Source organism: Acinetobacter sp. RF15B (assembly GCF_007558235.1).
GTDB lineage: Bacteria > Pseudomonadota > Gammaproteobacteria > Pseudomonadales > Moraxellaceae > Acinetobacter > Acinetobacter lwoffii_C.
In genome coordinates this window covers 1-57,671 of record NZ_VLSR01000011.1, presented here as the reverse complement: position 1 = coordinate 57,671, position 57,671 = coordinate 1, and the positions used below count along the sequence as shown (strand labels likewise).

At 44.6% G+C, this 57,671-nt stretch carries 52 protein-coding genes, 1 rRNA gene and 2 pseudogenes (1 of these 55 running past the window's edge); 15 read left to right on the top strand and 40 right to left on the bottom strand.

All coding sequences use genetic code 11. From position 1 onward, the window contains the following. The 5 genes from E2K74_RS09900 to rluB all read left to right on the top strand — a co-directional run. A protein-coding gene (locus E2K74_RS09900; RefSeq protein ID WP_151207336.1) for an L-threonylcarbamoyladenylate synthase crosses the window boundary here: on the top strand, nucleotides 1-256 show its final stretch. The gene continues 362 nt to the left of window position 1, outside the view; 256 of the gene's 618 nt are visible here — the last part of the coding sequence; its start codon lies off the left edge, out of view; the stop codon is at nucleotides 254-256. Nucleotides 257-294: 38 nt separating this feature from the next. Continuing rightward, nucleotides 295-564 carry a hypothetical protein gene (locus E2K74_RS09895; RefSeq protein ID WP_151204911.1) on the top strand — a complete coding sequence of 90 codons (270 nt, stop codon included), beginning with the start codon at nucleotides 295-297 and terminating at the stop codon, nucleotides 562-564. A gap of 525 nt (nucleotides 565-1,089) precedes the next feature. Beyond that, the gene (locus tag E2K74_RS09890) at nucleotides 1,090-1,884 is read left to right on the top strand and encodes a segregation and condensation protein A (RefSeq protein WP_151207334.1); all 795 of its coding nucleotides are present in this window, start codon (nucleotides 1,090-1,092) and stop codon (nucleotides 1,882-1,884) included. Next, nucleotides 1,881-2,471, top strand: coding sequence for an SMC-Scp complex subunit ScpB (gene scpB, locus E2K74_RS09885; RefSeq protein ID WP_151204909.1), 591 nt, complete (start codon nucleotides 1,881-1,883; stop codon nucleotides 2,469-2,471). The genes E2K74_RS09890 and scpB overlap by 4 nt, the downstream gene beginning before the upstream one ends. 41 nt (nucleotides 2,472-2,512) lie before the next feature. Continuing rightward, entirely contained in the window at nucleotides 2,513-3,547 is a 1,035-nt protein-coding gene (gene rluB / locus E2K74_RS09880; protein ID WP_151204908.1) for a 23S rRNA pseudouridine(2605) synthase RluB, read from the top strand. A gap of 622 nt (nucleotides 3,548-4,169) precedes the next feature. On the opposite strand, the gene E2K74_RS09875 is transcribed toward rluB, so the two are convergent. From E2K74_RS09875 to ftn, 6 genes are all read right to left on the bottom strand, one after another. Beyond that, on the bottom strand, nucleotides 4,170-5,903 hold the full coding sequence (locus E2K74_RS09875; protein ID WP_151207332.1) for an ABC transporter ATP-binding protein: 1,734 nt from the start codon (nucleotides 5,901-5,903) through the stop codon (nucleotides 4,170-4,172). 8 nt (nucleotides 5,904-5,911) lie between these two features. Next, complete coding sequence (locus tag E2K74_RS09870; RefSeq protein ID WP_151204906.1) at nucleotides 5,912-7,057, bottom strand: ABC transporter permease; 1,146 nt, start codon at nucleotides 7,055-7,057, stop codon at nucleotides 5,912-5,914. 8 nt (nucleotides 7,058-7,065) lie between these two features. Beyond that, nucleotides 7,066-8,004 (bottom strand): ABC transporter permease, encoded by a 939-nt coding sequence (locus E2K74_RS09865; RefSeq protein ID WP_151204905.1) that lies wholly within the window; start codon nucleotides 8,002-8,004, stop codon nucleotides 7,066-7,068. 17 nt (nucleotides 8,005-8,021) lie between these two features. Continuing rightward, on the bottom strand, nucleotides 8,022-10,022 hold the full coding sequence (locus E2K74_RS09860) for a M3 family metallopeptidase (RefSeq protein WP_151207362.1): 2,001 nt from the start codon (nucleotides 10,020-10,022) through the stop codon (nucleotides 8,022-8,024). 19 nt (nucleotides 10,023-10,041) lie between these two features. Then, nucleotides 10,042-11,853, bottom strand: a complete 1,812-nt coding sequence (locus E2K74_RS09855; protein ID WP_151207330.1) for an ABC transporter substrate-binding protein — start codon at nucleotides 11,851-11,853, stop codon at nucleotides 10,042-10,044. A gap of 308 nt (nucleotides 11,854-12,161) precedes the next feature. Continuing rightward, nucleotides 12,162-12,626 (bottom strand): heteropolymeric bacterioferritin subunit Ftn, encoded by a 465-nt coding sequence (ftn, locus tag E2K74_RS09850; protein ID WP_151204903.1) that lies wholly within the window; start codon nucleotides 12,624-12,626, stop codon nucleotides 12,162-12,164. Nucleotides 12,627-12,968: 342 nt separating this feature from the next. Between ftn and E2K74_RS09845 the strand changes: the two genes are divergently transcribed. After that, the gene (locus tag E2K74_RS09845; protein WP_151204902.1) at nucleotides 12,969-14,036 is read left to right on the top strand and encodes an SDR family oxidoreductase; all 1,068 of its coding nucleotides are present in this window, start codon (nucleotides 12,969-12,971) and stop codon (nucleotides 14,034-14,036) included. An 88-nt stretch (nucleotides 14,037-14,124) separates the two neighbouring features. Here the strand turns inward: E2K74_RS09845 and ligA are convergent, their stop codons facing one another. The 5 genes from ligA to E2K74_RS09820 form a co-directional block, all read right to left on the bottom strand. After that, nucleotides 14,125-16,164, bottom strand: a complete 2,040-nt coding sequence (gene ligA, locus E2K74_RS09840) for an NAD-dependent DNA ligase LigA (RefSeq protein ID WP_151207328.1) — start codon at nucleotides 16,162-16,164, stop codon at nucleotides 14,125-14,127. A gap of 94 nt (nucleotides 16,165-16,258) precedes the next feature. Continuing rightward, the gene (locus tag E2K74_RS09835; protein ID WP_151207326.1) at nucleotides 16,259-17,290 is read right to left on the bottom strand and encodes a cell division protein ZipA C-terminal FtsZ-binding domain-containing protein; all 1,032 of its coding nucleotides are present in this window, start codon (nucleotides 17,288-17,290) and stop codon (nucleotides 16,259-16,261) included. Nucleotide 17,291: 1 nt separating this feature from the next. Next, entirely contained in the window at nucleotides 17,292-20,744 is a 3,453-nt protein-coding gene (gene smc / locus E2K74_RS09830) for a chromosome segregation protein SMC (RefSeq protein WP_151207360.1), read from the bottom strand. A gap of 11 nt (nucleotides 20,745-20,755) precedes the next feature. Next, a complete protein-coding gene (locus E2K74_RS09825; RefSeq protein ID WP_151205026.1) occupies nucleotides 20,756-21,451 on the bottom strand; it encodes a GntR family transcriptional regulator in 696 nt (231 codons plus the stop codon). 190 nt (nucleotides 21,452-21,641) lie between these two features. Next, nucleotides 21,642-22,445, bottom strand: a complete 804-nt coding sequence (locus E2K74_RS09820) for a sulfite exporter TauE/SafE family protein (protein ID WP_151207324.1) — start codon at nucleotides 22,443-22,445, stop codon at nucleotides 21,642-21,644. Between the two features lie 27 nt (nucleotides 22,446-22,472). Between E2K74_RS09820 and E2K74_RS09815 the strand changes: the two genes are divergently transcribed. Together E2K74_RS09815 and E2K74_RS09810 are read left to right on the top strand one after the other, a co-directional pair. Further along, entirely contained in the window at nucleotides 22,473-23,228 is a 756-nt protein-coding gene (locus E2K74_RS09815) for a biotin--[acetyl-CoA-carboxylase] ligase (protein ID WP_151207322.1), read from the top strand. 14 nt (nucleotides 23,229-23,242) lie between these two features. Further along, nucleotides 23,243-23,983 (top strand): type III pantothenate kinase, encoded by a 741-nt coding sequence (locus E2K74_RS09810; RefSeq protein WP_151205023.1) that lies wholly within the window; start codon nucleotides 23,243-23,245, stop codon nucleotides 23,981-23,983. On the opposite strand, the gene E2K74_RS09805 is transcribed toward E2K74_RS09810, so the two are convergent. The 3 genes from E2K74_RS09805 to ffh all read right to left on the bottom strand — a co-directional run bounded on the left by E2K74_RS09805 (nucleotide 23,937) and on the right by ffh (nucleotide 26,862). Continuing rightward, nucleotides 23,937-24,542, bottom strand: a complete 606-nt coding sequence (locus tag E2K74_RS09805) for an RBBP9/YdeN family alpha/beta hydrolase (RefSeq protein WP_151205022.1) — start codon at nucleotides 24,540-24,542, stop codon at nucleotides 23,937-23,939. The two genes, E2K74_RS09810 and E2K74_RS09805, sit on opposite strands and share 47 nt — an antisense overlap. 186 nt (nucleotides 24,543-24,728) lie before the next feature. Next, nucleotides 24,729-25,304 (bottom strand): RBBP9/YdeN family alpha/beta hydrolase, encoded by a 576-nt coding sequence (locus E2K74_RS09800; protein ID WP_151207320.1) that lies wholly within the window; start codon nucleotides 25,302-25,304, stop codon nucleotides 24,729-24,731. Between the two features lie 151 nt (nucleotides 25,305-25,455). Next, nucleotides 25,456-26,862: a signal recognition particle protein gene (gene ffh, locus E2K74_RS09795; RefSeq protein ID WP_151205020.1), complete on the bottom strand. Its 1,407-nt coding sequence runs from the start codon at nucleotides 26,860-26,862 to the stop codon at nucleotides 25,456-25,458. Nucleotides 26,863-27,000: 138 nt separating this feature from the next. Between ffh and E2K74_RS09790 the strand changes: the two genes are divergently transcribed. From E2K74_RS09790 to E2K74_RS09780, 3 genes are all read left to right on the top strand, one after another. After that, nucleotides 27,001-27,810, top strand: a complete 810-nt coding sequence (locus tag E2K74_RS09790) for an inner membrane protein YpjD (protein ID WP_151207318.1) — start codon at nucleotides 27,001-27,003, stop codon at nucleotides 27,808-27,810. Between the two features lie 92 nt (nucleotides 27,811-27,902). After that, nucleotides 27,903-28,379, top strand: a complete 477-nt coding sequence (locus E2K74_RS09785) for a hypothetical protein (RefSeq protein WP_151207316.1) — start codon at nucleotides 27,903-27,905, stop codon at nucleotides 28,377-28,379. Between the two features lie 259 nt (nucleotides 28,380-28,638). Beyond that, nucleotides 28,639-29,574 (top strand): tRNA dihydrouridine synthase, encoded by a 936-nt coding sequence (locus tag E2K74_RS09780; RefSeq protein ID WP_201798516.1) that lies wholly within the window; start codon nucleotides 28,639-28,641, stop codon nucleotides 29,572-29,574. 58 nt (nucleotides 29,575-29,632) lie between these two features. Here E2K74_RS09780 and E2K74_RS15055 read toward each other — a convergent pair. From E2K74_RS15055 to rpe, 4 genes and pseudogenes are all read right to left on the bottom strand, one after another. Then, a pseudogene (locus E2K74_RS15055) lies at nucleotides 29,633-29,803 on the bottom strand (NERD domain-containing protein); the annotation flags it as partial. A gap of 35 nt (nucleotides 29,804-29,838) precedes the next feature. After that, nucleotides 29,839-30,321: a methylated-DNA--[protein]-cysteine S-methyltransferase gene (locus E2K74_RS09770; RefSeq protein ID WP_151204366.1), complete on the bottom strand. Its 483-nt coding sequence runs from the start codon at nucleotides 30,319-30,321 to the stop codon at nucleotides 29,839-29,841. 69 nt (nucleotides 30,322-30,390) lie between these two features. Continuing rightward, nucleotides 30,391-30,708 (bottom strand): quaternary ammonium compound efflux SMR transporter SugE, encoded by a 318-nt coding sequence (sugE, locus tag E2K74_RS09765; RefSeq protein ID WP_151204363.1) that lies wholly within the window; start codon nucleotides 30,706-30,708, stop codon nucleotides 30,391-30,393. A 637-nt stretch (nucleotides 30,709-31,345) separates the two neighbouring features. Beyond that, the gene (gene rpe / locus E2K74_RS09760; protein ID WP_151207314.1) at nucleotides 31,346-32,032 is read right to left on the bottom strand and encodes a ribulose-phosphate 3-epimerase; all 687 of its coding nucleotides are present in this window, start codon (nucleotides 32,030-32,032) and stop codon (nucleotides 31,346-31,348) included. Between the two features lie 170 nt (nucleotides 32,033-32,202). Here rpe and E2K74_RS09755 point away from each other — a divergent pair, with 170 nt between their 5' ends. Together E2K74_RS09755 and E2K74_RS14585 are read left to right on the top strand one after the other, a co-directional pair. Next, entirely contained in the window at nucleotides 32,203-32,508 is a 306-nt protein-coding gene (locus tag E2K74_RS09755) for a DUF2218 domain-containing protein (protein ID WP_151204361.1), read from the top strand. Nucleotides 32,509-32,515: 7 nt separating this feature from the next. Next, a complete protein-coding gene (locus E2K74_RS14585; protein ID WP_161981128.1) occupies nucleotides 32,516-32,701 on the top strand; it encodes a hypothetical protein in 186 nt (61 codons plus the stop codon). 219 nt (nucleotides 32,702-32,920) lie between these two features. On the opposite strand, the gene fghA is transcribed toward E2K74_RS14585, so the two are convergent. The 7 genes from fghA to E2K74_RS09715 all read right to left on the bottom strand — a co-directional run bounded on the left by fghA (nucleotide 32,921) and on the right by E2K74_RS09715 (nucleotide 39,004). Continuing rightward, nucleotides 32,921-33,757, bottom strand: coding sequence for an S-formylglutathione hydrolase (gene fghA, locus E2K74_RS09745; RefSeq protein ID WP_151207312.1), 837 nt, complete (start codon nucleotides 33,755-33,757; stop codon nucleotides 32,921-32,923). A gap of 44 nt (nucleotides 33,758-33,801) precedes the next feature. Then, nucleotides 33,802-35,184 (bottom strand): C13 family peptidase, encoded by a 1,383-nt coding sequence (locus tag E2K74_RS09740; protein WP_151204358.1) that lies wholly within the window; start codon nucleotides 35,182-35,184, stop codon nucleotides 33,802-33,804. Nucleotides 35,185-35,308: 124 nt separating this feature from the next. After that, nucleotides 35,309-36,127 carry a class I SAM-dependent methyltransferase gene (locus tag E2K74_RS09735; protein WP_151204357.1) on the bottom strand — a complete coding sequence of 273 codons (819 nt, stop codon included), beginning with the start codon at nucleotides 36,125-36,127 and terminating at the stop codon, nucleotides 35,309-35,311. Then, on the bottom strand, nucleotides 36,121-36,945 hold the full coding sequence (locus E2K74_RS09730) for an undecaprenyl-diphosphate phosphatase (RefSeq protein WP_151204356.1): 825 nt from the start codon (nucleotides 36,943-36,945) through the stop codon (nucleotides 36,121-36,123). The genes E2K74_RS09735 and E2K74_RS09730 overlap by 7 nt, the downstream gene beginning before the upstream one ends. A 16-nt stretch (nucleotides 36,946-36,961) precedes the next feature. Next, the gene (gene tsaB / locus E2K74_RS09725; RefSeq protein WP_151207310.1) at nucleotides 36,962-37,627 is read right to left on the bottom strand and encodes a tRNA (adenosine(37)-N6)-threonylcarbamoyltransferase complex dimerization subunit type 1 TsaB; all 666 of its coding nucleotides are present in this window, start codon (nucleotides 37,625-37,627) and stop codon (nucleotides 36,962-36,964) included. Nucleotides 37,628-37,844: 217 nt separating this feature from the next. Continuing rightward, nucleotides 37,845-38,375: a gamma carbonic anhydrase family protein gene (locus tag E2K74_RS09720; RefSeq protein ID WP_151204354.1), complete on the bottom strand. Its 531-nt coding sequence runs from the start codon at nucleotides 38,373-38,375 to the stop codon at nucleotides 37,845-37,847. A gap of 14 nt (nucleotides 38,376-38,389) precedes the next feature. Next, nucleotides 38,390-39,004: an NUDIX hydrolase gene (locus E2K74_RS09715; RefSeq protein ID WP_151204353.1), complete on the bottom strand. Its 615-nt coding sequence runs from the start codon at nucleotides 39,002-39,004 to the stop codon at nucleotides 38,390-38,392. Nucleotides 39,005-39,126: 122 nt separating this feature from the next. Between E2K74_RS09715 and E2K74_RS09710 the strand changes: the two genes are divergently transcribed. Next, complete coding sequence (locus E2K74_RS09710; protein ID WP_161982794.1) at nucleotides 39,127-39,675, top strand: NUDIX hydrolase; 549 nt, start codon at nucleotides 39,127-39,129, stop codon at nucleotides 39,673-39,675. A 441-nt stretch (nucleotides 39,676-40,116) separates the two neighbouring features. On the opposite strand, the gene E2K74_RS09705 is transcribed toward E2K74_RS09710, so the two are convergent. The 6 genes from E2K74_RS09705 to E2K74_RS09680 form a co-directional block, all read right to left on the bottom strand. After that, entirely contained in the window at nucleotides 40,117-42,060 is a 1,944-nt protein-coding gene (locus E2K74_RS09705; protein WP_151207307.1) for a hypothetical protein, read from the bottom strand. A 20-nt stretch (nucleotides 42,061-42,080) separates the two neighbouring features. Next, the gene (gene filE / locus E2K74_RS09700) at nucleotides 42,081-43,220 is read right to left on the bottom strand and encodes a putative pilus assembly protein FilE (protein ID WP_151207306.1); all 1,140 of its coding nucleotides are present in this window, start codon (nucleotides 43,218-43,220) and stop codon (nucleotides 42,081-42,083) included. A gap of 7 nt (nucleotides 43,221-43,227) precedes the next feature. Continuing rightward, nucleotides 43,228-44,892 (bottom strand): OmpP1/FadL family transporter, encoded by a 1,665-nt coding sequence (locus tag E2K74_RS09695; protein WP_151207304.1) that lies wholly within the window; start codon nucleotides 44,890-44,892, stop codon nucleotides 43,228-43,230. Between the two features lie 12 nt (nucleotides 44,893-44,904). Further along, nucleotides 44,905-46,122: a hypothetical protein gene (locus E2K74_RS09690; protein WP_171478817.1), complete on the bottom strand. Its 1,218-nt coding sequence runs from the start codon at nucleotides 46,120-46,122 to the stop codon at nucleotides 44,905-44,907. Between the two features lie 35 nt (nucleotides 46,123-46,157). Then, nucleotides 46,158-46,991: a C39 family peptidase gene (locus E2K74_RS09685; RefSeq protein WP_151204347.1), complete on the bottom strand. Its 834-nt coding sequence runs from the start codon at nucleotides 46,989-46,991 to the stop codon at nucleotides 46,158-46,160. Between the two features lie 184 nt (nucleotides 46,992-47,175). Then, nucleotides 47,176-48,201: a DUF6160 family protein gene (locus E2K74_RS09680; RefSeq protein ID WP_151204346.1), complete on the bottom strand. Its 1,026-nt coding sequence runs from the start codon at nucleotides 48,199-48,201 to the stop codon at nucleotides 47,176-47,178. A gap of 261 nt (nucleotides 48,202-48,462) precedes the next feature. On the opposite strand from E2K74_RS09680, the gene E2K74_RS09675 reads away from it, so the two are divergent. Next, on the top strand, nucleotides 48,463-49,821 hold the full coding sequence (locus E2K74_RS09675; protein WP_151207303.1) for an anthranilate synthase component I family protein: 1,359 nt from the start codon (nucleotides 48,463-48,465) through the stop codon (nucleotides 49,819-49,821). 93 nt (nucleotides 49,822-49,914) lie between these two features. Here E2K74_RS09675 and hisC read toward each other — a convergent pair whose 3' ends face one another. From hisC to rrf, 9 genes and pseudogenes are all read right to left on the bottom strand, one after another. Beyond that, the gene (hisC, locus tag E2K74_RS09670) at nucleotides 49,915-51,006 is read right to left on the bottom strand and encodes a histidinol-phosphate transaminase (protein WP_151204344.1); all 1,092 of its coding nucleotides are present in this window, start codon (nucleotides 51,004-51,006) and stop codon (nucleotides 49,915-49,917) included. A gap of 170 nt (nucleotides 51,007-51,176) precedes the next feature. Further along, nucleotides 51,177-52,478, bottom strand: a complete 1,302-nt coding sequence (gene hisD, locus E2K74_RS09665) for a histidinol dehydrogenase (protein ID WP_161982791.1) — start codon at nucleotides 52,476-52,478, stop codon at nucleotides 51,177-51,179. Between the two features lie 120 nt (nucleotides 52,479-52,598). Continuing rightward, nucleotides 52,599-52,763 (bottom strand): annotated as a pseudogene (locus E2K74_RS14880) (DUF4272 domain-containing protein); the annotation flags it as partial. Between the two features lie 241 nt (nucleotides 52,764-53,004). Next, nucleotides 53,005-53,706, bottom strand: a complete 702-nt coding sequence (hisG, locus tag E2K74_RS09655) for an ATP phosphoribosyltransferase (protein ID WP_151207300.1) — start codon at nucleotides 53,704-53,706, stop codon at nucleotides 53,005-53,007. Next, the gene (gene murA, locus E2K74_RS09650) at nucleotides 53,703-54,962 is read right to left on the bottom strand and encodes a UDP-N-acetylglucosamine 1-carboxyvinyltransferase (protein ID WP_151207298.1); all 1,260 of its coding nucleotides are present in this window, start codon (nucleotides 54,960-54,962) and stop codon (nucleotides 53,703-53,705) included. The genes hisG and murA overlap by 4 nt, the downstream gene beginning before the upstream one ends. Nucleotides 54,963-54,969: 7 nt before the next feature. Then, on the bottom strand, nucleotides 54,970-55,221 hold the full coding sequence (gene ibaG, locus E2K74_RS09645; protein ID WP_151204340.1) for a BolA family iron metabolism protein IbaG: 252 nt from the start codon (nucleotides 55,219-55,221) through the stop codon (nucleotides 54,970-54,972). A 134-nt stretch (nucleotides 55,222-55,355) separates the two neighbouring features. Continuing rightward, a complete protein-coding gene (gene hpf / locus E2K74_RS09640) occupies nucleotides 55,356-55,688 on the bottom strand; it encodes a ribosome hibernation-promoting factor, HPF/YfiA family (protein ID WP_151204339.1) in 333 nt (110 codons plus the stop codon). 165 nt (nucleotides 55,689-55,853) lie between these two features. Next, nucleotides 55,854-57,299: an RNA polymerase factor sigma-54 gene (locus E2K74_RS09635; protein ID WP_151204338.1), complete on the bottom strand. Its 1,446-nt coding sequence runs from the start codon at nucleotides 57,297-57,299 to the stop codon at nucleotides 55,854-55,856. A 257-nt stretch (nucleotides 57,300-57,556) separates the two neighbouring features. Then, a 5S ribosomal RNA gene (rrf, locus tag E2K74_RS09630) occupies nucleotides 57,557-57,671 on the bottom strand.

Below are 57,671 nucleotides of genomic sequence, written 5' to 3'. Positions count from 1 at the left end.
TATTCCCAGCAATCAGGTCTGCCAGATGCTCCTTAAAGAGCTGGGGGAGCCTTTGCTGACCTCCACCCTTATTCTTCCCGGTCAAGATGATCCTCTGGATGATCCTTTTGATATTGAAACCCAGCTCGGCAAGCGTATTGATGTATTTGTAGATAGTGGTCTGGGAACCTTAAGTACCACCTCAATTGTAGATCTTTCGGGGGAAAATCCGGAAATTGTGCGTCGCGGCGTAGGTGATGTAAGTGCTTTTGAATAAATCCCGTAAATAGATTAAAAAATACAGGAGGCATATAAATGGATTTATTTTATATCCTCCTGAATTATAATGCCTTTCCGGCACATCAGCTGATTTATGCAGAGCAGCCTTGGACCTTGCAATCAAGAGCCATACTGGTCGAAGCTAGTTCTTCTCCGGTCTTACATCTTGACCAGATTGAATATAGGTTCTTTCTTGAGCTTTCTTGGGTTCACAGACTTTTCCAGCTCTATTCAAACCAGAATTTATGTCTGGCCAGCAGCTATCAACGTATGATTGAATTCGCCTTACGGCAACAGTCCGATTGACGAATTCAGCACCTTTATGTTCAATTCCAAGCTATAGATACTTTCAGCAAGTATTTTAAAGAGCTTCAAATACATAAATAACTTAAACCAAGAAAGTTCGATCTTGTGCCCTTCATTTGTGGACGCTTTAGCCTCTGTGATTCCAAGCTTTTTGAATGCTTGCATGACTCAGGAGAAAGTTGACCATGCGATGTAGTGTATCGTTTGAAATTTCATGAGTTCATATCGCTCAATCAGATAATGCTGATCTATACTCATTTTCATGCACTCCAACACATCTAAACTCACCATAGAATTCTGCGAGAAGCTTTCACTCTATTGAGCTTTTTATGAGGATAGAGCAGATTTCAAATACATGAATAGTGGATTTAATTTCGCGTTTTTAGCAAAATTATTTTCAAACAATTTATTTAGCAAGTTTTTTACCGTACAATAACGCCACTCTTTATGTGCTTTTTCTTTCGATACAATATCGAAGTCCTAGCCCTTTCATGCCTTTGAAAATTCGCGTGGCCTATAATTGTAATGAATCAAACGACCTCTAGTGTGGTGGAATCAGCTCTGCAAATCCGTGTATTGGATGAGTGGCAAGATCAGATTCCAGAGGACCTCTATATCCCGCCTGCCGCATTTGAAATTCTGTTAGAACATTTTGAAGGCCCACTCGACTTCTTAATTTACCTGATTCAGCGCAACGGTTTTGATTTATTACAGGTCGATATTGCACCGATTGCGTCACAGTATTTATCTTATATGAATGCCATGAAGTCCCTGAATATTGAGCTGACAGCTGATTATATGGTGATGGCCGCATTATTGGCGGATCTTAAATCGCGCTTACTGCTTCCCAAGCCTAAAACAACTTCAACTGTCGAGCAAGATCCAAGGCAGGAACTAATTGACCGTCTGGAAAATTATCTACGGATTAAACAGGCAGCAGAGCATCTTGGGCAGATGAGTGTTCTGGAACGTGACACTTTTGCTACCAATGTCAGCCTGGGTGAGTTTATCCAGCCCAATGAAGGCCACAATATTGACCTGCTCCGGGATGCGCTGCTGTGTGTTTTTAATCGTCCTGAACCAGTCATTCATCAGGTTCAGCAAGAACCGGTGTTACTCGAAGAGCGGATTGCTTATATTGAAAGTTGTATTGAATCGGGTGAAGTGCTGTTATTTGATGCACTATTAAAACCGAGTCAGGGCCGCATGGGCATGGTCGTGACTTTTATGGCCGTACTGGAACTGACTCGCCAACAAAAAATCCAGATTATTGCTACAGGCGTAGAAGCCCCGCTCGCAATTCAAGGAGCTCGCTCATGACCCTCGATCCAGCCAGTCCTTTATCTGCCGAAGATAACCGGCATGAAGTGTTAATGCAGCTTGAAGCGATTATATTCGCCAGTGATTCAGCCGTGTCATTGGCACGCCTCAAGGAAGCGTTTCATGACCGTTATAGCAAGCAGGAATTGCGCCAGTATTTACAACAGCTCTCGATGCTATTCCATGGCCGGTCTATTGAACTGATTGAAACGGCCCAAGGTTACCGTTTTCAAGTCCGTGCAAAATATCGTAAAATTATTGCACAGACCTGGCCTGAGCGACCAACACGTCTCTCGCCTGCCTTACTGGAAATACTTGCAGTCATTGCGTATCACCAGCCGGTCACACGAGCCGATATTGAACAGATTCGTGGAGTCACCAATAACAGCCAGATTTTGCGTACGCTGTTTGACTGGAACTGGATTAAGGAATCCGGGTTTCGTGAACTCCCGGGAAGACCTGCGTTGTTAGTCACAACGCCACAATTTTTGAACGCTTTTGGCTTAATCAGTTTAGGCCAATTGCCTCCCTTACAGAATGCCAAGGAAGCTTTTATGATGCTCGATACAAATGGATTGACATCATAAATAGGTGAACTGTTGATAATTATTTCTAAGGTTATGCTGTCATGAGTGAAAAATTGCAAAAGGTACTTGCACGTGTTGGTCTGGGTTCTCGCCGTTATATGGAAGAAGTCATTGCCGCTGGACGTGTAAGTGTAAATGGGCAAATTGCCCAAGTGGGAGAACGTATTGAACCAGGTGATGAGCTTCGCATTGATGGTCGTAAGGTTCATTTCCAGATTGAAGATGAAATTCGTCGTCGTGTACTGATTTATTATAAGCCTGAAGGCGAAATCTGTTCGCGCAATGATCCTGAAAGCCGTCCAACGGTATTTGATAATCTGCCTGCTCTGGCAAATGATCGCTGGGTAATGGTCGGCCGTCTGGATATTAACTCGACCGGGTTGCTACTGTTCACCAATGATGGCGAACTGGCGAATCGCTTGATGCACCCTTCAAATGAAATTGAACGTGAATATGCCGTTCGTGTCATGGGTGAAGTAACTCCACAATTGAAAAACAACATGCTAAAAGGTGTGGTACTGGATGATGGTCCGGCCAAGTTTGAGTCTTTCTCTGAGCTGGGTGGCGACGGTATTAACCGCTGGTATCAAGTAGTAGTAAAAGAAGGTCGTAACCGTGAGGTGCGCCGTATTTTTGAATCACAAGGCCTTAAAGTCAGCCGTCTGTTACGTACACGTTATGGCACGGTAATTCTGCCACGTGAGCTGCGTACAGGTCGCTGGATGGAACTGGATAAACAGGATATTGATAACCTGACCAAAGCAGTTGAGCTCAAGCCGCGCCAAGGTACGGGTCTATACGGTATGGCAAAACGCCGCAATGAACGTATGCAGGAAAAACCACTGGCAGCACGCCGTGGGGGGTATTTGCGTCAGCAACGTCGTGATACCGATGATCAGCCACAAAATACTCATGGCCGTGAAGATAGTGGTTTTGTACGTCGTGAAAACCAGAACGGTACCCAGTTCGCACGTCGTGACAATCGTCATGAACAGGGTTTTGGTCGTCGTGAAGAGCGTGATGAAAATGCACCGCGTCGTCCTTATGGCATCAACAAAGGCTTTAAAAAGTTTTAAGCTTTCATTAAGATAGAGTCACTTCGGTGGCTCTTTTTTTTGCAAGAACAATAATAATGAGCCAATATTATCATCCTGTGGCACCTCAGGCTTCCCGGCTTTATGGTTTCTACATACTAATGCTAGTGCATTTTATGCTGGTTCATTACAGCAGCTGGCAAAGAGCAAATCCAGAACGCCGCTCTATCCCTTTCAGCGATATTCATTTTCTTCGTGATTTCAGTACACAGCCTCTAAAAATACTGGATCCATGGACCTATATACTGATCGGATCCTCTCTGTTATTGGTACTAGTAGTCCATATTATAAAAACCTATCGGGTACTTGTTATTTCCGAGGGCAGTACCGCTTGGGCGCTCTTTGCTGATCCTTCTCATAAGATATGTAAATTCAGTAAGGTTCAACAGATGTAATCTAGTGTGATTCCTCCTGCAGACCAGCAGCAGACTTGGCTGCTCCGCTTCCATACAGCCGCACAGGATCATGATCTTAACCTTAGTCTGTTCAGTACAGCCGACCAGAATCTGATACATATGCAGCTATCCCACCTGTTTCCTGAGAACATCGTTCAGTCATAAAAAATGCCCAACAATGTGGGCATTTTTATTTGGAACTTAAAATATTATTGTGGAATCCCTTGCGGAATGGCGCTGAGTAAACGCTTGGTATATTCATGCTGCGGAGATTGATACAGTTCATCTGAATTGGCGATTTCTACCAATTCCCCCTGATTCAGTACCATGATCTGATCAGAAATATATTTCACTACCGACAAATCATGTGAAATAAAAATATAACTCAGGCCAAATTCATCCTGTAAATCCTGTAGCAAATTCAGTACTTGAGCCTGAACCGAGACATCTAGTGCCGAGACCGATTCATCACAGATTAAAATCTCGGGTTTTAAAGTCAGACAACGTGCAATCGCAATCCGCTGACGTTGTCCCCCTGAAAACTCATGCGGATAACGGTCAAAGGCCTGCACCGGCAGGCTGACCCGTTTCAGTAGCTCCAGTGCCAGCTGTTTACGTTCTGCATCATTCGCACCAATGTTATGAATCTGCATCGGCTCCATCAGAATCTGGCCTACGCTAAAGCGTGGATTGAGTGAGGCATAAGGATTCTGGAAAACGATCTGAATCTTGCGTTGGTATGGCTTAAATTCTTTTTCTGACATGGACAGAATATCCTGTCCCTGAAACAGGGCCTGACCGCCTGTAGCTTGGTGTAAACGCATCAGCAACAGTCCAATGGTGGTTTTTCCAGAACCTGATTCACCAACCAGACCCAAGGTTTTACCTTTGGCCAGCTGAAATGACACCCCCTTCACCGCCTGAAATTCTTCTTTTCGAAATAGGCCTTTGGGGCTATAAAATGATTTATTCAGATCGCGCACATTCAGAATAATTTCTTCATTGCCCTTTAAGCCTCGGCTACGTTCTGTCAGCTTTTCAGGATTTGGAGGCACATTTTCAAACCATTGCTCTCCTTTTTGCTGGATAAAGTCACTGATTACCGGCAGACGCTGTGGCCGATGAGAAAGCTGAGGCCGACAATGTAAAAGCGCTTTGGTATACACGTCTTTTGGATGCTCAAGTACGGATTTGACTGCTCCCTGTTCACGGATTTCTCCATCACGCATTACAATGACCTGATCTGCAATTTCAGCGACCAAGGCCAAGTCATGACTAATCAGCAAAATTGACATTTGCCTGCGCTGACGCAAGGATTCAAGCAAGTCTAGAATCTGCTTTTGAATGCTCACATCCAGCGCTGTGGTCGGCTCATCGGCAATCAGGAGTTTAGGCTCGCAGGCAATCGCCATAGCAATCATCACCCTTTGCTGCTGTCCGCCAGATAGTTGGCCCGGATAAGCATCAATCCGGGCTTCCGGTGAAGGAATACCCACTTCCTGCAACAGCTCCAAAGTTCTCTGACGGGCCTGTTTTTTATTCATGCCCAAATGCAGTCTTAATACTTCTGCAATCTGCATACCAACCGTAAAGACCGGGTTGAGCGAAGACATGGGTTCCTGAAAAATCATGGCGATATCTCTGCCACACATCTGGCGCATTTTACAGACAGGTAGTGTAAGCAGATCCTGTCCTTCAAACATAATTTTACTGTCGGGAGAAATCTGGCTATTTTCAGGGGCCAATAGTCCCATGGTGGCCAGCGCAGTCACAGATTTTCCACTTCCCGACTCTCCGACCAAGGCTACGGTGGTATTGGCGGGGATATCGAACGAAATACTTTTGACCGTTTCGATATACTGTTGATGTTCATCTTTAAAACTGACGCGCAGATTTTCTACACGGAGCAATACAGGGACTGGATGAAAGTTCTGATCAGACATGTTGGCTCCTATTTCAGTTTGGGATCTAATGCATCACGCAGTGCATCGCTAAACATCGAAAATGCCGTCACCAACACCGCCATGGCAATGGAAGCGGCTGCCAGTTGCCACCATTTTCCTAAAATCAGCTCACTTTGTGCTTCATTCAGCATGCTGCCCCACGACACCACACCTGTCGGTACACCAAAGCCCAAGAAGCTTAAAATCACTTCAGACTTGATAAAGGCCACCACCAGAATGGACATCTGTACCAGCGCAATATGGCTTACATTGGGAAAAATATGCACAAACATACGGCGCATATGGCTGACCCCTATAGCTTTGGCAGCCAGTACATATTCACGTGAAGTGTGCTTCATATACTCAGCCCGTACCAGACGAAATACCCCGGTCCAGCCCGTCAGTCCTAAAATCAGGATAATGGCTAGAATACCTTTTTGCTGCAATACCGCCGCAATGGCCAGTATCAGTAACAGATAAGGAATTGAGGTAAAAATATTATAAAACCAGTTCAGTGCATCATCGACCCAGCCACTGAAATACCCTGCGACTGCACCCAATAACGTGCCGATAGCCACCGACATTACTGCGGCAACCAGCCCCACCAGAATCGAAGTTTCTGCACCTTTAATGGTTTTTAGCAGTATATCCTGTCCCCATTTATCTGCACCAAAAATCAGGCTCTGTTTCAGCTCATTGCGCTGATCTATTAACTGGCCTCCCAGTTCCTGTTCGATGGCCAGCATATCTTCAGCCAAAGGATCGACCACCCCATAATCCTCTATGATCTGACCTGCTCCCTGCACAGTAGCAACTTGCAGATTTAATGCCGTGCCGTTATTTTGTAAAGGCTCGACTGGTTTTCCTGATGCCGCTCTGAGCTGGCTTTCTTCAGGAAATGAAACCTCGACTGCCGGGGTACTCTTCATAAAAGTGGGAGGTGCATAGCTCACCGCCACTTCCTGATCCCAGTCTTTGGCAAGCATGCCACTGAGAGATAAGATCAGCAGCAGAAAATAGAATCCAACAATCCACAACGACAACATGGCAATACGGTCACGCTTTAGACGGCGCCAGGCCAGTTGCCATAATCCGCTTGAGGCAGATGCAGCTGTCTGGTGAGCCTGCGTTCGTTTTAAAATGGCACTCAGCATACCTTCACCTACTTCAACTGTATACGCGGATCAATCCATTTATAGATGACATCCGCGATCAGGTTGAACAGCATGGTCGCGACTGCCACATATACGGTAATGGCTTTAATAACCGGAAAATCAGAGCGCTCTACCGCAATAATCACTTCACGTCCAATGCCAGGAATGCCAAAGAAGCGTTCAATCAAAAAAGCACCGATCAGCAGGGCCGGCAAGCTCGACATGACATCCGTAATAATGGGAATTGAAGCATTACGCAGTACATGTACGCCCAGAATCCGGCTTTCCCGCAAGCCCTTTGCCCGTGCGGTACGCACATAGTCCTGATTAACTTCATCCAGTACAAAGCTGCGGTATAAGCGCAGCATCGGTGCAATACTGACCACCAGCATAATCAGAATCGGCAACATGGCATATTGAAACAGGTTATTAGTCAGACTGTCGCTCCAGCCCTGAACCGGGAACCAGCTCAGCTGATAGGCCAGTACATACTGAAAAACGATGATATACACCAGAATGCTGATCGACATGCCAATGGTGCAGAGCATCATGATCATGCGGTCAGTCAGCGAGCCTCGTACAGCAGCCACAGCCAGCGCCAGAATAATGGCAATTAAAGTTTGTAAAATGGTTAAGGGAATTAAAATGGTCAGTGAAGGTCCCAAACGGGTAATGATAATCTGCGAGACGGGTTCTCCGGTACTCCAGCTCAGGCCATAATCAAAGCTGATGATTTGCTGGATAAATATCCAGAGCTGTACATAATAGGGCTGTTCAACTCCCAGCTGCTGCCGGATATTTTCAATCTGTTCCAGATTGGCCATTTTCCCTGCCAGAATATACGCCGGGTCTCCTCCCACCCAATTAAACAAAAAGAAAATCAGCAAGATTACACCCAGCATGGTGGGAATCATTTGCCAAATCCTGCGAATTATATATGCCAGCATTGTATCCCTGCCCTGACTTAATGTCCTGAAATTTCCTTGAAGAACGCCTGACTGTCTGGCTCACGTCCCAGAAAGTCTTTGACCATCTGCTCACCCGGCTTTTGCCCCCCCTGAGCCAGTACCGTAGTGCGATAACGTGCTCCCACTTTAGGATTCATCAAATGCTCCCCAAAAGCAGACAGCATGTCGAGTGCCAAAACTTGTGACCACATATAGCTGTAATAACCTGCCTGATAGCCCCCCATCAAATGCCCAAACTGGCCCGGAAACTGTTGTCCCGAGACATATCCCAGGGCAGTTTGACTTTCCATTTCCTGCCAGAGTTTTAAGGGATCAAGGCTTAAGGCATTTTGGCCATGCACAGCCATGTCATACTGCGCATATAGGGTCTGGCGTGCATAATGCGCTCCCCGGCCATAATTTTTGACGCTTTTTAAGCGCTCGGCCATGGCTGCATCAATGCGTGGACAGGCGGGTTCACAATAGTCGGCCACTTTAGACAGCGTTTCAAAACGGCGTGCCCATTCTTCATACATTTGTGAAGGAGCTTCAACAAAGTCACGTTCTACCGATGTGCCTGACTGCTCACTATAGCGGGTTTTAGATAGCAGGCCATGCAAGGCATGTCCCATTTCATGTACAAAGGTTTCCAGCTCATTGCTGTTCAGCCCTTTACGGTTAAAGTTGGTCACCAAAACGGAGATGGGACGGCGCTCATTTAAACGGCTGCCCCCATACACACCCCACACCGCGGCATGGCCATACTTACCTTTACGCGGGTATTTATCCAGATACAGGCCGCCCAGAAACTCTCCGGAAGCAGTGTCATGCACGGCGTAGTATTCCACTTCATCATGCCAGGCTTTGACTTTCACCGGCTTGAACTGGATGCCGTATAGTTCAGAAGACAGGGCAAATAACCATTTCTGTGCAGCTTCAGTTGGAAAATAATCGCGCAGTTTTTCCTGATCAATCTGGTATTTGGCCTGACGTAGCTTTTCATTCCAGTAAAGCTGGCTCCAACGCTCAATTTTTGCTGTTTCCACAGGAATTTTTAAGCTTTCTGCCTTGAAACGACGTAATTCTTCTATCTCCTGTTTTTCTAGCGGCGCCACCTTGGCATGAACTTCCTCCAGAAAAGCATTGACGGCTTCAGGGGTTTTAGCCATACGATATGCCAGGGCAAAATGGGCATAGCTGTCTTTTCCAAATAGTTGTGCCTGCTCATAACGCAGATCGATTGCCCTTTTCATCAGCTTCAGGTTTTGTTCAGTACCACGCCGGCTATACGCCGTCTGATAGCGTTTACGTGCTGCATCACTGTCTGCCAGCTCCATAAAAGGCTGATATTCCGGGTAATCAAAGCCTAATTCATAATTCCCACGGGTATTTGTCTTCAGGCCTGCCATATAGCTGTCTGGCAAACCTTTCATTTCCTCCGGATTAAATTCAACCTTGTCCTGATTATCCCGTACGTTTTTGGAGAAATCCTGAGAGAGCCTGGTGCTCTCATCCATAATTTCCTTTAAGCGTTTCTGCTTGTCTGCGCTCAGCTGTATGCCGTTTTTTTCAAACTGTTCCAGAATATCCTTCAGATATTTCTGATCAATTTCATCTATTGCGGTTAATTTCTTAAATTGGACATAAAGCTGTGGGCGCTGATACAGTACCGTCAGATATTGATCACTTTTAAGCTCACAATCATCTGCGGCCTGACGTAAGGCCGGATCTGGATCTATATTGCTATATAGTCCAATCGGTGAAATAAAATCGCTCGCTTCGGCCAGAATGTTGTCCCACTCTGCCAAATAGGCCGAACTTCGGGCATTGTTTTTTATTTTTTTGCTTTCAAACTTTTTAACCTGCTTGTGCATTTTTTTTAAGTTTGCATCACATAAGGCGGGAATCTCGCTTGCCTTAAATAAAGGCAAGAATGAGGGCTGAGCCGCGATTGCCCCGGAACTGCTCATCATGAGCAACACACTGAGAGTGCTTATTTTCATTTTCTTTGACTGCATCCATCGCTCCAGTGTTGGATTATTTTTTAGAATCGACATCGAGATACATCCATTCTGCTGACAAAATCGGATGATTCTTATAGCCGATCACCCGCGCTTGAGTGAGTACATTACGGTAGCTGCTGTACAGCATGAGAACCGGCATATTAACCTCCAGAATGCGTGACATCTTGCGATACAGGGCATCACGTTCAGGACCCGGATTCATGCTCTGGGTCTGCTCATAGAGCCGGTCAAATTCGGGATGCCTGAAACAGGAGTTATTGGTCATGTGGATATTTTTACCGTAAAACAGCTGCATAAAGTTATCGGCATCCGGATAGTCCGCAATCCAGGCCGAGCCTTTAAACATGGTCTTGCACTGCTTTTCCAGTTTGAGGGCTTCAGCAAATGGCATGGCTTTACTCACCATCTTGATCTGGATGCTGTCGAGTGCCTTTTTCCAGAATTCTGCCTGCTGTTGACCACGGCTGGTATTTCCCACAATCAGCTCAATTTCCAGCGGCTTGCCATTCGGCTGACGCCGCCAGCCATCCGTCCCGACCTGATATTGATAGCGGTCAAGCAGCAGATTGGCCGCCTTGACTGAGTAGGGAATACTGCTCTTGTACTGTGGAGAATAACCGACCATCCCGGGAGGAATCGGCATTTGTAGCTGAGTGGCATCACCTTTATACAGAATATTGATCATCTTCTCAGTTGAAAATGCCATTGCCATTGCCCGACGTAAGGCTATTTTTTCCTTTGCCAATCCGCCCACGACCGGATGCCGCATATTCCAGTACTGATAGCCAATTAAAGGATCGCTAATGCGAGAAAGTTGTATGCCTTGCTTTTTTAAATTCGGTTTGAGTACGCCATTTTCTAATGCCTGTACCACCAGATCACCCTCAATTTCACTGATATCCAGCTCATTTTTACTAAAAGCCAGCCAGCGGGACTGAGCTTCTTCAATCACCCGAATATCAATAGTGCCAATCTGCGGCATTTTCTTTCCTTGCATGGCCTTGATAATAGGCTGATCTGCATGATGACTGGCCTTAAAGTTCCAGACAAAGCCACGATAGTTCGGATTGGCAGTTAAGATGATCCGTGAAGCTGGTGTCCAGTGACTCAGCAGATAGGGCCCGGTACCCACCGGATGATCCATCACAAAGCCGGCCTTATTACGATATTTTTCAATGACCTCTCTGGCGACCGCCGCTGCCGGCTGATGGGCAAGCAGCATTGCAAAGTTCTGATCCGGTTTAATCAGCTTTAAAATCAGGGTATAGCGATCCGGCGTCTGAATGCCTTCAAAGGGCCGATCATAATCAAACTTGCCGGTTTTTTTAGCCTGTGCCAGTAAGGCTTCTGTTCCCTTGATCCGGCCCTCCAGCAACCAGCTGTTTGGAGAATGTAAGGTCGGGTCTATCAGCCGTTTCAGTGAATAGGCATAGTCAGCAGCCGTCAGTTCACGCTTCTTGCCTTTAAATACCGGATCATCTGCAAAATAAATTCCCTTCTTGATTTGAATAGTATAAGTCAGACCATCCGCGCTGACCTGTGGTAAAGCGACTGCCGTATTCGGTACCAGTTTGACTGGGGACGCCAGATAATCATAACTAAATAGATTTTCAAAAATGGCAGCATTGACCCGGCCAGAATAGACATCATGAGTCGCAGCCGGATCAAAGCCGGTTTCAGCCACCGGAAAAACGTCACGCAGGATTTTATTTGGATCGGCTGGATTGGCAGCCCCGACCGGTAATGCAGCAGTTGCAAACAGACAGCTTACGATCAGACAGCGAGTCAGCTGTAAAAATGGAGTTAAAAATTTTTCTTTTAGCATGCACTTGATCTAATTCTTTATTTTTTTAACAGGTTCAAGCTCTAGATAATGCCACAGTCTGCTTAGAATAAGAGCAGCTTTATAAACTTAAATTTAAGATTCATCCGGTTCTGGCGATCTGAGTCACCTTTTTCCCAAGCATTGTCATTACCCTCTTCAATTTTATTACTTTATATCAATGACTCATGTTATGGCTTGCTGTTTAACGATCTGCCCGCGTCTGGATTATCAAAAATGGTTGGGTTTTCAAAATAGCGCCTTTCAATATAGAAAATCCCGCCAAAATTGCGGGATTTTCTATCTATGTTTTACATCTGTGACTGGATATAATTTTGCAGACCAATCAACTCAATCAACCTCAGCTGTTTTTCCAGCCAGTACGTATGATCTTCTTCGGTATCAGACATTTGCTGGCGTAGCAGATCACGGGTGATATAATCCCCTTTTTCCTCGCACAGCTTGATTCCCTGAGCCAGCTTTTCACGCACATGATACTCAAGTTTTAAATCGGCTTTCAAGCAACTGACCACATCTTCACCGACCTCAATGTCATCACGCATCATGTTCGGCTTGCCTTCCAGAAACAGGACACGACGGATAATCGCATCCGCATGTTGGGCTTCTTCCTGCATTTCATGATCAATTCGTTCGAAGATCTTGCTCAAGCCCCAATCTTCATACATACGAGAGTGAATCAGATATTGGTCACGGGCAGCCAGCTCGCCGCCAATCAGCATATTCAAATAGTCTACGACTTCTGGATTACCACGCATTTTGAACTACTCCCTATTTTATAAAATCTATTATGAATAAAACCGTGCGGTTTTGCAAAAGTTAAATTTACGTAAATATATGATTTTTATAAAATTAAAATGAGAAGCACTTGCATTTACCCTCTCAATTCAGATAAATCCCGTTTAGAAAACAAGATGTTGCAACTGCTTGTATCTTTTCCAAAGTCAAAATTTTACTAGAAAAATCAAACGTTAAAAATTGTAAAAAATCATCGTGATAAAAAATACTCATCATGTTTGTATAAATATCATTATATTGGGGTATTTTATGCTTGATTTGTCTTATGATGCAGGGAAATTTAAAACAACAACGGTTTCATTATGACACAACCATCAACTACAGCGCCTGTGCTCGTGACCGGTGCCTCTGGCTATATCGCCAGTTGGGTAATTCAAAAACTTTTAACCCAAGGGTATACCGTTCACGCTACTGTTCGGGATTTAAACAAGACGCAAAGTTTTAAGCATCTGGAACAGATTGCCGACAGTGCTCCTGGCACACTTAAACTGTTTGCAGCCAATCTGCTAACCCCGGGTTCTTTTGATGCGGCGATGCAGGACTGTGAAATCGTGTTTCATATGGCTTCGCCTTTTGTTGTGACCAATTATACAGACCCCGTAAAAGATATCATTGAGCCCGCAGTTGTGGGCACAGAAAATGTATTAAATAGCGTCAATAAGACCGAATCGGTTCAACGCGTGGTGGTGACCTCCAGTATTGCCTCGACCTATGGCGATGCCATTGATATTTTACAAACCGAACAGCAGCGTTTTGATGAGTCGCACTGGAATATGACCAGCTCCCCGCATCATCAGCCTTATCCTTATTCCAAGGTGATGGCCGAACGCAAGGCTTGGGAAATGGCGGAGGCGCAGGACCGTTGGGATCTGATTTGTATTAATCCTGCTCTGGTATTTGGAAAATCCCTTACCCCCAACACCCAGTCTGGCAGCGTGGAAGTTCTGCAACAGTTTGCCAATGGTCTGACCCTGCTGGGTGTTCCGCCTATGTGGAATGGGGTTGTCGATGTACAAGACGTCGCTGAAGCACATCTCCTTGCAGCATTTAATCCCGAGGCCGAAGGCCGTTATATTATTTGTAGTGAGACTTTAAGCCTGCTGGAGATGGGGAAAATTTTGCGTAAAGCTTTTGGTGCCAAGTTTCCTTTCCCACGCAATCAGTTACCTAAAACTGCATTTAAGATGTTTGGCCCACTTGCCGGCTTTAGCCGGAAATTTGTCGAACTCAACATGGGCTATCCAATTTATTTTAATGCACAAAAAAGTCAGGATCAGCTCGGGATTCAATATCGTCCGGTACAAGAAAGTCTGGTTGAGCATTTTCAGCAGCTTCTTGATGACGGACTGGTCAAACGCTATATTCCTTAACCGGTAGAGTGATTTGAAAGTATTAAAAAAGACACCCGAAGGTGTCTTTTTTAATATTTAGAGGCGATTAAAAAGCCAAGAAAATAGCTTAAGCTTCCAGCAGGCCATAATTATGCATCAAATCAATAAACTGCTCTTCATTTATCACGGGTACACCCAGTTTTTCAGCCTTATCCAGTTTCGAGCCGGCCTTTTCTCCAGCCACCACACATTTGGTTTTAGCAGATACACTACCACTCACCCGAGCACCGAGGGCTTGCAATAATTGTGTTGCTTCATCACGTCCCATACTGCTGAGGGTTCCGGTCACCACCCAACTTTCACCATTGAGTGGCTGGCGAGGCGGAGCAACCGGTGCATCCCAGTGAATGCCTGCGGCAAGCAGACGATCCAGCACTTCCAGATTATGCGGTGCCTGAAAGAAATCAATAATCCATTCTGCGGTAATATCTCCCACATCCGGTGTTTTCTTTAAGGTTTCAAGATCAGCATGGCGTAAGGCGTCCAGAGTCTGGAAGGTATTGGCCAGCATCCGCGCCGTGGTTTCACCTACCCCCCGAATACCGAGTGCATAGATAAATGCTGCCAGTGTGGTTTTCTTGCTGTTTTCAATCGCATCCAGCAGGTTCTGAACCGATTTGGCTCCCATCTTTTCAATACCAAGCAAGGTTTCACGATGCTCATGCAGATGGTAAATATCCGAGATATCTTTCAAGAGATTCAGATGCAACAGCGATTCTACCCAGCGGTCGCCCAGACCTTCAATATCCATGGCCTTACGCGAAACAAAGTGACGAATCGCCTCGATCCGCTGTGCTGCACAGTATAGCCCCCCTGAACAACGTGCCAGTGCTTCACCTTCCGGCATAACTACTGGTGAATCACAGACCGGACAGGTATCTGGCAAACGAACTTCAAGTGCATCGGCAGGACGAAATTCCGGCCAGACTTTTTCAACCTTAGGAATCACATCTCCACTGCGATAGACACTCACGGTATCACCAATCCGTACATCCAGACGGTGAATCTCGCCTATATTATGCAAGGTCACATTGGAAACCGTGACGCCACCCACTGCAACTGGATTCAAGCGCGCCACTGGGGTCAAGGTACCAGTGCGGCCGACCTGCCAGTCAATATGCTCAACTGTGGTAATGGCCGCCACGGCTGGGAATTTATAGGCAGTGGCCCAGCGCGGTTCACGGCTCAAGAAGCCGAGTTGCTGCTGCTGTTTCAGGTCGTTGACTTTAATGACCAAGCCATCAATTTCCACGCTTAGGTCAGCCCGCTGCTGAATCATCCGTTCATAAACAGCCTGCACTTCCTCAATCGACTGGCAGATAAAGTGCTGCTCTCCGGTTGCAAACCCGAACTGGCTCAGCCATTCCAGACTGGCTGACATGTTGTCCTGACCATGATGCGGTACGCACTGGGCAATCCCATATGCATAAAATGCCAGAGGGCGTGAAGCGGCAATTTTCGGATCCAGCTGGCGTAAACTTCCTGCCGCAGCATTTCGTGGATTGGCAAAGGTTTTTTCCCCTTTGTCCAGATTGGCGGCATTCAAGCGTTCAAAACCGGACTTCGGCATCAGGACTTCACCGCGCACTTCAAGCAGCTCTGGAATGATTCCATTCACCGCTACCAGAAACTTCGGCAAGTTCCGGATGGTTTTGACATTCTGGGTAATATCTTCACCCGTTTCGCCATCACCCCGCGTGACACCGCGCACCAGTACCCCATGTTCATACCACAGAGAAATCGCTAGGCCATCGAACTTTAATTCGACATCATATTCAATTGTCTGCTTTGGCAAACGCTCTTCAATCCGGCGGGCAAAGGCAAAGAGATCATCCTGGTTAAAGACATTGCCCAGAGACAGCATAGGCACTGCATGAGTCACGGAAACAAATTTTGCCAGCGGCCGCCCTCCGACCTTGTCGGTTGGCGTATCCGGTTGTCTCAAATGTGGATATTGTTGTTCCAGCGCTTTAAGCTGATGAAAAAGCTGATCATATTCACTGTCTTCAATGGTTGGCTGATCCATTACATAATAGGCATGATTATGCCGGGCAAGCAGTTGAATCAGTTGACGCATTTGCGCAATGACAGTGGCATCTTGGGTCATAATTTCACCATAAAAAAGGGCGGTTAATCCGCCCTATACACATTCAGCTGTTGGCTATTATAAAAATCGGAACCTACAGATTCAATATTGCAAATCAAGCTTCTGCAGCAGTTTGTCCGGCACGGTAATCGATGGCCTGATGACGCCAGAATTCACGTAATTGCGGGGTGAATTCCTGATGATTCTGATCATAGACAATCCCGTCTACTTCGCGGGCAATCAGGCGTGAAACACTGTCCATGGTATCAAAGGCATTTTGTACATCGCTATGCGGCAGTGTCAGGAAGAAAGCCAAACCTTTCACTTCTTCAGTAGATAAGGTTTCCAGATCAAAGCCTTCCATGCCAGTATCGGTCATGCGCAGCACCGAAAAAAGCAGTTTGGAACCATCTTCACTATAACGGTGGAAACAGGCCAGCTCGCCATAACGCAAGCCGTATTTTAACAAGACTTTTAGGGTTTTATCACCCGACAGTACACGGTTTTGCGGATAGATATGCAATGAAATGATCATTTCAGCATTGGCCAGCGCACTTTCTTCATCCACAATTTTTTGCTCATGCAGATGTGCATCCAGAATGCTGCTTTCATCATTAAACTCAGAGATTTCAGCTTTTTCGATATTGCTGTTCAGGCTGAACTCAGGCGCTGAGTCATGCACCGTTTCGGTCATATCTGCTTTGCTTTCTTCAGTTTTTATCTGCTCTTGCGGCTGAGATTCTGCTTGAGGTTCTGAGCCTGCTTTAGTGGTTACCACGTCAGCCGGTGTATCTTCCAGCTGTTCTGGAACAGGTTTAGCCTCTGCTGTAACAGCTTGATACTTTTCTGCTTTTGCCACACTTGCTGCATCTGCAAGTCCCGGTTCGACTTGGTCGGGATTTGCAGACAGCGCTACAGGGGTTTCTTCATGCAGGCGTGGTTCTACCCGCTCTACCGCTTCTGCTTCTTTTTTGTTGAGCTGTGAACGCACATGACGTGGAATGACGGGCGTCTGGCTGTCCGGGTCAATATGGAGATCTGCATCAAGAGAAGGGACAGCTTCAGCAGGTTTTTTAAAGATCATTTTGATGCCGAGCAGCATGATTACAACTGCAATAATAATCCCGATAATTGTGGTGATTTCCATGTTATACCTCCGCAGCTAAGCCGTATTCTTTTGCCTGTTCCAAATTTACTGTCACTAGTTTTGATGTTCCCGGTTCAGGCATGGTTACACCTAACAGATCAGTCGCCATCATCATTGCAAGTTTGTTATGAGTAATATAAATAAATTGCACGTGTTCAGAAAGCTCTTTGACTAAATTACAAAAACGTCCCACGTTGGCATCATCCAGCGGTGCATCCACTTCATCCAGCACACAAAATGGCGCCGGATTTAAACGAAAAATCGCGAAGACCAAAGCCAATGCCGTGAGGGCCTTTTCACCACCAGACAGCAAAGCCAGCGAACTGTTGCGTTTGCCCGGGGGTCTTGCCATCAGTTTTACACCCGATTGCCATCCGTCTTCAAGACTCAAGCTGGCTTCACCGCCTTCAAACACTTTCGGGAACAGGTGTTGCAGCTCGGCATTGACCTGATTAAAAGTGTTCATAAACAGCTTACGGGTTTCCTGATCAATACTTTTCATGGCAGCTTGGAGCTGTTCCACTGTATTTTCCAGGTCCTGCATCTGGTGGCTGAGTTCCTCATAACGTCGGGAAACTTCTTCGTATTCTGCGGAAGCTGCCAGATTGACTGCGCCCAATTTGTCAAACTTAGCCTGGGCTTTTTCCAGCTTGGCCTGATGTGCCTGTACATCCAGCGTCAAACCGGAAATCATCTCACTATTCATCTCTTTTAGCTGTTCTGAATAATGCTGTAAATCTGATTTGGCTGCCTGCCAGGCCAGACGCTTCGCCTCCAGTTCGGTTCGGATTCTCTCATCCTGTTGCTGAAAGCGATGTCGCTGTTCTGTTAAATTTTGCTGTTTGTCCTGCAACTGCTTCAGTTCAAGCTGCCAGTCTGCCCAAGTGTTTTGCAGTTTTTCCGTGATCTGCGCCTGTTCCTTAAACTGGCTATGTAGCGCGGGTAATTCCAACTGTACCGGATCAACAAACTTTTTGGCCTGCTCAATCTGGAGCGCAATCTGCTGATATTGCTGTTTTAAAAAGACCTGATCTTTTTCCAGTAATTCGAGCTGTTGCTGACTCTGGACACTTTGCCGGCGCAACAATTCCGCTTCCTGCTGTACCTGCTGGCTCAATTGCTGTGCATCTTCCAGCTGAGTATTCAGTTCTTCCAGCTGAAATTGCAGGGTTTTATACTGCGGAAGTGCCTGCTCCAGTTTCAGGTTTAAAGCATGCAGATCAATTTCCAGATCATCTTTCTGCATCGCATCTTCTTCCAGCTGCTCTTCCAGCTGTTGCAATTGATTGTGTAACTGCTGCTTCTGTAGCGTAAAGGCCTGCGTCGCACTCTGGGCTTTGGCAATATTTAAATCAAGTTGTTGTAACTGTTTTTGCGCCTGCTTCTGCTGCTCACTACTCGCCTGAATCTGGTGATGTAGGGCTGCGATCTGTTGATTCAGCTCAGGGAGTTGCTGTTCCGCCTCTGTAAGCTGTGGTTCAAGCTCAGTAAGCTGCTGCTCAATCTCATCCAGACGAATACGATGGCTGAGCGCACCCTGTCCGGCCTGACTATGTGCATCATAATCCAGCGCAATGACCCAGTCTGGCCCCACATGGTAACCATCCAGACTCAGGATCGACTGACCCGGCTGTAACTGCGGTTGCAGGCTTAAAGCGGCATGAAAAGATTCGGCAACGGCGACCTGCTGCCAGAGTGAATAATGGGGCGCGGCAATCCAGTCCGCCAGACATGGCAAGCCGGCGATTTGTATCTGGAGCTGCGCAGTTTGCGTCTTGAACTGACGTGGATGATTCTCTAAAAAATGCTCATCTTGTGTCAGCACTTGAGCCGAGAGCCATTTGGCCAGAAACTTCTCGATCAAAGCGGCATGGACTTTGGCCGGAGGCTGAAGCTTTAAGACCTGCATGAGCTGTACCCTATCGGTCTTGACCGGTGGATGGGCTTTGGTCAGTAGCTGGCTCAGGTTTTTCCGTTCTGAATGCAGCACCTGAATTTTCGATTTCAGCTGCATCAGATGCTGTTGATGCGTGACCTGTTCTGCCTGAAGTTGCTCGAGTTGAGTTTTGAGTTCTTGCAGCCGGGCTTCATGGCCTGCAAGCTGCTGTTCAGCCTGGGCTCTATCTTGCTGATCATGTTCCAGCTCATCCTGCTGTACTTGCTGCTGAATCTGGCTAACTTGCTGAGCCAAGGTCTGTTTTTGCTGCTCGATACGGGCAATATTTTTTGCCAGCTGTTCGCTTTGCGCCAGCATCTGTGATTGACGCTGTTGCTGCTGCTCTACCTGGGTTTTAATTTGCGTAAATTGGGCCGCGACTGCTGCTTGCCGAGATTTAAGCTCTGCCAGCTGCTGCGTTTGATTCTGCTTCTGGCCTTCCTGTTGGTGTAGCTGTACTGTCTGTTCTTCAAGCTGTGCTTGCAGGGTTTCCAGTTGTAGTTCAGTCAACTGTAGCCGTTCTTTGGTCTGGGCTTTTTGCTCTTCCAGTTTGATTAGACTATTGGAATTCTGCTGCAACAGGGATTGCTTCTGCTGCAAAGTCATTTCCAGTTCACTGCGCTTTTTTTCCGCCTGCTGCCATTCGCTTTGTAGCGGTGTAGATTGTTGGATCAGGCGCTGGAACAGCTCGCTGGTGGTACCCAAGTCATACTCGACCGTCGTCAGCTCTGAACGGACCAGCTTGAAACTTTCACCCAGTTCATTCATCTGCACCGTGTATTCTTCTTGCAGGCGCTGGCTCTGCTCCGACTGGAACGAAAGCACTTCAACCCTGATCTGACGAATCTCTGCTTCCAGCTCTTTATATTGAATCGCGGTTTCAGACTGGCGTTTCAGGGTTTTTAGCTGAGCTTTCAGTTCAGCAGCAATATCTTCCAGACGGGACAGGTTTTGTGTAGTGTGGTCCAGATGCAGCATGGTTTCGCGGCGACGGACCTGATAACGCGAAACGCCAGCAGCTTCCTCAATAAAGACCCGCATTTCTTCCGGCTTGGCATCGACCAGACGGTTAATCATGCCCTGTTCAATAATGGCATAGGAACGTGGTCCCAGACCGGTCCCCAGGAAAATATCGGTAATATCGCGACGGCGACATTTGCTGCCATTCAGAAAATATTCAGACTTGCCATCCCGGTTGACTTGTCGCCGTACAGCCAGCTCGCTATAGGCATTATAAGCCCCACCCAGCTTGCCATAGGTATTGTCAAAACGTAACTCTACACTGGCCATGCCCACCGGTTTACGCTTGGCGGTTCCGGTAAAAATCACATCCTGCATGCTGCCACCACGCAACTGGCGGGCACTAGATTCACCCATGACCCAGCGAATGGCATCAATCACATTGGATTTCCCACAACCATTCGGCCCGACCACCGCAGTACGATTATCTTTAAAGTGTAGCGTGGTGCTGTCAGCAAAAGATTTGAAGCCTGAAAGTTTTAAGCTGCTTAAACGCATAGTGTCCTGATTTAACGTCGTGAGCGTCTGGCCCACGCGAGTTCAATTTGTTTCATCCGTGTCAGAGATTCCAACACAAGGTTGCGTAAGTGTCGACAAAAATCTTCCATAAATAAAGAGGCCTGATGTGATTTTCGGATCAAAATTGCTTCAGTAACCAGCTTAAACAGCTCGAAAGATTCTTGTAGCTCACGTCTGGAAATATTCAGGGTCAGAAAATAGCTACGGCGCAAGGAAGGTAATAGTTCCTGGTAGTAGCGCATCAGATAAGGATTTCCCACCATTTCCGGTTGCTGGGCCATCCCCTGAAAGATTAAATCATAAAACTTTTCAGTATGACCTTGGCGGGTTTCGGCTTCCAATTGTTCTAATAATAGCTGAATACGCTCAGCTTCATGGCTACGCCAGCTTTCAGCCATACGATGCACCATCTGTCCCAGAAGCAAGGCACTCATTTCAAATAGGGCACGTACCTGCAAAGCGGACATTTCCGAGACCATCGCTCCGCGGCGCGGGAAGATTTCAATCAATTGGGTGCGTTCCAGTAAAAGCAGGGCTTCACGCACTGAACCGCGGCTGGCGTCCAGCTCCGACGCAATTCTAAGTTCCTGAATCCGCTCGCCTTCGACCAGCTCGCCCCGGATGATCTGTTCACTGATGTGCTTGGCAATCTGTACAGATAAACTGTGTGCTTCTTGTTGTTGCATACCGTTCCTGTCTTATTTTTATTGATGCAAATGGAGTCATTCTGAATGACTTTTCATTGATTAAACGGTTTTTTTGCAGGAAATACTTTGACATTGTCAGACAATCTTGTGTCTGCACAGCCAATCCAGCCCGATAAAAAGGAGAATACAAGTCGATTCTCCTGATCAAGTCTGGTTTAAAAGAGACCAATCAGGCAATAAAGCCCTGATAGATAAAATACAGCCCGACTGTGGTCAGCAAGCCGGCAAAACATTTCTTGAGCATCGCCGGTGACAATCGATGTGCCACTTTTGCACCCTGCTTTGCGGTAAAGAAGCTCATCAGGCTAATCCCGATAAAAGCATAGATATGGATATAACCGATGGTATTCGCTACATTGACCTGTGCCTGCTGTCCAAACCAAATAAAACCAATCGCTCCGGCAAGTGCAATAGGGAGTCCGCAGGCCGCTGAGGTCGCGACTGCTTTTTGTATCGCGACGCCGCAACGATTTAAAAAAGGTACCGTCAGACTGCCTCCCCCAATTCCGAAAATCGCTGAAGCCACCCCAATCCCTGCACCTGCTGCAAGTTGTAGGGGGGCCGAAGGCAGCTGCTGGTTCGGATCAATCTGTATATGGGCACCCCTAAACATTCTGAAAGCGACCCAGACGGCGAAGAAGCCGATTAAGAGTTGCAGGCCTTGAGCGGATAAATAATCTGCAATTCCCGCCCCGAAAAATGAGCCCACGATCAGACCGGGAGCCAGATTACGAAACACATGCCACAAAACGGCACCTTTTTGATGATGTGCCATCACCGAACTGATCGAAGTGACAATAATTGTGGCCAGAGAAGTGCCTACTGCCATATGCATAATCACGCCTGGATCGTACTGGAGCTGGGTAAAAACAATGTACAGGATGGGTACAATGATCAGACCACCACCGACACCAAACAGGCCTGCGGCGAATCCTGCGATTGCACCAATCAATAAATATATGATTAACTCCATAACGACATTTACCACGTTTAGATTCAAATGGATGTAGAAACTCGCGAACTGCAGCAACGTTTAAGCGATGCAGGCCAACTCCCTGAAGTGTTATTAATCAAGCCCGTGACCACATCAACCAATGATGATGTACGCGAACTGGCCAGCAAAAATGTACAGCACGTACTGGTCTGTAGCCGGGTGCAAACCCAGGGGCGCGGACAACGCCAGCGTCAGTGGGTCTCGCCTGAAGGAAATATCTATTTAAGCACATTGCTACATACACAAAAAGCAATAGATGGCCGTCTGGCGCTGGAAATTGCGTTAAATATCCTGCAAATGCCGAGACTGCAAGGACTGAATCTTCAAGTCAAATGGCCCAATGACCTGTATAGCCCCCAAGGTAAATGGGGCGGCATTCTGGTGGAACCGATTTCAACCCGGCAAGTAGTAGTCGGTGTTGGCCTGAATATTGATCCCCTCTCTACCGAGATACCCGACCAGCAGGTCAGTTCTTTAAGCGAGTTGGGATTGACGCAGACCTCAAGAGTGGAACTGATTGCCCAGCTTTATCTGGCGATCCAGCAGGCCGGTCAATGGTTTAATTATGACTGCCAAAATCTGGCGGCGCGTTTTAACCGTTCTGCAGCATTTATACAACAAACGGTTGAATTCACGGATCTGCAAGGGCAATATTCAGGAACTTTTCTGGGCATTCAGGATGATGGTGCAGTAAAAATTGCCACCAGTCAGGGTGTTCAAGCTTTTTATCAGGGTCAACTTCGCCTTAAAAACCCTACCTGAACAGAGCAAGCTCTATGAAAAAACTATGGCTAGATATCGGCAATACCCGGCTTAAATACTGGATCACCGAGCAGGATCAGATTATTGAGCATGCGGCTGAATTGCATTTACAGTCTCCCACTGACCTATTGCTTGGACTGATCCAGCATTTTAAAGAGCTAGGTTTGCAGCAAGTCGGCGTTTCTTCAGTTCAGGATAAAAAAAGTAATGACCGTATTCTAAAAATACTCAAGAAGCTGAATGTACCCGTCATCTGTGCCAAAGTGCAGGCTGAATATGCAGGACTGCACTGCGGTTATGACCAGCCATCCCAACTGGGCATCGACCGCTGGCTGCAAGTGCTCGCAGTCGCCAAATCAGCTGAACAAAATTATTGTGTGATCAGCTGTGGCACTGCCTTGACCATTGATCTGACCCAGGGCCAATATCATCTCGGGGGCTATATTCTGCCGAACCTGTATTTGCAACGCGATTCCCTGATTCAAAATACCAAGGGCATTAAAATTCCGGATGCCGCCTTTGAGGAGCTTTCTCCGGGACGCAATACCATTGATGCCGTACATCATGGCATTTTGCTGGGACTGCTCAGTACCATTCAAAAAGTACTGGAACATTTTCCGGCACAATTGATCCTGACCGGTGGCGATGCTCCCTTATTTGCCCAGCATTTGGTACAGTTTGACCCTGTGATTGAACCGGATCTGCTGCTTAAAGGCCTGCAGCATTTTGCAGACCATTTGCCAGAAAACGTATGATCACAGTGAGTAACTGAGGAAAATCAGTATAACTGTCCCGTTTACAAAAATGGCCTGCTTCCCTGATTTCAAAAATTTGAGCGTTCAGGGTATGAGCCAGCCGCAGTGAAACTGGTGCAGGCACATAAGGGTCATTGCTGGACACAAACATTACTGCCCGCTGATAATGTTGCGGTAATCCCCTAAAGTCTAATCGTACTGTCTGAATCATTTTATTTAATTCGGACCAAGCCACTAAGGGCGTATCAAAACCCGCCACTATAGCCAATCCTCCAATTTTTTGTTCTTGAAAGCCCGGCTGTTTTTGCAAAAACTGTAAGACACTCAAAGCACTAAACCCATGCGCCACAATAATGCTGTGTTCATCCAGCTGCGGCATCTGCACTTGCAGGTTTTGCTGCCATTCGTCCAGATCTGGTTGAAATGGATTGGCCAGTATGACGCGCTTGGCCTGAAATCCGGCTCTCCTGATCTGATGGCTAAGCCATGGATACCAGTGATCATTAATCGTGGCTTGATAGTCGGGTACGATATACACTTTTTTTATTCTATGGGTCATGGTGATTGACTTATTTTAAATTTTAAAGAAAGCAGACGATTCGCTGCTGTATTCATTTTTATTATTTAGAAAAGAGCATGCCAACAGTGCTGGCTTCTGCTCTGCATACTTTTTGTCTATAGATTAGCGGCTATATAAATCATGTATCTAAAGCCTTTAAGCTCTGGATCAGCGAGTTAGCACAGTTTAATCAGAGGGAATTTTAGTTAAATAAGGCTCAATTACCCGCCAGACTTCAGGCAGCTCTGTACAGCCTTGAGAATTAATAAAATGTCCCTGATGCTCGGCACTGATCACGATAGTATCCAGACTTTCTGCCTGCTCTAGACTAAATTCAGGCAATACCCGGTCATCGGCTTCCGAATAAATCACCACACGCTCGTCAATCTGACGTTTCAGTCTCTCAAAATCTACCTGAGCGGCATCAATAAAAGGGTCCACTTCCTCTAAACGCCCGAGCCGGCCATTAAAACCGGCAACCAGCACCAGCTGTCTGATTCTCTGATTTTTTAGTTCACGGCTTAAATAATGCAAGGTGGCCAGACAGCCCAGACTATGTGCAATGAAAATACTGTTTTCATCTATTTCATCAATCTGTTCACGCATTTGCTGTTCCCAGACCTCCAGTTTTGGCGTGGTCGATGGGTCAAGTCTGAGTACTTTCAAGCTGACATGTTCCTGCTGGACTTTTTCCTGAATCCATGGAAACCAGTTTTCTTCCGGGCTGGCCGTATAACCATGCACCACAATCACCTGAGCCATCTGCATTTTGCCTTTATTTATTTTAATGCTGTTGAGTCTGCCTGATTTTATCGAGGATTTGGGTAAGCAAATGTTGTTTTGTTTAAACAAAAGCGCAAGAAAAACTAGCCCATAAAAAAGGCGCATTGCGCGCCTTTTTTATTTCAACATCTTACTTTTTATCATTGCCGCCGAACAGTGGACCCATGCCACCGCCGCCGCCAAACTGTTTCTGTAAACCGCTGAGTGATTTCATCATTTTTGCCATACCCGACGGATTGGCAAATTTCTTCATCATTTTCGCCATTTGCGCATGTTGCTTGATCAGCTTGTTCACTTCTGAGACTTCCATGCCACAACCTGCTGCAATACGCTTTTTACGGCTGGGATTCATCAGCTCCGGATTACGGCGCTCCTTGATGGTCATCGACTGGATAATCGCTTCCATTTTCTTCACTTGCTTTTCAGGATTCGCCTGCGCAATCGCATCTTGAAGTCCTGCATTGCTCATGCCCGGAAGTTTATCCAGAAAGCCCATCATGCCGCCCATCTTGTTCATCTGCTCGAATTGCATCAGCATGTCTTCAAAGTTGAAGCTGCCGCCTTTTTGCAATTTCTTCGCCATTTTTTCGGCTTTTTCTTTGTCGATCTTGCGTTCAACTTCTTCGACCAAAGACAGCACGTCACCCATGCCAAGAATACGCTGTGCCACACGCTCCGGATGGAATGGCTCCAGAGCATCCAGCTTTTCACCCATCCCGAGGAACTTGATCGGTTTACCCGTAATAGCACGTACCGAAAGTGCCGCACCACCGCGCGCATCACCATCCGTCTTGGTCAGAATCACACCGGTCAAAGGCAAGGCATCGTTAAAAGCTTTGGCAGTATTGGCCGCATCCTGACCGGTCATGGCATCGACCACGAACAGGGTTTCAGTCGGGTTAATCGCTGCGTGTAGCTCTTTAATTTCATCCATCATGTCATCATCGATATGCAGACGTCCTGCGGTATCGACAATGAGCACATCAGCAAACTGGATTTTTGCCTGCTCAATGGCACGGTTGGCAATCGTAATTGGTTTTTCGTCAGCATTCGACTCTAAGAAGATTGCGCCAACTTCACCGGCAACAGTCTGAAGCTGCTTAATCGCCGCCGGACGATAGACGTCGGCAGAGACCATCGCGACTTTTTTCTTTTGACGTTCTTGCAAGAAGCGCGCAAGTTTGGCTGCAGTGGTGGTTTTACCCGCACCCTGCAAACCGGCCAGCAGCACAACCACCGGGGGTTTAGCTGCCAGGTCAAGGCTTTCATTGGCCTCGCCCATCATTTTGGTCAATTCGTCATAGACAATTTTGACGAAGGCTTGCCCTGGGGATAACTGAGTCATCACTTCCTGGCCCAATGCTTCTTCCTTAACTTTCGCGATAAATTCACGAGTTACAGGTAACGCAACGTCGGCTTCAAGAAGTGCCATACGTACTTCACGTAACGTATCTTTAATATTGTCTTCGGTTAGCTGCCCTGAGCCAGTAACATTTCTTAAACTCTGTGTGAGTCGTTCTGTTAAGGTATCAAACATTGCAAAATCCGCTTAAAATAGCCAGTAGCAAAAAATTGTTTCTTAAAATAGAAAATTTATGCATAGAATGCTATAGGATACTGTAGTTCGCAGCGAATTTATATAAATGAATATTCATCACCCTTAAAAAGGTTTGACATGGTTAGCCTCCCTTTGGTTTATACGATCTTAGCATTAGTCGCTTATACCGCTTCCTTCTGGTATCTGTTCATTCACTTGATGGCTAAACGTGCTCCAAATCAATGGTTTGTTGGCCTGACTGCCTTGGTAGGACTGCTGCTGCATGCGCTGGTGGTCTCCGGCGATATGTATACACCGCTGGGGATCAATTATGATGTTTTTGCCCTGTTTTCCTTTACCTCGGGATTGATGTTACTGCTGAGTATTATCTATAGCACATATCGGCCGATTATTGCGCTGAACCTGATTGGTATTCCAGTGGCTGCTACCGGGTTATTTCTGGGTTTTGCCTTTACTCAGCCCGCCAAAATTACTGTACAAAACTTTTTGGGGCTGGATATTCATATTATCCTGTCCCTGTCTGCCTATGCCGTGCTGCTGATGGCCACCATTCAGGCAGTTATTCTGCGTTTTCAGGACCGTGAACTGAAAAAGAAACAGAAACGCCGGGTCTGGGTCAATTTATTGCCCTCTTATCAAGATATGGAATCTTTGCTGTTCGATATGCTGATGACCGGCTTCATTTTGCTGACACTGGCACTAAGCTTTGGTTTCTTTACCATTGATAATTTCTTTGCCCAGCATCTGGCACATAAAACAGTGTTTAGTATTATTTCCTGGCTGGTTTATGGTGCCCTGCTTATTGGACACTGGAAATTTGGCTGGCGCGGTCAGAAAGCGGTGCGTTTTACCCTGATTGGCTTTGGTCTGCTGGCACTGGGCTTTATTGGCTCCAAGTTTGTACTGGAAATGATTTTAGTACGCTAACCGAAAGCCAACATTATATCTAAGTGTTGTCATCAGACGGTCATATTCAAAAATTATGGTCAAGGTGCATTAAAAATACACTAAGGTTCATGATGATAAAAGTCATTTCAGGTTTAGCATTTCTTTGTTTATCGAGCGCAAGTTTCGCAGATTATCACTGTCACGGTAGCATTAAAGATCGTACGATTGATGACAATGTCAGTATCAGTCAACACTGTCAGATTGATAATGCCACGATTAAAGGCAATATCATGCTGTATCAGGGTGCGCAAGCAGTGATTTTAAATACGGCGATTGATGGCAATCTGGAATCGAAAGGACGTTTTAGCTCGGTTCTGGCACAACATAACCAGATTGACGGCAATATCCAGCTAGAAGATGGTCAGACAATGCAGCTTACTGCCAATCAGGTAGAAGGCGATATCCAGCTGAAAAAGAATACCCAAAAAATTACTGTAAATGACAATGTGGTAGACGGTAATTTGCAATGCGAATCTAACCGGATTCAACCGATCGGTGGTAATAACCGAGTCAATGGTGACAAAGAAGGTCAATGTCGCCGTTTATAATTCTGATCAAGACTTGGCTTGTGCTTGAATCAGCTTAAGCCAAGTTTTAAATGCCTTTAATCTTAATCCCCATTTATCATTAATCAAGTAGCAACTATTGTGTAAAGTAAGGGGAGGTAGTTATCAGACATTCTTTTCTTAGTTTCGGTCTTCGCTACAATTACGCTGGCTGCCAGTTAACTGGTAAACATTTGGATTGGCTAGACAACCCTAGTAAAAAAACGTATAACTCCATTTTTCGAATTTACAGGTAGCCACGTTGAAACTTGTTCTTGCACCCATGGAAGGCTTAACCGATCCAATTATGCGCGATGTACTAACATCCGTAGGTAGCTTTGACTGGTGTGTCACCGAGTTTATCCGCGTCACCGACTCCATCCTGCCCGATCATGTTTATCATACCTATTGCCCGGAACTGTTAAATGAGGGCAAAACTGCTGCCGGCACGCCGGTCCATGTGCAGTTTCTGGGCAATAACCCGGAGATGTTGGCAGCGAATGCCGTCAAAGTGGCTGCAATGGGTGCACCGGCAATTGACCTGAATTTTGGTTGTCCGGCGAAAACCGTGAACCGTCATCGTGGTGGGTCGATTTTACTGGATGAACCTGAAGTCGTACATGAGTTAGTCAAAGCTGTGCGTGATGCGGTTCCTGCACACATTCCAGTATCGGCAAAAATGCGCTTAGGCTACATGGATCGCAATTTCATGCTGGACAATGCGCATGCTATTGAAGATGCGGGAGCGTCTTGGGTCACTGTTCATGCGCGTACCAAAGCCGATGGCTATACTCCGCCTGCATTCTGGGATCAGTTACAGCCGATTCGTGAGGCACTCAAGATCAATGTTATTGCCAATGGTGAAATCTGGAACAATGCCGATGCCAAGCAATGCCGTTTGGAGTCGGGCTGTGAAGACCTGATGATTGGTCGCGGTGCAGTCACCACACCAGACTTGACTCAATGTATCCGTCAAAATTCGGATATACCGTTACTGAACTGGAATGACCTGCTGCAACTGCAAATTCGTTTTATCAATGGGCCGGCCAAAACTGAAATTGGGATGGTCGGTCGCTACAAGCAATGGCTCGGCATGATGTCGAAACATTATCCGGAAGCCAAAGCCTTATGGGATGAAGTAAAACGGATTAAGGTTCTGGCCGAGATTACCGAAAAACTGAAAGCTTCAAATATTTAAAACCCAAAAGCCTTTGAATGATTCAAAGGCTTTTTGATGAGCCCATAAAAACCTATAATTGCGGATCTTTCAGATAAAGTTTGGCATGCATAGCAACGGTAAACTCTCCCAACTTTCCTTTCAGAAATGGCTTGAATAATTTAAAAATCATCACACCAAAGAAAAGCAGAAGAATCCACCCTATATTTGACCAGAGTGAGCCAAATATCGATATTGTAGAATTTTCCATATTTTAATTATTCAATTATTTTAGATACTTAAAGCTTAATTTTTTTGTTCAATATTTAACAGAATTTCTTTTTTGTCCAGGCCGCCCGCGAATCCGACCAGCTTGCCGCTACTGCCAATCACGCGATGACAAGGCGTAATAATCGAAATCGGATTTTTACCATTGGCTGCCCCGACAGCACGCACCGCTTTACTGTTGCCAATCTGCTCGGCAATGTCACGATAGCTTCGGGTCTGACCATAGGGAATATTCAGCAAGGCCTGCCAGACTTTTTTCTGAAAATCAGTCCCGATAAATTCTAAAGGTACGTCAAAGGCACTGCGCTGACCGGAGAAATACTCCTGCAATTGGCGTCTGGTTTCAATCAATACCGGATGTTGCAGGCCCTCCACCAGTGACGCCAATTTAAACCAATGGGGCATTTCACCATCCCAGAGTACAGCCACCAGTGCCGTTTCATGTGCCACCAGTCGCAACTGCCCTACAGGTGAATCCATATTCAGATAACTCAGCTGCATGACCATACTCCTCTAAAATGAAGTGTTCTCTTATTCATTTTAATGGAATTTTGAAACGTGCGACAGGCTTTAAGATGAAGATAATTTCATCAACACAAGACCGGAAATAATCAGCACCGCTGCCAGCATGCGCATGGCAGTAGCCGGCTCACCCAGAATAAACACCCCAACCAGAAATGAGCCAACGGCTCCAATTCCAGTCCAGATGGTATAAGCCGTCCCCAAGGGCAATGTGCGCATGGCATACGCCAGTAGCACAAAACTCAGCACCATGAAAAACAGCGTGACAAGACTTGGGGTGAGCCGGGTAAATCCGTCAGACAATTTCATTGAATATGCCCACACGATTTCAAATAAACCCGCAAGAATTAAGATGATCCAGGCCATTTCGCCTTCCTCCTATATGACAGAGTCAGGCCGTCCTGACGATTTTTCCTGTTAATTTTCATTTAAATAAGCAACTAACAAGGGAGGTCGTTCCTCCTGAATAAGGAAAATAGATGATATACAATCCAGTTTCTAGAACTGTAATTTTTACAAAACCTGACTAAAAGAGATCTAATTTAACCCAGCCTTACCCAAATACTCAAGACAGAGCCTTATATTCAACTTATGCTGAATCTGGAGAAATACCCAGTTACTCTTTCCATTTTCATTTAATCAATTTTATTAACAATAAAACTCACAGTTATCCGCAAATTATTAAGTAATACATATCAATTAAATTTAAAGAATAGCGTGGAGATCTTATATGATTCAAGCCAGACCCTATACTTATTGATTACTTTTTGACTCGCCTAAATACTCAAAACTGGTGAATAAACATTCACCGAATTAAAGGCATACACTGTATAAAAAGAACTCTAATCGAATTCTTTTTATACTTTTTTTGTCTAATAAGCAATCAAAAGAGTCACAAATGTTTACATTTTATGCAACTTATCCATATGGTTATCAACATAGATATCTACATACTTATCCACAAAGTTATCCACAGATTTATGCACTTTAAACATTCTAACGATTAAAGTTGAACCTGTCCGACTTTAGCAAGTTCTGCACGCATTTCATCAATTACAGCTTTATAATCCGGTTTGCCAAAGATAGCTGAGCCTGCAACAAACATATCGGCACCTGCTTCCGCAATTTCACGAATATTCGCAGGCCCCACTCCTCCGTCCACTTCCAGACGAATATCACGACCTGAGGCCTCAATCAGCTGACGAGCCTGACGCAGCTTGTCCAAGGTCATTGGAATAAACTTCTGTCCACCAAATCCCGGGTTCACACTCATGAGCAGGATCTGATCAACCTTGTCCATAACATAATCCAGATAATGCAACGGCGTGGCCGGGTTAAAGACCAGACCTGCTTTTGCACCGCTCGATTTGATCAGCTGCAAGGAACGATCGATATGGTCAGAAGCTTCTGGATGAAAGGTAATAATATCCGCACCTGCTTCAAGAAAATCCCCGATCATACGATCAACCGGCTTGACCATCAAATGCACATCAATAGGCGCCTGAATGCCATAGTTTTTTAGAGCTTTACATACGCCTGCACCAAAGGTCAGGTTCGGTACATAATGATTGTCCATCACATCAAAATGAACCACATCTGCCCCAGCGGCTAAGACATTTTCCACTTCTTCCCCTAAACGGGCAAAATCGGCAGACAGAATTGAGGGGGCAATTAAATAAGGTTTGGACATGGAAGAACCTGATGAGCTGAAATTGGATGTGTCTCATTATAGCAAATCCAGTCCGGCGACTGTGCTCTTGATGTTGCAAGAATAAAACACTGTGTCACGCTTATAAGCTTATAACTTGATCAGGACTTGGTTTAAAGTGCAGCTCAGGTTAAAAATTGAGAGACGTGATCATGAAAAGTACAGCCTATCTCCAGACGCAACAAGCTTCACGAATTGCCAAACGCCTGGCTAATCACTGGAAACATAAATTTAATATTGATGAAACCGAACAAAATTTCCTGATTCATTTTCCAGGTGCAGAAGTGAGTCTGACACCCGAGGCAGATCATCTTACCGTAACGATTCAAAGCACAGATGAATCTACTGACCTGAATAAACTTGAAAATGTGGTTCTGGATCATCTGATCCGTATGGGACAGGAGCCACTGACTGCCGAGTGGCAGTACCATGACTCCGATAAAAAATTTAAGGAGTAAGTTGGGCGTGTTCCTACTCAAAAGCTTTGACTGCCTGAATGCGCTCAGCAGTTGCCGGATGGCTGCTCAGAAAACCCCCGAGAGACTTTTCAGCCGGATTTCTTCCATCTTGTTGCTGATTCGTCTCGGCCAGCCGTTCAAGGAAATGAGCAAAGTGTCGGGGCGAAATATGCTGCTTATACAAGGCATTTAAAGCATAACCGCTGGATAGTGCCTAAGCCTAGGCTGCTGACGCGAGGCTCAACTGGAAAAGATAAGGCCCCGGAATCTTCAAAAGAAGCCTGAATATTGCTTGAGTTTTGCATGAATTACCCTGGTTTTTATTATAAGAATTGATACATAAAAACATGGGCCACGCTCTAATTGGGCCCATGCTATTTTTTTCTTTTAGTTATATAAGCCTTAAAGTCACTTAAGGTTGTAATTGTACCGCATGAAACTGTAAATGATCATCGATAAAACTTTGAATAAAGTAATAGCCATGATCATACCCCAAATGTTCACGTAGTGTGAGTTTCTGCTGCACACTGTCACAGGCCTGCTGAAACAGCTCTGGATTCAGCTGATTATAGAACTGATCAGAAGAACCCTGATCAATCAGAATATCATTAAATAAGACCCCTTTGGCTTTGATCAGCTCAGTTGCATCATATTGCTGCCATTCAGCCCGGTTCTCACCCAAATAATGGCTAAAGGCTTTTTCTCCCCATGGACACTGACTTGGCGCACAGATCGGGGCAAATGCCGAGACAGAGCTAAATTTTTCAGGATATTTAAAAGCCAGGGTAAGCGCCCCATGTCCACCCATACTATGACCGAAAATTCCGATTTTACCTGGCTGAATCACAAACTCATCATTCACTAATTGGTAAAGCTCATCTACGATAAAGCTTTCCATCTGATAATGCTCAGCCCAAGGTGTCTGGGTTGCATTGATATAGAATCCGGCACCTTGGCCAATATCCCAGTTGTCGCCTTCTGCCACGCCTTCTCCGCGTGGTGAGGTATCCGGAGTAATCAGAATCAGGCCCAATTGTGCCGCCAAACGCTGTGCATGAGCCTTAATTGCAAAAGTTTCCTCAGTACAGGTCAGGCCAGCAAGGTAAAACAGTGCTGGACAGCTCTCCCCGGCCAGTGCTTGAGGCGGCAGAAAAATTCCAAATCTGGTCGGGGTTTTTAAGGTTTTGCAATCAAAACGATAAATCCGCTGTTCACCGTCGAAGCTTCTATTGTTCTGTACAAGTTCCATGCTATATCCCTATTCTGCTTGCAGACCTGCTGCGAAAAAAATATTTAAGGAGACTGTTTCACAGTTGTCATCTCTGGAAATAACTGCTGCTCCAGTTGCGGCAACATCAGTTCCATATTCTTGCCAATCATCCACTGCGGTTCTGATGGCTCAAAACCTTGAGCAGACTCCCATTTGGCTACTGTATTTGCGGCCTGTTCAAAAGACGCTTTTAAACTGCTGTTCTCACGCATGGCCTCATCAAAAAACGCGCGGCCAAAATAAGTATAGTCGGCTTCATTTGAACAGCCAAAAGACTGGCGGTCCGCCGCAGAAGCAGTAATAACCAGAGTGTTATCATTTTGCAAGGCTGAGACAAAGCTTCCCGAGAAACAGGCAGAAATGACAATCACCCGCCAGCGAATGCCAGAAGCATCCAGCGTCTCGCGTAACCATTTCGGATCGACCTGTGCCAGATCCAAAGGTGCATTTTCCATTTCAAAAGTATTTGGCAAACCATGAGAGGTCATATACAAAAACAGCACATCACTTTCGCGATTCATCTGCTGGCCGATGCGGCGTAGCGCCAACTCCATACTGGTTCTGGAGGCAATCGGTATCTGGGTGCGGGTCGCTGGATGATTCACCAGGGCAATGGAACGGCCATAGGTACCAAAACGGGTATCAAACTGTTCTTTAATCCGCTCGATTTCCGAATAAAACACATCCTGGTAACTGGCGCCAGCAATCCCCATAAAATACCAGTGTGACTGGGCAAACTCTCCATACTGAATATTGTCCAGCGCTTTATTCAGCAGCGTCGGCTGTGCATAAAAGGCATCTTCTGCAAAACTTGGCGGAGTTTCTTCCACTTTCCAGATCGGCTGGTCCTTAATCGAAATCTGCCAGACCACCAGAGTAAATAAAGTGGCCAGTATAATCAGCGCCCGCTCCCACCATGGCCATTGCAGCTCACGCGAGATTACCCAGACCACTGCCAGACTTTGCCAGACAAACAGCACCACAAACAGGGTCGGAATATACGGATACAACACATAAGGCAGATAATCGATATCCCCGAGATACTGAATCAGAGATTGAAACAGCATGATATGCGTATCGAGTACCAGCCATAACAAGGCCGGCACCAACATCAAACGTGGATTATTAATCCGCTGGGACAGAAAAATCCCGACAATCAGGGCAATAAAAGGCCAGAGCGCATAGCTGATCAGACCTTGCGAGTTAAAATCACCAATACGGCCAGAACTCAGCCAGCTAAACAGGCTGTTGGCACAGCCACCCAAAACTCCCCAAAACACCAGCTGGACAATGGAAGGACGCACCAGCTGCAACGAGCGTCGCGATCCTAAAAATAACCATACTCCAGCCATTTGGTTGCTTTTAAAATCATGCCAAAAATTAATGGAGGGTTTAAAGTCGATCATAGGAGGTCAGGGAGATAAATAGCTCGCTCAAGTGTTAAATAAGTGTATGTCTGATAATAGTTTTATCAATGCCAATTGTTACATATATAACAAATCCTTGATTAATTTAGAAGCAGTTATCATCTTAAGCTACAAGTTCATGCTGAAAATATGCATCAAAACGGCAAGCATCACCTTGCCATTGATGATCTGGCTGTTTTCCCGCCAAAAAAACCGCCAGACGCGGGCGTTTTACCACCACACGTTTTGCAATATCCTGTGCCAGTTCCAGCAGATGATCGCCCAGATCCATCTCTCCATCTTCTGGCAGTAGCAGGTGTAAGAGTTGCATCTGCTTTTTGACCTGTGCCTGCTTTTTGGGCGCTTGCTGGTTCTGGTCACGCTGTGGAAACATCGGGTCCAGATACACCACATCGACCAGGTTTTTCTGTTCCGCCCGGGATTTTAAATAATCTGCCGAGTCAGAAAAAACCAGATGAATACGCGCAACCACCTGACTCAAAAAAGCATCCTGACGGGCACGGATATGGCTGTCTTCCAGCAGGGTAAATAGAATCGGGTGCCGCTCTACCAAAGTGACTTGGGCACCTAAATGTGCCATTAACAGGCTGTCATGTCCCAAACCTGCCGTCGCATCAATCAGAAACGGTTTTTCTGCCAGATTACAGGCACGAGCGATCATTTCCGACTTTAAGGATGCACGCTTTAAACGGGCAGTTTCGGCCTGCCAGTCAGGCTGCATTTTCATGCCATTGGCACATAGCCACAAGCCGTCCACATCGACACACAGGCCAAGCTCAGGATGTAAACGAAGAAAGCGGGCATTCAGTTTTTCTACTGTTACAATTTCAGTCTCTACCCCACGAGAAGAAAGCACAGCCTCAAAGTGCTGTGCTTTCTCTACATGGTCAGATTCGGTATAGAGACGAATCTGGTTTACCATAATGTCCAACCTGTATAGGCAAATAACAAGATCAGCAGCCCGGATACAATCCGGTACCAGGCAAAGATCATGAAATCGCGTTTGGCTACATATGCCACCAAAGCACGGATTAATAGCAAGGCCGAAACAAAGGACACCAAAATCCCGACTGCCAGCACGACCCAGTCTTCGGTGGTATGGAAAACCCCATAGCTTTGATACAGGTCGAGCAGACCCGCCCCCACAATCACCGGAATTCCCAGAAAGAAAGAAAACTCGGTTGCCGCCTTACGCGATACACCGAGGAACATCGCCCCAATAATGGTCGCACCCGAGCGTGAAGTGCCCGGTATCAAGGACAAAACCTGAATCAGTCCGATCCAGACCGCATCTTTAATAGTCAGATCTTCAACCTCTTTGGCGCGCACCTGCGGAGGATTCTTTTCGATCCAGATAATGATCAGGCCACCCACAATCAGCCCAATGGCAATCGCAATATTGTTAAATAACAGCTCTTTGACAGTTTGTCCCAAAGTCAGACCGACCAGCACAATCGGAATAGAAGCCAGTATCAATCCAATACCCAAACGGCGTCCCTGAGGTTCGCCACTTACAATCCCGGTCGCCGCACCCCAGAGTCGGGTCCAGTACTCATAAATAACCGCAGCAATTGCTCCCATCTGAATGGCAATCACAAATACATCACTTTTTTCTTTGCTCCAGAAGTTCATTAACTCTGAAGCCAAAATCAGATGCCCAGTACTGGAAATAGGCAAAAACTCGGTAATACCTTCGACTATACCCATGATTGCCGCTTTGAGCAGCAGTAAAAGATCCATGCTTAATCCTAATTAATTATGCTTTGCCTTGTTCTGGAATTTTTTTCCACGCGTTCTCACGTAAATAAACAGGTAATGCCAATTCTGCACTGACCCAGTTTTCATTTTTTGCTGCCGCACGTGCAATGACTGCAATATCCTGTGCAGTTGCACTCACTGCTTTATAATCAGACTGTTCATTTTGCACCAACTCGGCACCTGAACCTACTGGCATAAATATGGCAGCCTTAGCCCCATCGGCATAACTTAATAATTGTTCTTCATGGACTGGCTGCATAATACCTGTATCATCAAGCCGATAGCTGGCAATGTAAACTTCGTTCATGCGCGCATCTAGCACAGCAGAGACCTCGGTTAGCCCCTGCAAACGATAAGCTGCCTGTGCTAAAGCCTGTAAAGTCGAGACAGGAATCACTGGCAAGTCATTTGACCAGGCCAGGGCTTGAGTCACTGCTGCATTAATCCGGACGCCACTAAATGAACCCGGTCCGCGGCTAAAAGCAATCGCGGTGAGATCAGCTACAGCTAGTCCCAATTCGTTCAAGCCTTGTTCAATCATGGGAAGAATGGTTTGCGTTTGTGCCTTGGCGCGCGCATCCAGCTGAAAAAATAACGTTTGAGTATCATCAATCACAGAAACGGAACACTGCTCATTGGCAGTTTCCAGTGCCAGCACTTTCATGCACACCCTTATTCAGAGAATATAAAAACGCAGATATAATACTCCACTGCTATCCTCTAGGCGAGATTTTCACGAGCAGGATACAAAAATGCCTAGAAAAATCTAGGCTTATTGGAGGGTATGCTTATCCTCTTGCGCTGCGAACAAAGCGATGCCTGATCCACAGCCCAATCTATTTATGACGTGTTAACAGCTCTAAGTTTGATAAAATTTTGAATTAGAGCTGAACTTCTTCCAGAGCCTGGAATTTCGGAAAATGCCCGGCATAATGCATCGCGCTCATTTTCAGCTTTTGAATACTGGCTTCATCCAGAGTCTTGACAACCTTGCCAGGAGATCCCATCACGACCGAATTGTCAGGAATTACTTTGCCTTCGGGAATCAGGGCATTGGCGCCAATAATACAATTCTTACCAATCACTGCATGGTTCAAGATCACGGCCTGAATCCCGATCAGGCTATTCTCGCCAATGGTACAGCCATGCAACATCGCCTGATGACCAATGGTGACATAATTGCCGATATGCATCTCAATGCCCGCATCGGTATGTAGCACAGCATTTTCCTGTACATTGGTAAAATCCCCCAAATGAATTTTACTGTTATCTGCACGGACCACTGCACCAAACCAGATGCTAACCTGCTTGCCGAGTTCGACCTGCCCGATCACTGTCGCAGTCGGGGCAACCCAACCGTCCCACGGTTGATGCAGTGCTTGAGGCATATGTCCCTGAAACTTGTATAACATGGCTGAAATCCTGTTCAATAGTTAAAAAATTTGGAGCGTGTAAACACAGGTGAATTCAGTAAAAATGGCCAGTCTTTTTTATAATCCAAACCATACTGAAATAATGAAATCAACATACGCGCCGTCAGGCCCCAGACAATTTCATTCTCCACCCGCATACTCGGAAAATATAAGGACTGCTGAGCAAAGCGCACTTCATAAGGTATCGGCTGGGCATCCAGCAAATGCTGTAAAGAAACAAAAAATATCCGGTCAATTTCTGAAGGCTGAGCAATCAGCTCAACCTGTGGTGGAATTAGTCCGACAATCGGTTTGACCAGCATGCCATTTCGGGCTTTTTGCATGGGCAAGTCACCCATTAAATGTACATCAAAAGGGCTGAGTGCCGTTTCCTCATAGGCTTCTCGCAGAGCCACGACAATATTACTGGTATCCTGTGGATCACGTTTCCCGCCTGGAAAGGAAACTTCTCCGGCATGACTATTCAGATAAGCCGAACGGCGTGTCAGTAATACTTTGGGATTAGCTTCATCTGTAATAGCAATCAACACAGCAGCATGTGCAATCTGAATACGTTTGGAAAAACGTAAACGTTGCTGTAACTTTTGTGTCAATTCCAGCTCATGCATTGATTTTTCTCCTGATAAGGATGATTTCATCATAGCTGATTTTTGATTCAACTGGATAGAAATGATGCCAAAATTTGATTTTTCAGTTATCCTGACCTTACCCAGTATCATTGATGATGAATATGAACTTCTGTGTGAATTGTGGACATACGACAACAGATAAAATTCCTTTAGGCGACCAGCAGCTTCGCAAGGTATGTACCACCTGTGGATATATTCATTACATCAACCCCAAAATTATTTGTGGTGCCTTGGTGGTCTGGGAAAATAAAGTCTTGCTCTGCCGCCGTGCAATCGAACCACGTTATGGTTTATGGACTTTACCCGCCGGCTATATGGAACTGTTTGAGACCATGGAACAAGGGGCAGCGCGGGAAACTCGTGAAGAAGCCGAGGCTGAAATCGAGATTGAACAGTTGTACTGTATGTATAATATTCCGCGGATTGGCCAGATTTATGTCCTGTTTAAGTCCACCCTACTTAATGGGAAATTTGGTGCGGGTGCAGAAACCATTGAAAGCCAACTGTTTGAGGAAGAAAATATCCCCTGGTCGGAACTGGCCTTTCCAAGTGTAGAGCAGACACTTCGGCATTATTTTGAAGACCGTAAAACTCATCATTTTCCGATGCATCTGGAAACTTTAGGTACACGTCTGGATCACACAGGTTAAAAAAGATCGGGAAATCAGCAAAAAATTTGGCTTAAAATGAAGCGTGATCAGTAAAAAACCTTAGAAATATTTCTTTATTTTCTATAACAAGCGCTTATTTTTTCCAATATATTCAAACACTTGAATCAAATAAATTATTTTTTCAGCAAAATAAGAACCTCCCACCTACACCAAAAACCTCTGCAAAAGCCAACATCTGCTCTTAGCTTTTATAGATGTCGAAACCGCACTATGACCCTCAACTCTTACACTTATTCTAGAAACCGTCATTTTTAATATAAGTCCACCTTATATTTCAAAATACAGGGGTACTTTCTGGATTGAATTATAAATGAGGTTTTTGAACATTTACTTTCAGGAACCTCAAACAAAAAATGCCAGTCAATTTTTTTCACTGACTGGCATCCTGCTTTAAGACAGGTTGCTTATCTATAACCTTGATTATCCATTGGCCTTCGCCTTAACCTGATAACACTCAGCCAATCTAAAAGAGACTTCTCCACCACTATATTTCGCCACCTCGATCTCAGCAGGGCTCTCATCCGTATTATTGTTATTATAAATTTTCTGGAAGCTGGCATAGGTATTGGCCCAACCAACATTTTCTCCAGCAGAGTTAGCGAAACTGACCCGTCCTGCTTGTCCAACTGGTGTACTCAGCACATGGTTTAAATTCAGTAGCGCTCCCCCGACCACAATCAGATCAGCTGAATTACTTGAACCTTGAATACTCGAGTTCAGTCCAATCAAGGCTCCATTCAATGAAGCAAACACCGGATCTGCGAAGATCAAACGCATGGATACCGTTTTATCCTGAGTAAAGGCACGCCCCAAAGTCCCGAGTCGGTATTGTTGCACGCCTCTTTCATCCAGAAGATTATTTGTCAAGACGTCACCTGTACAACCATTCACTGGATCAGTCGAAAGTTGGGTGGCTGACTGACGGTTGGTACGCACATTGCCATTACTGTCAATCATAATTCCGACTGTCACCGGATCAACACTGCTCTCTGTAAATTTAAACTCCAGATTACCGTACATTGGAAAGATATAGCTCTCTCCTGGGCGAACATTTTCAACTGTTTTAAAAACTTGCCGGTCCAGATAACTGATTGGATAAATCTTATAAAGATCTACGCTTCCCCTATAATCTTCATTGTCCGCATTCATGCGCCATAAGCCTAAGCTTGCACGGTCATTGTCATCTAAACTGGTTTTACCAGTGATCAGTTTATAGAAATTTTCTTTTCCAGCCATCACATAATCACTGAGCAAACGCCCCTGATAAACCTCAAGTTGGCTCTCATTATTTGCCTCTTTATGCCCAATATTCATTTTATAATTTGAAATAGTCTTAGTTGCAGGGTGAATCCATGAGGTCTGAGGATTTGCGGTCATCTGCTGGGGTTTGACTTTACGGATTAACTCGGCATTGATTCCTCCGAGTGAGCTCAGATTACTATCAGCAAGCTTTAACTGGCTATCGCGCCATTGCAGTCCACTGCCGAAAGTATAGCCTTGACGATCGGTAATCAACATGAAATGACCAAACAAGTATTTATTTGTTTTATCTTTAATATCACAACTTGGTTTATTACATCCCGTCAGGCCATCTGAACCCGAGAACTGATTGCCGATAATCCCGGATGTAGAGAATAAAGAAAATTCTGGCTGATAGACTGCAGCATTGGCAATATTGGCTAACTTTTCCACCACCTTAAATGCCTGCTCATCACTAATCTTGCTAATATCCAGTGCCGGTTTCAGGATTTCTACAAAGTCAGTATCCGTCAATTTAATATTTTTGCTGAGCTGATCTAGGGCTTTACGACTATCTTCAATATAGAGCGGCTGTACATCCGTCGGATTATAAATATTCCCTTGATCTAGTGCCATGGTCTGCCAGATTTTCACCAGTTTCATCGCTACCTGAACCGTGGCATCCGAAGGTTTCAACTCATATACAGATCGGCCAGTAATACCTTTGGCAATATCCAGAACACTCAAGCGTGGAAGCTGGCTGGTCGTGCTCAAGCTCAGAAACTCACTCAGTTTAATTGATCCAAGCTCAATCTTACGTCCACCATGACTTTCAATATAGAATTCCACATGATCCGTTTTTTGGCAGCTTCCTGAAGCCACTCCATCGCGTACATTAAACAAAGTAATAAACTTATTTTCTTTATCTCCGCTACAATTAAATTTCAGACCATCTAATGGATATTCAAGTCCCCACTCCAGACAGTTACTTGCTGTAGGATTACAAGAGCCGTTGGTTGTCGCTTCCTCGGGTTCTGGTATGACGTTGGCGCTTTCTCCTGCGCAGGCGGTTAAAGCCATCACCAGGGTAGTTAAAGCAAATGGATATAATAAATTCTTTTTCATTTTTTTTACTCAAATTATCCTTAACGAATTGCGACCAGTTTTAATTGTCCGTAATTAGTGAGCTGCTTGTCTTCAATATCAATCGCTGAAGCTAATGGGGTTAATAACAGATAGCGAGCCTGTTCTGGGACCTGGATAATCCCTTCAATATACTCATGTCGTATAATATTCGCTGCTTGTTGCTGACTTTTAAAGCCCCCTGCTCCTTCGAGTACACAAGCTTTCTGATCTAAAAATACTGCAAATGGCCAGTAATAAGCAGGATTATGCTGGCGCGCTGCATAAGACTGAATCTGTACATTTTTAATACCCGGATCAAGCCTCACTATTTCAAAATCAAACTCATCCGCCTTTAAAGGTGCGCGTGGCCATAAATTGATACGTTTACCTACAATCATGTGTTTGGCCTGCTGAACTTTTTTATGCTTAAAACATTGCTGTCCCAGACTCTCAACAGTTTCTAACTGTGAAATACGATAATAGCTTTGCGCAAGTGTAATAGGAGCCGTATCTACACTCGGACCAGCAAATAAAGATTTTAGAATAGACTGCCCAACGCCTTTCTCACGCTCAACCGTTTGTATTCGGGTTGATCCTATATTCTTATCCACCACTCCTTCCGGCATACTGTAAAAACGCTTTTTGCCTTCTAAATTAAACTCTTTGCTTTCCAGATATTCACTCTCTACATAATCCACGCCATCTATGTGACTAAATCCACTCTTTGGAGCAGGTGTGAGATGAGGAAGTGTGACAGCTTGCTGAGGTTTGGATTGAGATACATTGGAAGCTGAAAAACTTGTTACCTGTGTAGCTGCCTCTACCTCTGGATACCCGACTTTAGCTTCTACTTCTAGTTGTACTGGTTGTACCAACCTCATTTCTGGCTCAGCCTTGGTCACATTATTTTCTGATGCGCTCTGTGACTTCTGCCGTGCCTGTTGGGAGAGGACTTTGGGAGAAGAGTAAGATACTGAAGCAGGTTGAACTTTTTTTGTCGTAGTTTTCTGCTCAGTAGCAGTACGTGGCACCACCAAAGGTCGGCCATCCGGACCAATGATGCTAATAAACTCTTTAGCATAGCTATACCATGACCATGACCATGATCCCAAACTCATGGCGAGTAATAGCTTTAACCCTGTCTTCCCTGCTTTCATCATATTTTTCTTACCAGCGTGTACGATAGTTCAAACCTAAAATAGTAATCTTGGTATCTGTTTTGACATTCAAGCCTGCATAAGGGTTGAGCAACAGGTTATTGACACCTGTCTGATTCGCCAGGCTACTGGTATTGGCAGGAATGTTATCTTTACTGCGCAGAAAGCCAATAGATAAGTCCAGATCGGTATCAGCATCGAAACGGTAACCCAGTCCTAGGCCAAATAACTGTGCCCCATTAATAGGAACCATCGTATTTCGTTTATCCTTAGGAATTGCACTGGTTCTTGGCTCATAGCCCGCACGTAGTTTTAAACGGTCGGTCGCTGAATATTCTACTCCTATGCCGAAGTTCCACGGCGATTCAAATCCTAAAGGCAAGGCAAGCGAAGAATCCGTGACATGCGGGGATAAAAGTTTGGCAATTTTTAAAGCAGAAATACTACGGTCAAATTCAAATTTAAACTGCTCCCATGCTTTATAGTCCGTCCAGCCAATATCAAGATTAACTTGTAAATCCGGCATGAGTTTATATTTAATACCGGCCTGAAAGTGGGCTGGATATTCAAAATCCATCGCCACCAGACCTGATTCACTGCTAGGAATATAATTGGGAAAACCCAGAATCGCAGCCAGGATCTGACCGGTTGGTGAAGTCATTAATCCCCGAATCAATTCCTGAGGTGCTTTAACATTATCAATATGATATTTGCCCTTTAAGCGCATTTTTGCCGCGCTTTGATAAACCATACCAAAACTAAAGTCTTCCGTTGGCTCCCATAAGATACCCAAGTTATAACTTGGACTGAGGTTCTGCTCCAGTGCCAGCTCCATTTGGCCAAATTTACCAAATGGATTCATCCCTTCTTCAGCATTACAGATTCCGAGTAATAAAATATCGGTAATGATGTCGGAGTTTTCTTTAAATGGTGTACATACGACTTCATCAATCATACGTAACATGCCGATCAGCTCATTCGGAAAACGTAAATCTGTTTTCATGGCAACGGCCTGATAAGACATTCCCACAGATGCCCCAATCGAAAGCTGGTCATTAATCTCATAACCAATGGATGGGGACAGATAAGTGATCCTTTCCAAAGCGACCTGCTGTCCCATAAAGTTGGCGGGATTACCATCTTCATGGCCAAAACCTGCAATTAAAGGTGCATATACAGCTGTAGCATAGGTTGCTTTCGATCCAGGTGGATTATAAGCGACTCCCATCGTCGGTGCCGCAATCGGCAAACCTTCTCCCAAATCCACCATTTTTTTCAGAATAGGCACATACAGGCTGACATATTCTACATCGCCGTTAACCGGTCCCTTGAAGTCGGTACACAGGTCAGATGAAACTTCTGGTCCGTCGTGACAGACTAGAGGATCATCAGAATAACCGAAGACGTTATAGCCTGCTGGAACACTAAACTCACGCTGAATATTGAAATCTGCAATAATAATTTGTTGCTCGGTTTGCAGACCATCAATCTTGGTAAGTCCTGCCGGGTTAAAGTGAATGGCATTCACCCCTGGAGGGTCTGCAGTCACCGCATTCCCCATGGACAATGCACGCAAATCAACCGAAAGGTTGGTTCCCAACTGTGCAAAGGTATAACTTGAACAGCCCGCAAGAATAATTCCTGTTAATAACGGGCTGAGTCGAATGTTCTTCATACGACAGCCCTCTTAACTGATTTTCTTGCCGAAACCTAAAATATCCAATGGGAAGGAAAGCCCCAACGAAACATCTGGTGCATCTTCTGTCAAACCCAAGCCCAAGGTTCCATTCACAATCGTTTCTGGAGACACCCGCACTCCTAGAGAAATTGCAAAAGTTGAACTGGTCTGATCTGCAGCCGAATAGCTCTCGCCCGTGTTATAGCTAAATTCTGCGCCCGTGTTAAAGCTTTGCTGATAAGACATGGTCATCGAAACATCATAATTAAATGAATAGGCAAAACCGAAAGCAAAACCACCGCTAATGCCTGGATCAAACTCTTCAATGATGCGTCGGCCGCGAATTTGGTTTAAACCGGATTCTTTGAATCCATAATTTGCCGAGACGGAAGCAAAGAGAACCACCGGATCAATATACTTACGCGTACTTGCACCTATACCGACAGAATAATAACCCTTACCTGCTGCCAGATCCGTTGCAGCATTAATTTCATAAGGACTTTCACCAGTTTTGGTCGATATATTGCCAAATAAAATGAGTGGTAAACGGCCTGCTTTTAGCGGAAAGGGTTCCCACCGTGCGCCTAAATTAATATCTCCAAGCCCTGCAGTAGAGGTGTCTTTTAACAGATCACTTTTCGCCACCAAAGGTAAGGATGCTGTTAAAGTTAAATTATCTTTTAAACCATATTGAAAAGTGAATGTATTGGTCAGACTATGCGTTGCATTTTCCTGGACACGTAGCTGGTAAAGTTGGCCTTGCGCCATTTCCATATCAAGCTGAGTATCTCGATAATAGGTATAATCAATATCATAATAAGAGGAAATCTCACCTTTTTTAATCAGTGAGTATTGACGTTCATTTGAAGTAAATACTTCTTCTAAATTTCCAGCCTGAGTAGTATCGCCCTCTTGTTGCTGTAAGGCTTGAGAGGCATTGGTGCTTTGTGTTGCCTGAGGTTGGGCTGGCGTTTGAGTTTCTACAGAGGCTGTGGTGTCAGTAGCTATTTCTTCTTGGACTATTTCATCTGCACCCAGCTTTACCTCTTCAACAGAAGATGATTCCACTTGACTGGTTTGAGCTGCTGCAGCAGTCTCAATGACCTTTTCATCTACACTTTCATATTCACCCAATGCTGGTTCTTCAGCAGCAAATGCAACTCCCATTACCATTTGAATACTGAGTACCAAAAACGTTTTGTTCATCCATTTACCATTCATATCCATTTCACCATTTTAATTTTTATAGCCAGGTTCTGGTTTTATTTGTTTTTGTAATACAGCCTTAGGAAATTATATTGATATTCCCCAAATTGCTCTGATTCTGTATTGCGATTACGGTCCATACGGATTGTTGAAGCTTTATCGGCAATTTTATCCATATAAAATTGTGGATATTGCAGGTCAACCAAGGCATAACGGTTAATCGTTGCATCCTCTACATGCCGCATATCGGTGTCTTTTAAGGTCAAGAAATTTTTTCGATATTGTTCTGGCACATTAATTAAATAGAGAGTGTTATTTTCCCAAATATCTTTAAAACGCTGTACATCAAAACTGATATTCCCCAATGCCGGATCAGCTACATAAACCCGTCCATCTTTATAAGCTTTATAAACAACGAAGTGCTTAAATCCTGCATAAGAAATAGGCACAATTGCAGGCTGCCCCTGTTTGACCAAATCGTCGAACTCACCACGATACCCCCCGCTTTCCAAACCTAAAGCAGCCACAAAACGCTTCATATCAAGAAGAGAAAAACTACGGCGCTCAATGATTCTGTCTGTTTCACCAAATTTGATCAGACCATTCATCACCTGCTCTTCATCTAATTGTGTGCCTACATAACCATTCAGCAAAGTGGTGAGCGCAGCGGAACCGCAGCTATAATCATAAGCTTGGCGTACAATTCCCTGGAACTGCTCGAAAATAGCAGGTTTGACTTCTACCGGTTCACGGTGCATACGCACAAAAGAATCATTTCGTGAATCAAGAACTTCAGTATAGTGAACAGCTCCTTGCGGCTGTTTTTTAATATCCAGAGCTTCTTTGGCAGCGTAATATATCAATGCCGAGCCCAACGCAATCTCTAACATATTTATTAACTTTTCTTATCATCAGCAGAATATGCTTACTTTTATTTTTATAGAGTATTCACTCTACTTCCTTGTAACTAGCAAGATACCTTTTTTTTCAAAAAAAAACAGCATTTTTTTATTTTTCAGATAAATATTTATGCGTAAAAAAAGCGCGTGTAAACACGCGCTTTTTTATGCAATATTAACGACCAGAAATCGTAATAACTGCGCCTTTTGTATATGTGCCAGCAGATGGCGAATAATAAGTTTGAAGACCTTGGACTTCCATATCACCAATTGAACCTGCGGTGCGGCTACCTAAATGGATGCCTTTAATATATTGGTCTTTTGCCCCCGTATCATTACTTACGATACGGAGATGTGCAGCCTTACCGACCGTGGTAGAAGGGCCAACATAAGCATCATTAAATACGGAGATATTTTGACTAATGGTTAAATCTTTAGAGTTTGCATCAGCCACTTTGATACTCTCGATAAAGATTTCACCCGCTTCTTGAGTAGCTACAGGAACAGTATTACCGCCAACTGTAACCTCGCCAATAGATTTACCTTTTGTCGAGTTATCAAGGATACCTAGGTTTTTGATTTCCAGACCGCCCACCATTGTTGTATTTAACTTGATCATTGCACCTTGAGGAGCAGCACCGACCTGAATATTCGCATCCATTGTACCGGTTACGATTTCCAGACCACTTAAAATCGCATTATAATTGCTTGTAGAAGCACCACGACGGATAGAAGTCGCACTTGCATCTGGCATAGCATTCGATGCAGCCACACCAATTTCACCAATATTAATCTTTAAACCTGAAACTTGCGCAGCAATATTTAAGAATGCCCCACCATTGGCAGTATTACCCGCATCCGAGTCAATCTGCAAATCAGCCAAGTTCTTAGACGCCAACAGGGAGTCATAGTTTGCACCAATGACGAGACCATGATTTTCATTTACGCTGCCGGCCTTGCCATCACCTTTAATTACAATGGCACCCGCTGTAGCTGTTCCACCCGTAGTGCTAGTATTTAAACCATCATTGTCATGAATAAAAAGTTTATCAATTTCAATTTTTGAAATACCGATCCCGATATTGATACCATCTTGACCCGTTGTGGCGCTAAGAGATGCATCATCCATGGCTTGCATCGCCATCGCATTTGCACTGAAAGCAATTGAAGTCGCTAAAGCTAATTTAGTGAATTTTTTCATTGTTTACTCTCCCAAGAGTACTATTTTTTTGGTTGTGAATCACTCAGTGTTCAGGTTGTATTTTTTTATTTTCTAACAACCCAAAACATCTTTCCTTGAGTAATTTTGCTCGCCCACTTAACTTAGCGTTGAGGCGGATTTTGATCAACTGTCGTTGGTCGCAATCTACGGCTTACCGACAAACGGTATTTGGCGATTTAAAAGTATTTTTTGTGCTGCTTGATATAAAATAATAGGTCATCTCGAAATCTATTAATTTGCATGACCAAGACCTTGTATCAACGTCCTTTAAAAGTTCTATCTCCTTTGCTTGAAGATATGCTATCTAGATTAAACAGCCTAGATCATCTGGTCTATTTAAATAATGATGGCCAACCTTTTATTGCCTGCTGTGCACGGGAATATTTTATTGTTCAGGCTGAACAAGTGAGGGGATTTAAAAGAATCGGTATTGATCAATATCACCCTCATAATATGAAATTTGATATAAATTTCCTTCATGATCAACATACAATGACAAATGAAAAGAATAGTTTTTCAGGAGGCTATGTCGGTTTTATTGGCTATGATTATGCTGCTCAACAGCAGGTTGATTATCCAAATAAATCCCAGCCTGCTTTATTTTTAGGTCAATTTAACTCTTATATTAAACCGATTGCCGGGGATTGGATATTTTATAGTGATGATCCTCAAGCAGACGAGATGTTTAATTATATTCAGCGCCTTTTAATTCAGCCCTCCCATCTGCCAGAACTTCAACTTAAAAACCTCTGTCAACCACGCTGGAATAAATCTACCTATGATCAGGCATTTCAAAAAATTCAGGATTATATTGTTGCTGGTGACTGTTATCAGATTAACTTAACCCAAGAGTTTGTGGCTCGGGCCGAAGGCTCATTATTAGCAACTGCCTCAAAATTTTGGCAACTGACTGATGCACCGTATTCAGGGTATTTAAAAATTAATGATTTTGAATTATTAAGCTGTTCGCCCGAGCTGTTTATTGATTTTGAAGCGAATCACAAAATCGTCACCAAACCGATCAAAGGCACTATGCCACGCTATAGCGATCCAGTTCAGGATGAACAATCGAAACAAAGATTACAATCTTCAAAAAAGGATATGGCAGAGAATGTCATGATTGTTGACCTATTACGTAATGATCTGAGTGTTTATGCGGAAACAGGTTCAGTTAAAACACCAAAACTTTTTAATATTGAAAGCTTTAATCAAGTACATCATATGGTGAGCGAGGTGGAAGCAAAATTGAAACCTGAAGTAAACCCTTTTGAGGTACTAATGTCTGCCCTTCCCGGCGGCTCAATTACCGGTGCTCCCAAAATTCGTGCCATGCAGATCATTAAAGAACTAGAAGGTGCTCCGCGCGGTGCCTATTGTGGCTCGATGGGGTATTTTAATCAGGATGGTACAGGCTCCTGGAATATTCTGATTCGCTCCATTCAGAAGTACCAGCAAGATGTTTCCTTGTGGGCAGGCGGCGGTATTACCATTGCCTCTGATTGTGATGCCGAATATCAGGAATGCTTTGATAAAGTTTCAGCCATGATAGATTTATTAAATACCTGGTATATGCCCAATCTACAAAAAAGCGAATCCTGAGATTCGCTTTTATTAGATTTAAATTTTGTCTCACTTTCCTGTTAGAAAAGACAAGAGTTTGTGTTGGTAAAAGGAGGATTAAAAGAGATAGAATCAGGCCAAAATATCATCTTTCAATGTATTGACTAAACGCTGATTTTGCTCATCCGTTCCGATAGTAATCCGTAGATACTGGTTAATCCGCGGTTTATTAAAGTAACGTACAATAATACCTCGTTCACGTAATTCTGCTGCTAATTCACTCGCATCTTTTGTAGGCAAGGTTACAAAAATGAAGTTGGCACTCGATGGTAAAATTTTAAATCCGATTTCAGTTAATTGGGCAATCAGCTGTTCACGACTGGCTATCACCTTCTGATTTTGTGCTTCAAAATAAGCCTGATCTTCAAAAGAGGCTACTGCCGCAGCTATGGCAAAACGATCCATCGGATAAGAGTTAAAACTGTTTTTTACTGCTTCCAGTGCTGCAATTAAGTGTGGCTGTGCAATGGCAAAACCCACACGTAAGCCTGCAAGCGACCGAGATTTCGACGTTGTTTGACAGACCACCAAGTTTTCATATTTCTCCACCAGACTGACGGCAGATTCAGCACCAAAGTCCACATAGGCTTCATCAATGACAACCACGGAGTTTGGATTAGCCTGAAGTACCTCTTCAATCGCTGCCAAGCCTAAGGCAATACTGGTTGGCGCATTTGGATTGGTGATGATAATCCCGCCATTTGGCTGCTTATAATCATCTACCACAATCTCAAAGTCATCATTTAATGGCAAAGCCTTGGTTTTTACCCTAAAGAATTGACTGTAGACCGGATAGAAACTGTAGGTAATATCCGGGTAAAGCAAGGGCAACTCTTGCACAAAAAATGCTTTAAAAATATGCGCAAGCACTTCATCAGAACCATTACCCACAAAGACATTTTCAACAGCGACATTTTGCTGTTTTGCAATGGCCTGTTTGAGTTCGGCAGCATCTGGATCTGGATATAAACGTAATACATCTGCTGAATTGGCTAACACTTTTTGCACCGCTTCCACCACTTTTGGAGAAGGCGGATATGGGTTTTCATTGGTATTTAATTTTAATAAATTTTGGATTTTGGGCTGCTCCCCTGGTACATAAGGCTCTAGCTCACATACTTCAGGGCTCCAAAAACGCATTTGTTCTGTAGTGATATTTGACATTTTCTTTCTCTTTATACTCAACTTACATCAGGGTAAGCCCTCTCTCTTCAGAAGAGGGTTTGGGAGAGATAAACGCCCAACTGAGAAATTATTTGTATTCTCCCTCATCCTAACCTTCTCCCTGAGGGAGAAGGGGTTTGGTATTGTTTTAGAATGTGGGGAAAACTCGATTATTGATAACGATAGCGTGCTGAACGTGCGTGAGCATCCAGATTTTCTTGCTGTGCCAAGATATCAGCGGTTTTGGCTAGGATTTTCACACCATCTTCAGAGCACATAATCAGGCTGGAACGCTTTTGGAAATCGTAGACACCCAGTGGTGATGAAAAGCGTGCTGTACCTGAGGTTGGCAAGACATGGTTCGGTCCTGCACAGTAGTCCCCAATCGCTTCAGGAGTATAGCGCCCCATAAAGATGGCACCCGCATGACGAATCTCTTCGGCCATGTGCTGCGCTTCATTTAAACAAAGCTGCAAGTGCTCCGGGGCAACCTGATTAATCAGCTCAATAGCTTCCTGACGATCTTTTACAAGAACCAAAGCGCCACGATTGGCAATTGAAGTACGGGCAATCTCAGCTTTAGGTAATGCAGCCAAATGCTCTTCAATCGCTTGCTCAACGTCATTGAGCAGTTGTTCATCAGGGGTGATAAAAACCGCTTGCGCAACCGTGTCATGTTCAGCTTGTGACAAGACATCCATCGCAAGCCACTTGGCATTATTTTCACCTTCAGCATAGACTAAAATTTCAGAAGGGCCTGCAATCATGTCAATGCCAACTTGACCAAACACTGCTCGTTTTGCCGCAGCGACAAAACGGTTTCCCGGTCCTGTGATCTTATCAACAGAAGGAATGGTCTCTGTACCATATGCCAAAGCTGCCACTGCTTGTGCGCCACCAATGGTAAAGACGCGATGTACACCCGCCAAATAGGCTGCTGCAAGGACTAAAGGATTCAGTTCACCATTCGGTGCAGGCACCACCATGATAATTTCCGGTACCCCCGCCACATGTGCTGGCACGGCATTCATTAACACAGAAGATGGATAAGACGCCAGACCACCGGGCACATAAATACCCACACGATCCAGTGGTGTAACTTTTTGACCGAGTGTGTTACCCAAGGCATCAATATAGGTCCAGCCGTCCTGTTTCTGGGCCTGATGAAATTCGCGGATACGGCTCGCAGCCAGCTCCAGCGCCTCACGGACTTCTACAGTTAAACCCTCAAATGCCGCTTTAAGTTGTTCCTGAGTCAGTTCCAGATCTGAAAATTGATGCGCTGGATGTCGATCGAACTGCTGAGTAAGTTTAAGAACATGAGCATCACCATGCTGACGTATGTCTGCAATGATTTGGTCTACGGTTTTTAAAAGTTCAGGATCACTCACTGTTTCAAAAGCCAACAAGTCAGCAAAAGCCTGCTTGAAGTTCTGATCTTGAGTCGATAAACGTCGCATCAATTTACCCACAAGGTTGATATGGAAAAGATTAGTTTACCTTGTTTCCATGTGATTGTGGACAAGATAACACCGGCATTTCAACTTGAACTGATTGGAAATTACTTTTACTCTTGCCAAAATCGGGTACTCAGTGCTGACATGCGGGTGATCCCAATCACTATCATGCTGGAGCAGCCAATTTAAAGCGCCATGTCGTTCAAGTACAATCGATGAATTTAATTCTGCAGGTGCCTGTTGTTGTTTCAGTCTTGCATCGACACATGTCCAGTTATAGCAATAGATTAAATCAGCTTCTCAATCAATGGTAGCCAATCAATATAAGTGACCGATTCTAACTGTAATCTGGAAAAAGACTCTTGTTTGCTTTGTTGCAGCGTTTTCACTAGATTCTCCCTTACCTATAAAATATTTTTTAAAGCATCTTGCCTCTATCAAGTTGGCCGGTATCAATTGGTCGCGGACTTATCTTGACTTAGGTGTTCTGATCCAAATATAAAAAAACCGCCCTCAAGGGGCGGTTCTTCATGGCATGGAACTAGGCTTTTTTTGCCTGCTCACGTGCTTCAACAGCTTGTTCTAGCTGTGCCAAAATCGGATTCAATAAAGTTTGCTTACGCTTAAAACTGGCTTTATTGACAATCAGACGTGATGATACTTTGCAAATCTCCTCCAAAGGCTCCAGGCCGTTGGCACGTAGCGTATTGCCAGTATCCACTACGTCAACAATGTAATCGCCCAAACCGACCAATGGAGCAAGCTCCATTGAACCGTAGAGCTTAATGACGTCCACTTGTTCGCCAAGGCTGGCATAGTATTGACGGGTCAGATTTACATATTTGGTGGCAATTTTTAAACGGCCTTTCGGTCGAACCATGCCCACTTTACCCGCAGTCATGAGTTTGCAGTTGGCAATCTTTAAGTCCAGAGGTTCATAGACATTTTGCGCACCATGCTCCATGAGCACATCCTTACCGGCAACTCCAATATCTGCTGCACCATTTTCCACATAAGTCGGTACATCAGAGGCACGTAAAATCAAGATACGTACCTGCTTATGGGTAGTTGGGAAAATCAATTTACGCGATTTATCCGGATCTTCAAGTAAATTAATCCCTGCTGTTTCAAGCAGCGGTAAAGTTTCTTTTAAGATACGGCCCTTGCTTAGTGCTAAAGTTAAACCATGATCAAAATTGCCCATTACGTCAAAGTTTGGATCATCGTTTCTCATTTCGCTCATTCACTTACTCGCTTAATTTGGGCGCCTAGACCTTGTAGTTTTGCTTCGACCTCTTCATAACCGCGATCAATATGATAAATACGGTCAATCAATGTTTCCCCTTCAGCCGCCAATGCCGCTAAAACCAAAGAAAAAGAAGCACGTAAATCTGTCGCCATGACTGGTGCAGCAGATAATTTTTCTACACCTGTGACTACAGCATCATTACCTTCGACCTGAATATTTGCACCCATACGGGCCAATTCAGGTACATGCATGAATCGGTTTTCAAAAATCGTTTCAGAAATGGTGGCAAAGCCCTGAGCAATGGCATTCACAGCCATCAATTGTGCTTGCATATCTGTCGGGAATTCTGGATGTGGCAAAGTACGAAAGCTGACGGCTTTTGGGCGTTTACCCATCATGTCCAGCTCAATCCAGTCATCACCACGGGTAACTTCTGCACCCATTTCCTCGAATTTTTCCAATACCACTTCCATTAAAACTGGATCGGTATGCGTGGTCTTCACACGCCCCCCGGTGATCGCCGCAGCCGCCAGATAAGAACCCGTTTCAATACGGTCTGCAACTACCGAATATTCACAGCCGTGCAGGCTTTCAACACCTGTGACAACAAGCGTATCAGTATCTATCCCTTCAATCTTGGCACCCATTTTAATCAGCATTTGCACAAGATCAGTAATTTCAGGCTCGCGGGCTGCATTACGAATAGTGGTCACGCCTTCGGCTAATACCGCTGCCATCAGGATGTTTTCTGTACCACCCACGGTTACCATATCAAAAACGACTTCACCCCCTTTAAGGCGCCCATCGACTTTGGCATTGACATAACCAGCTTCAACTTCAATTTCTGCCCCTAAAGCTTCAAGGGCTTTTAAATGCTGGTCGACTGGACGTGAACCAATCGCACAGCCACCCGGTAAAGAAACTTTTGCACTGCCATAGCGCGCCAATAATGGACCCAGCACTAAAATAGAGGCACGCATAGTTTTTACCAGCTCATAAGGTGCAAACTGATTATTTAATGTAGACGTATCTGCAACGACCGTGTCGCCTTCATAGGACATAGTAATACCTAGGCCTGCAATCAGCTTGACCAGCGTCTTTACATCTTTAAGGCAAGGTACATTTCTTAATGTAATTGGAGAGTCAGCAAGAATCATTGCTGCCAATAAAGGAAGTGCCGCATTTTTGGCACCAGAAATGCGCACTTCACCTTCGAGCTTGATACCGCCCTGAATTAAAAATTTATCCATTAAATGATTAAGCTCCAAATAAGCTTGCTTTGCGCCATTCTTCTTTTGTCATCGCGCGAATTGTTACTGCGTGAACTGCACCACTGGCAATATGGGCATTGAGAGGAGCATAAACAGCTTGTTGGCGTGCAACTGGACGCTTACCTTCAAATTGATCATCCACAATACGGAGATCAAATTTTCCGCCCTGACCACTCACAGCAACATCCGCCTCGGGGAAAGCGGCTTTTAAAATTTCAGCGAGCTGTTCACTATTCATCACAAGACCTCTTATAAGGCTAAGGGTATAAAACCAGCCATTTTACTATAAATAGAAAAAATAGTTCATTAGTCTATCCATTATACGCATAAAAAAAGAGGCTTTTAAAAAGCCTCCTTCTTATATTGAGCCATTTAGCCCATTAAAACCTGCTGATGCAAGTGCATTTCCCGATAACGATCAATTTGTCGTTTTAATTTTTCTGTCAGCAGTTTAATTGAGGTATACATATCATCCGCATTGGCATGAGCAAAAAATTCAATACCGGGTAAGCGTATAATCGCTTCGGCAATATGATTGCTGCTGCCTTTTTTTGAGCGCTTGTCTATTTGATGATCTTTGGAGAGTTTTACCTGCATACTATTCACCTGATCGAGGTGTTTGGTCATTTGCGAAAACTGATTTTTTATACGCTCTTCAATTGCTGGTGTAATTGATAAATGATGTCCACGAATTGTTATTTGCATAATTCTATCCCTCACCTTCGTTAGGATTAGACGAGTCCCAGAAAATAACCTAATACGCTTATTCAACATATAAAATTGGGAATTAAATTATTTTACTGCGCCTCAAAATAAAATAGATTCATTACACGGTCATAATGAATCTTTAGAATAGTCAAATTTTTAAGCTTAGATCAAGACTTTTCGTTCAGAAGATGACGGGATATGTAACGATTCACGATACTTTGCAACTGTACGACGTGCTACATCAATACCATCTTCTTTTAATAAATTTGCAATGGCATTATCGGATAAAGGTTTACGTACATTTTCTTCTGCAATCAATTTTTTAATTTTAGCGCGAATGGCCGTTGAGGAAGCTTCACCGCCAGAAGTCGTACTGACATGACTTGAAAAGAAATATTTCAGCTCAAACAGACCACGCGGTGTCAGCATAAATTTATTGGTGGTTACACGAGAAACAGTCGATTCATGCAACTCAACTTCTTCCGCAATATCACGCAATACCAGCGGCTTCATGCCCTCTACACCAATTTCCAAAAATGCCTTTTGATGTTCAACAATACAGCAGGCCACTTTCAAGAGTGTTTTATGTCGTTCATCAATACTTTTAATAAAATTCTTTGCCTCCAGCATCTGGTTACGCAGATATTGATTATCCTCACTCTGATCGGCCCGACGGATCATATTGCTATAAAAAGAATTGAGTCTAAGCTTTGGCATTACATCCGGATTTAAAGCCACATGCCAACGACCATTTTTTTTCCTCACGACCACATCCGGAATCTGATAATTGCAGGTTTTATCCTCGAACTCCTGTCCCGGATAAGGTTTAAGTGTCTTAAGCAGATCAAGCGCACAACGCAGTTGATCCTGATTTAAACCGGTCTGTTTAATTAACTTCGGTAATTCATTACTAATGAGCAGCTCATAATGCTGCAGTAATTTTATTGCATCCTGTCTACAAGGCGTAGTGACAGCTACACCTTCAAGCTGAATCAGCAGGCATTCTGCCAGATTCCTTGCTCCAACCCCTACTGGATCAAGGCGTTGAATATGTTTCAACACCACCGACACTTCATCTTCTTCAACCACTTCCTCATAATCCATAGAGGCAAGCAATTGTTGTACCGATGCAGTAATCTCTGCAATGTCTGTATCTAAAAAACCTTTATTATCTAGTGAGTCAACAATACAGTAGGCAATGAGCTGATCAACCTTGGAAAAGTGTAAAAGATTAATCTGCTCAAGCATATGTTCTTGCAAGCTTTGCTGCCTCTGGCGATTATCCTCACGCTCTTCAAAATCTGCCGCGCTGAGACTGGTAGGTTGATGGGTATAAACATCATCCCAATCTGTATCAACTGGTAAATCATCAGGAAGATGATCTGCATTTAACGCATGGGTTAAATCTTGTTGATCTACATCAATTGTTGAGAGGTTTTCAGTGCTAATTTGCTCTTCAACTTCTTCTAATAAAGGGTTACTGTCTAGTTGTAATTGTATTTCTTGTTCCAACTCTAGGCTGGATAATTGCAATAAGCGAATCGCTTGTTGAAGCTGCGGAGTTAAGGAGAGCGAGTTTGCAATTTTCAAGCCCATGGATAATTTCATGTACCCTCCTATTATAGAAATCTCATTTTATAAGCAATTTTTATGCCGTTTTATTTGTTATAGCATAGTTTTTATAAATTCCACACTCACCTTCACTTATTTATAGTTTTATTGATATTTTAAAGATGGATACCCTCAACTCCTTTCTTTGCACTCTATTTCTCTAGCAGGACATCCCAACCATTGTTCTGATTTTTATTTTTCATTTTATAAAAAAGAAATCCCCCTGCTTTTTAGCAGGGGGATTTTGAATAATGAGCTGGCGATGACTTACTCTCACATGGGTAACCCCACACTACCATCAGCGCAAAGAGGTTTCACTTCTGAGTTCGGGAAGGGATCAGGTGGTTCACTCTTGCTATGGTCGCCAGC

Bases quoted from the DNA above. Each gene is read 5' to 3' on its own strand.
- E2K74_RS09895 (WP_151204911.1), top strand. From the start codon at position 295: ATGGATTTATTTTATATCCTCCTGAATTATAATGCCTTTCCGGCACAT.
- E2K74_RS09890 (WP_151207334.1), top strand. From the start codon at position 1,090: ATGAATCAAACGACCTCTAGTGTGGTGGAATCAGCTCTGCAAATCCGT.
- scpB (WP_151204909.1), top strand. From the start codon at position 1,881: ATGACCCTCGATCCAGCCAGTCCTTTATCTGCCGAAGATAACCGGCAT.
- rluB (WP_151204908.1), top strand. From the start codon at position 2,513: ATGAGTGAAAAATTGCAAAAGGTACTTGCACGTGTTGGTCTGGGTTCT.
- E2K74_RS09875 (WP_151207332.1), bottom strand. From the start codon at position 5,903: ATGTCTGATCAGAACTTTCATCCAGTCCCTGTATTGCTCCGTGTAGAA.
- E2K74_RS09870 (WP_151204906.1), bottom strand. From the start codon at position 7,057: ATGCTGAGTGCCATTTTAAAACGAACGCAGGCTCACCAGACAGCTGCA.
- E2K74_RS09865 (WP_151204905.1), bottom strand. From the start codon at position 8,004: ATGCTGGCATATATAATTCGCAGGATTTGGCAAATGATTCCCACCATG.
- E2K74_RS09860 (WP_151207362.1), bottom strand. From the start codon at position 10,022: ATGCAGTCAAAGAAAATGAAAATAAGCACTCTCAGTGTGTTGCTCATG.
- E2K74_RS09855 (WP_151207330.1), bottom strand. From the start codon at position 11,853: ATGCTAAAAGAAAAATTTTTAACTCCATTTTTACAGCTGACTCGCTGT.
- ftn (WP_151204903.1), bottom strand. From the start codon at position 12,626: ATGCGTGGTAATCCAGAAGTCGTAGACTATTTGAATATGCTGATTGGC.
- E2K74_RS09845 (WP_151204902.1), top strand. From the start codon at position 12,969: ATGACACAACCATCAACTACAGCGCCTGTGCTCGTGACCGGTGCCTCT.
- ligA (WP_151207328.1), bottom strand. From the start codon at position 16,164: ATGACCCAAGATGCCACTGTCATTGCGCAAATGCGTCAACTGATTCAA.
- E2K74_RS09835 (WP_151207326.1), bottom strand. From the start codon at position 17,290: ATGGAAATCACCACAATTATCGGGATTATTATTGCAGTTGTAATCATG.
- smc (WP_151207360.1), bottom strand. From the start codon at position 20,744: ATGCGTTTAAGCAGCTTAAAACTTTCAGGCTTCAAATCTTTTGCTGAC.
- E2K74_RS09825 (WP_151205026.1), bottom strand. From the start codon at position 21,451: ATGCAACAACAAGAAGCACACAGTTTATCTGTACAGATTGCCAAGCAC.
- E2K74_RS09820 (WP_151207324.1), bottom strand. From the start codon at position 22,445: ATGGAGTTAATCATATATTTATTGATTGGTGCAATCGCAGGATTCGCC.
- E2K74_RS09815 (WP_151207322.1), top strand. From the start codon at position 22,473: ATGGATGTAGAAACTCGCGAACTGCAGCAACGTTTAAGCGATGCAGGC.
- E2K74_RS09810 (WP_151205023.1), top strand. From the start codon at position 23,243: ATGAAAAAACTATGGCTAGATATCGGCAATACCCGGCTTAAATACTGG.
- E2K74_RS09805 (WP_151205022.1), bottom strand. From the start codon at position 24,542: ATGACCCATAGAATAAAAAAAGTGTATATCGTACCCGACTATCAAGCC.
- E2K74_RS09800 (WP_151207320.1), bottom strand. From the start codon at position 25,304: ATGGCTCAGGTGATTGTGGTGCATGGTTATACGGCCAGCCCGGAAGAA.
- ffh (WP_151205020.1), bottom strand. From the start codon at position 26,862: ATGTTTGATACCTTAACAGAACGACTCACACAGAGTTTAAGAAATGTT.
- E2K74_RS09790 (WP_151207318.1), top strand. From the start codon at position 27,001: ATGGTTAGCCTCCCTTTGGTTTATACGATCTTAGCATTAGTCGCTTAT.
- E2K74_RS09785 (WP_151207316.1), top strand. From the start codon at position 27,903: ATGATAAAAGTCATTTCAGGTTTAGCATTTCTTTGTTTATCGAGCGCA.
- E2K74_RS09770 (WP_151204366.1), bottom strand. From the start codon at position 30,321: ATGCAGCTGAGTTATCTGAATATGGATTCACCTGTAGGGCAGTTGCGA.
- sugE (WP_151204363.1), bottom strand. From the start codon at position 30,708: ATGGCCTGGATCATCTTAATTCTTGCGGGTTTATTTGAAATCGTGTGG.
- rpe (WP_151207314.1), bottom strand. From the start codon at position 32,032: ATGTCCAAACCTTATTTAATTGCCCCCTCAATTCTGTCTGCCGATTTT.
- E2K74_RS09755 (WP_151204361.1), top strand. From the start codon at position 32,203: ATGAAAAGTACAGCCTATCTCCAGACGCAACAAGCTTCACGAATTGCC.
- fghA (WP_151207312.1), bottom strand. From the start codon at position 33,757: ATGGAACTTGTACAGAACAATAGAAGCTTCGACGGTGAACAGCGGATT.
- E2K74_RS09740 (WP_151204358.1), bottom strand. From the start codon at position 35,184: ATGATCGACTTTAAACCCTCCATTAATTTTTGGCATGATTTTAAAAGC.
- E2K74_RS09735 (WP_151204357.1), bottom strand. From the start codon at position 36,127: ATGGTAAACCAGATTCGTCTCTATACCGAATCTGACCATGTAGAGAAA.
- E2K74_RS09730 (WP_151204356.1), bottom strand. From the start codon at position 36,945: ATGGATCTTTTACTGCTGCTCAAAGCGGCAATCATGGGTATAGTCGAA.
- tsaB (WP_151207310.1), bottom strand. From the start codon at position 37,627: ATGAAAGTGCTGGCACTGGAAACTGCCAATGAGCAGTGTTCCGTTTCT.
- E2K74_RS09720 (WP_151204354.1), bottom strand. From the start codon at position 38,375: ATGTTATACAAGTTTCAGGGACATATGCCTCAAGCACTGCATCAACCG.
- E2K74_RS09715 (WP_151204353.1), bottom strand. From the start codon at position 39,004: ATGCATGAGCTGGAATTGACACAAAAGTTACAGCAACGTTTACGTTTT.
- E2K74_RS09710 (WP_161982794.1), top strand. From the start codon at position 39,127: ATGAACTTCTGTGTGAATTGTGGACATACGACAACAGATAAAATTCCT.
- E2K74_RS09705 (WP_151207307.1), bottom strand. From the start codon at position 42,060: ATGAAAAAGAATTTATTATATCCATTTGCTTTAACTACCCTGGTGATG.
- filE (WP_151207306.1), bottom strand. From the start codon at position 43,220: ATGATGAAAGCAGGGAAGACAGGGTTAAAGCTATTACTCGCCATGAGT.
- E2K74_RS09695 (WP_151207304.1), bottom strand. From the start codon at position 44,892: ATGAAGAACATTCGACTCAGCCCGTTATTAACAGGAATTATTCTTGCG.
- E2K74_RS09690 (WP_171478817.1), bottom strand. From the start codon at position 46,122: ATGGATATGAATGGTAAATGGATGAACAAAACGTTTTTGGTACTCAGT.
- E2K74_RS09685 (WP_151204347.1), bottom strand. From the start codon at position 46,991: ATGTTAGAGATTGCGTTGGGCTCGGCATTGATATATTACGCTGCCAAA.
- E2K74_RS09680 (WP_151204346.1), bottom strand. From the start codon at position 48,201: ATGAAAAAATTCACTAAATTAGCTTTAGCGACTTCAATTGCTTTCAGT.
- E2K74_RS09675 (WP_151207303.1), top strand. From the start codon at position 48,463: ATGACCAAGACCTTGTATCAACGTCCTTTAAAAGTTCTATCTCCTTTG.
- hisC (WP_151204344.1), bottom strand. From the start codon at position 51,006: ATGTCAAATATCACTACAGAACAAATGCGTTTTTGGAGCCCTGAAGTA.
- hisG (WP_151207300.1), bottom strand. From the start codon at position 53,706: ATGAGCGAAATGAGAAACGATGATCCAAACTTTGACGTAATGGGCAAT.
- murA (WP_151207298.1), bottom strand. From the start codon at position 54,962: ATGGATAAATTTTTAATTCAGGGCGGTATCAAGCTCGAAGGTGAAGTG.
- ibaG (WP_151204340.1), bottom strand. From the start codon at position 55,221: ATGAATAGTGAACAGCTCGCTGAAATTTTAAAAGCCGCTTTCCCCGAG.
- hpf (WP_151204339.1), bottom strand. From the start codon at position 55,688: ATGCAAATAACAATTCGTGGACATCATTTATCAATTACACCAGCAATT.
- E2K74_RS09635 (WP_151204338.1), bottom strand. From the start codon at position 57,299: ATGAAATTATCCATGGGCTTGAAAATTGCAAACTCGCTCTCCTTAACT.